Origin of the sequence: Methylomonas sp. Kb3, from assembly GCF_002834115.1 — a bacterium.
GTDB classification, from domain to species: domain Bacteria; phylum Pseudomonadota; class Gammaproteobacteria; order Methylococcales; family Methylomonadaceae; genus Methylomonas; species Methylomonas defluvii.
Map to the genome: position 1 here is coordinate 115,343 of NZ_PIZT01000010.1, position 57,671 is coordinate 173,013.

The 57,671-nt window shown below is 53.0% G+C and carries 51 protein-coding genes and 1 riboswitch (2 of these 52 running past the window's edge); of the genes, 34 read left to right on the forward strand and 17 right to left on the reverse strand.

Annotated features, from left to right (window positions below; translation table 11 throughout):
- On the reverse strand, positions 1-614 hold the 5' portion of the coding sequence (locus CWO84_RS07800; RefSeq protein WP_051669905.1) for a CDP-alcohol phosphatidyltransferase family protein. 493 nt of this gene lie to the left of the window's left edge; 614 of the gene's 1,107 nt are visible here — the first part of the coding sequence; its start codon is at positions 612-614; its stop codon lies beyond the left edge, outside the window.
- A 199-nt stretch (positions 615-813) separates the two neighbouring features.
- On the opposite strand from CWO84_RS07800, the gene CWO84_RS07805 reads away from it, so the two are divergent.
- Entirely contained in the window at positions 814-2,430 is a 1,617-nt protein-coding gene (locus CWO84_RS07805; protein WP_033156366.1) for a sulfatase-like hydrolase/transferase, read from the forward strand.
- A gap of 197 nt (positions 2,431-2,627) precedes the next feature.
- Here the strand turns inward: CWO84_RS07805 and CWO84_RS07810 are convergent, their stop codons facing one another.
- Together CWO84_RS07810 and CWO84_RS07815 are read right to left on the reverse strand one after the other, a co-directional pair.
- A complete protein-coding gene (locus CWO84_RS07810; RefSeq protein ID WP_101052249.1) occupies positions 2,628-3,149 on the reverse strand; it encodes a hypothetical protein in 522 nt (173 codons plus the stop codon).
- 300 nt (positions 3,150-3,449) lie between these two features.
- Positions 3,450-3,824, reverse strand: coding sequence for a hypothetical protein (locus tag CWO84_RS07815; protein WP_129871385.1), 375 nt, complete (start codon positions 3,822-3,824; stop codon positions 3,450-3,452).
- A gap of 296 nt (positions 3,825-4,120) precedes the next feature.
- Here CWO84_RS07815 and CWO84_RS07820 point away from each other — a divergent pair, with 296 nt between their 5' ends.
- From CWO84_RS07820 to CWO84_RS07850, 7 genes are all read left to right on the forward strand, one after another.
- The gene (locus tag CWO84_RS07820; RefSeq protein WP_051669903.1) at positions 4,121-4,552 is read left to right on the forward strand and encodes a DUF6152 family protein; all 432 of its coding nucleotides are present in this window, start codon (positions 4,121-4,123) and stop codon (positions 4,550-4,552) included.
- A 47-nt stretch (positions 4,553-4,599) separates the two neighbouring features.
- On the forward strand, positions 4,600-5,397 hold the full coding sequence (locus CWO84_RS07825; RefSeq protein WP_101052250.1) for a hypothetical protein: 798 nt from the start codon (positions 4,600-4,602) through the stop codon (positions 5,395-5,397).
- Between the two features lie 24 nt (positions 5,398-5,421).
- The gene (locus CWO84_RS07830) at positions 5,422-6,462 is read left to right on the forward strand and encodes a hypothetical protein (RefSeq protein WP_051669902.1); all 1,041 of its coding nucleotides are present in this window, start codon (positions 5,422-5,424) and stop codon (positions 6,460-6,462) included.
- A 7-nt stretch (positions 6,463-6,469) separates the two neighbouring features.
- Entirely contained in the window at positions 6,470-6,967 is a 498-nt protein-coding gene (locus CWO84_RS07835; protein WP_101052251.1) for a DUF6644 family protein, read from the forward strand.
- 4 nt (positions 6,968-6,971) lie between these two features.
- On the forward strand, positions 6,972-7,448 hold the full coding sequence (locus tag CWO84_RS07840; RefSeq protein ID WP_101052252.1) for a DUF6644 family protein: 477 nt from the start codon (positions 6,972-6,974) through the stop codon (positions 7,446-7,448).
- Between the two features lie 77 nt (positions 7,449-7,525).
- Positions 7,526-8,101, forward strand: coding sequence for a cytochrome c (locus CWO84_RS07845; RefSeq protein WP_051669900.1), 576 nt, complete (start codon positions 7,526-7,528; stop codon positions 8,099-8,101).
- A gap of 69 nt (positions 8,102-8,170) precedes the next feature.
- Positions 8,171-8,971, forward strand: coding sequence for a phytanoyl-CoA dioxygenase family protein (locus CWO84_RS07850; RefSeq protein WP_101052253.1), 801 nt, complete (start codon positions 8,171-8,173; stop codon positions 8,969-8,971).
- A 69-nt stretch (positions 8,972-9,040) separates the two neighbouring features.
- Here the strand turns inward: CWO84_RS07850 and CWO84_RS07855 are convergent, their stop codons facing one another.
- From CWO84_RS07855 to smbP, 6 genes are all read right to left on the reverse strand, one after another.
- Positions 9,041-9,514, reverse strand: a complete 474-nt coding sequence (locus CWO84_RS07855; protein ID WP_033156359.1) for a 2TM domain-containing protein — start codon at positions 9,512-9,514, stop codon at positions 9,041-9,043.
- Positions 9,515-9,710: 196 nt separating this feature from the next.
- Positions 9,711-10,931, reverse strand: coding sequence for a hypothetical protein (locus CWO84_RS07860; protein WP_033156358.1), 1,221 nt, complete (start codon positions 10,929-10,931; stop codon positions 9,711-9,713).
- A gap of 79 nt (positions 10,932-11,010) precedes the next feature.
- Positions 11,011-11,628: a redoxin domain-containing protein gene (locus CWO84_RS07865; RefSeq protein ID WP_033156357.1), complete on the reverse strand. Its 618-nt coding sequence runs from the start codon at positions 11,626-11,628 to the stop codon at positions 11,011-11,013.
- A gap of 20 nt (positions 11,629-11,648) precedes the next feature.
- Positions 11,649-13,760, reverse strand: coding sequence for a thioredoxin family protein (locus CWO84_RS07870; RefSeq protein ID WP_240617997.1), 2,112 nt, complete (start codon positions 13,758-13,760; stop codon positions 11,649-11,651).
- A gap of 122 nt (positions 13,761-13,882) precedes the next feature.
- Entirely contained in the window at positions 13,883-14,398 is a 516-nt protein-coding gene (gene fae / locus CWO84_RS07875) for a formaldehyde-activating enzyme (RefSeq protein ID WP_033156355.1), read from the reverse strand.
- Between the two features lie 136 nt (positions 14,399-14,534).
- Complete coding sequence (smbP, locus tag CWO84_RS07880) at positions 14,535-14,870, reverse strand: small metal-binding protein SmbP (protein WP_033156354.1); 336 nt, start codon at positions 14,868-14,870, stop codon at positions 14,535-14,537.
- Between the two features lie 488 nt (positions 14,871-15,358).
- Between smbP and CWO84_RS07885 the strand changes: the two genes are divergently transcribed.
- From CWO84_RS07885 to CWO84_RS07895, 3 genes are read left to right on the forward strand one after another with little or no spacing between them, the layout of a single operon-like run.
- Positions 15,359-15,832, forward strand: a complete 474-nt coding sequence (locus CWO84_RS07885) for a (2Fe-2S)-binding protein (protein WP_033156353.1) — start codon at positions 15,359-15,361, stop codon at positions 15,830-15,832.
- Positions 15,829-18,081, forward strand: a complete 2,253-nt coding sequence (locus CWO84_RS07890) for a molybdopterin cofactor-binding domain-containing protein (protein WP_033156352.1) — start codon at positions 15,829-15,831, stop codon at positions 18,079-18,081. The genes CWO84_RS07885 and CWO84_RS07890 overlap by 4 nt, the downstream gene beginning before the upstream one ends.
- Before the next feature lie 43 nt (positions 18,082-18,124).
- Positions 18,125-19,246, forward strand: coding sequence for an XdhC/CoxI family protein (locus CWO84_RS07895; RefSeq protein ID WP_101052255.1), 1,122 nt, complete (start codon positions 18,125-18,127; stop codon positions 19,244-19,246).
- 254 nt (positions 19,247-19,500) lie between these two features.
- On the opposite strand, the gene CWO84_RS07900 is transcribed toward CWO84_RS07895, so the two are convergent.
- The 3 genes from CWO84_RS07900 to CWO84_RS07910 form a co-directional block, all read right to left on the reverse strand.
- The gene (locus CWO84_RS07900; RefSeq protein WP_101052256.1) at positions 19,501-21,702 is read right to left on the reverse strand and encodes a cytochrome c peroxidase; all 2,202 of its coding nucleotides are present in this window, start codon (positions 21,700-21,702) and stop codon (positions 19,501-19,503) included.
- A gap of 192 nt (positions 21,703-21,894) precedes the next feature.
- The gene (locus tag CWO84_RS07905; RefSeq protein ID WP_101052257.1) at positions 21,895-22,728 is read right to left on the reverse strand and encodes a hypothetical protein; all 834 of its coding nucleotides are present in this window, start codon (positions 22,726-22,728) and stop codon (positions 21,895-21,897) included.
- A gap of 196 nt (positions 22,729-22,924) precedes the next feature.
- On the reverse strand, positions 22,925-23,674 hold the full coding sequence (locus CWO84_RS07910) for a hypothetical protein (protein WP_101052258.1): 750 nt from the start codon (positions 23,672-23,674) through the stop codon (positions 22,925-22,927).
- Positions 23,675-24,100: 426 nt separating this feature from the next.
- A riboswitch (cyclic di-GMP riboswitch) is annotated at positions 24,101-24,175 on the reverse strand.
- 716 nt (positions 24,176-24,891) lie between these two features.
- Between CWO84_RS07910 and CWO84_RS07915 the strand changes: the two genes are divergently transcribed.
- The 4 genes from CWO84_RS07915 (at position 24,892) to CWO84_RS07930 (ending at position 26,862) form a co-directional block, all read left to right on the forward strand.
- Positions 24,892-25,275: a hypothetical protein gene (locus CWO84_RS07915; protein ID WP_101052259.1), complete on the forward strand. Its 384-nt coding sequence runs from the start codon at positions 24,892-24,894 to the stop codon at positions 25,273-25,275.
- Between the two features lie 191 nt (positions 25,276-25,466).
- Positions 25,467-25,730 (forward strand): XdhC family protein, encoded by a 264-nt coding sequence (locus CWO84_RS07920; RefSeq protein WP_240617998.1) that lies wholly within the window; start codon positions 25,467-25,469, stop codon positions 25,728-25,730.
- Positions 25,711-26,313: a nucleotidyltransferase family protein gene (locus CWO84_RS07925; protein ID WP_101052260.1), complete on the forward strand. Its 603-nt coding sequence runs from the start codon at positions 25,711-25,713 to the stop codon at positions 26,311-26,313. Before CWO84_RS07920 ends, CWO84_RS07925 begins: the two co-directional genes overlap by 20 nt.
- 3 nt (positions 26,314-26,316) lie before the next feature.
- The gene (locus CWO84_RS07930; protein WP_101052261.1) at positions 26,317-26,862 is read left to right on the forward strand and encodes a M15 family metallopeptidase; all 546 of its coding nucleotides are present in this window, start codon (positions 26,317-26,319) and stop codon (positions 26,860-26,862) included.
- Between the two features lie 494 nt (positions 26,863-27,356).
- Here CWO84_RS07930 and CWO84_RS07935 read toward each other — a convergent pair whose 3' ends face one another.
- Together CWO84_RS07935 and CWO84_RS07940 are read right to left on the reverse strand one after the other, a co-directional pair.
- Positions 27,357-28,994, reverse strand: a complete 1,638-nt coding sequence (locus CWO84_RS07935; protein ID WP_101052262.1) for a SulP family inorganic anion transporter — start codon at positions 28,992-28,994, stop codon at positions 27,357-27,359.
- 475 nt (positions 28,995-29,469) lie between these two features.
- Positions 29,470-29,901: a desulfoferrodoxin family protein gene (locus CWO84_RS07940; protein ID WP_101052263.1), complete on the reverse strand. Its 432-nt coding sequence runs from the start codon at positions 29,899-29,901 to the stop codon at positions 29,470-29,472.
- Positions 29,902-30,369: 468 nt separating this feature from the next.
- On the opposite strand from CWO84_RS07940, the gene CWO84_RS07945 reads away from it, so the two are divergent.
- From CWO84_RS07945 to CWO84_RS07995, 11 genes are all read left to right on the forward strand, one after another.
- A complete protein-coding gene (locus tag CWO84_RS07945; RefSeq protein ID WP_240617999.1) occupies positions 30,370-31,026 on the forward strand; it encodes a thiopurine S-methyltransferase in 657 nt (218 codons plus the stop codon).
- Between the two features lie 423 nt (positions 31,027-31,449).
- On the forward strand, positions 31,450-32,007 hold the full coding sequence (gene cydP, locus CWO84_RS24880) for a cytochrome oxidase putative small subunit CydP (RefSeq protein WP_240618000.1): 558 nt from the start codon (positions 31,450-31,452) through the stop codon (positions 32,005-32,007).
- Positions 31,997-33,547: a cytochrome ubiquinol oxidase subunit I gene (locus CWO84_RS07955; protein ID WP_101052264.1), complete on the forward strand. Its 1,551-nt coding sequence runs from the start codon at positions 31,997-31,999 to the stop codon at positions 33,545-33,547. The genes cydP and CWO84_RS07955 overlap by 11 nt, the downstream gene beginning before the upstream one ends.
- A 24-nt stretch (positions 33,548-33,571) precedes the next feature.
- Positions 33,572-34,711, forward strand: coding sequence for a cytochrome d ubiquinol oxidase subunit II (cydB, locus tag CWO84_RS07960; RefSeq protein ID WP_101052265.1), 1,140 nt, complete (start codon positions 33,572-33,574; stop codon positions 34,709-34,711).
- A gap of 11 nt (positions 34,712-34,722) precedes the next feature.
- On the forward strand, positions 34,723-34,878 hold the full coding sequence (gene cydX, locus CWO84_RS25250) for a cytochrome bd-I oxidase subunit CydX (protein WP_020481307.1): 156 nt from the start codon (positions 34,723-34,725) through the stop codon (positions 34,876-34,878).
- On the forward strand, positions 34,875-35,087 hold the full coding sequence (locus CWO84_RS07970) for a DUF2892 domain-containing protein (protein ID WP_101052266.1): 213 nt from the start codon (positions 34,875-34,877) through the stop codon (positions 35,085-35,087). The genes cydX and CWO84_RS07970 overlap by 4 nt, the downstream gene beginning before the upstream one ends.
- 42 nt (positions 35,088-35,129) lie before the next feature.
- Entirely contained in the window at positions 35,130-36,401 is a 1,272-nt protein-coding gene (locus tag CWO84_RS07975; RefSeq protein WP_101052267.1) for an FAD-dependent oxidoreductase, read from the forward strand.
- 122 nt (positions 36,402-36,523) lie between these two features.
- Positions 36,524-37,861 (forward strand): TolC family protein, encoded by a 1,338-nt coding sequence (locus tag CWO84_RS07980; protein ID WP_101052268.1) that lies wholly within the window; start codon positions 36,524-36,526, stop codon positions 37,859-37,861.
- 10 nt (positions 37,862-37,871) lie between these two features.
- Positions 37,872-38,969, forward strand: coding sequence for an efflux RND transporter periplasmic adaptor subunit (locus CWO84_RS07985; protein ID WP_101052269.1), 1,098 nt, complete (start codon positions 37,872-37,874; stop codon positions 38,967-38,969).
- Positions 38,966-42,241: an efflux RND transporter permease subunit gene (locus CWO84_RS07990; RefSeq protein ID WP_101052270.1), complete on the forward strand. Its 3,276-nt coding sequence runs from the start codon at positions 38,966-38,968 to the stop codon at positions 42,239-42,241. The genes CWO84_RS07985 and CWO84_RS07990 overlap by 4 nt, the downstream gene beginning before the upstream one ends.
- A gap of 99 nt (positions 42,242-42,340) precedes the next feature.
- Positions 42,341-42,739 carry a cupin domain-containing protein gene (locus tag CWO84_RS07995; protein WP_165786289.1) on the forward strand — a complete coding sequence of 133 codons (399 nt, stop codon included), beginning with the start codon at positions 42,341-42,343 and terminating at the stop codon, positions 42,737-42,739.
- A gap of 272 nt (positions 42,740-43,011) precedes the next feature.
- Here CWO84_RS07995 and CWO84_RS08000 read toward each other — a convergent pair whose 3' ends face one another.
- From CWO84_RS08000 to CWO84_RS08010, 3 genes are all read right to left on the reverse strand, one after another.
- Positions 43,012-43,284: an iron-regulated FrpC domain protein gene (locus tag CWO84_RS08000; RefSeq protein ID WP_101052271.1), complete on the reverse strand. Its 273-nt coding sequence runs from the start codon at positions 43,282-43,284 to the stop codon at positions 43,012-43,014.
- 14 nt (positions 43,285-43,298) lie between these two features.
- A complete protein-coding gene (locus CWO84_RS08005) occupies positions 43,299-44,030 on the reverse strand; it encodes a hypothetical protein (RefSeq protein ID WP_101052272.1) in 732 nt (243 codons plus the stop codon).
- Positions 44,031-44,451: 421 nt separating this feature from the next.
- Positions 44,452-44,970 (reverse strand): hypothetical protein, encoded by a 519-nt coding sequence (locus CWO84_RS08010; protein ID WP_346426964.1) that lies wholly within the window; start codon positions 44,968-44,970, stop codon positions 44,452-44,454.
- Positions 44,971-45,493: 523 nt separating this feature from the next.
- On the opposite strand from CWO84_RS08010, the gene CWO84_RS08015 reads away from it, so the two are divergent.
- From CWO84_RS08015 to recD, 8 genes are all read left to right on the forward strand, one after another.
- Positions 45,494-45,721, forward strand: a complete 228-nt coding sequence (locus CWO84_RS08015; RefSeq protein ID WP_101052273.1) for a DUF433 domain-containing protein — start codon at positions 45,494-45,496, stop codon at positions 45,719-45,721.
- Positions 45,721-46,056, forward strand: coding sequence for a DUF5615 family PIN-like protein (locus tag CWO84_RS08020; protein ID WP_033156328.1), 336 nt, complete (start codon positions 45,721-45,723; stop codon positions 46,054-46,056). Before CWO84_RS08015 ends, CWO84_RS08020 begins: the two co-directional genes overlap by 1 nt.
- A gap of 571 nt (positions 46,057-46,627) precedes the next feature.
- Complete coding sequence (locus CWO84_RS08030) at positions 46,628-47,347, forward strand: LuxR C-terminal-related transcriptional regulator (RefSeq protein WP_101052274.1); 720 nt, start codon at positions 46,628-46,630, stop codon at positions 47,345-47,347.
- Between the two features lie 73 nt (positions 47,348-47,420).
- On the forward strand, positions 47,421-47,843 hold the full coding sequence (locus CWO84_RS08035) for a CBS domain-containing protein (RefSeq protein WP_133120655.1): 423 nt from the start codon (positions 47,421-47,423) through the stop codon (positions 47,841-47,843).
- Positions 47,840-48,796, forward strand: a complete 957-nt coding sequence (locus CWO84_RS08040) for a GGDEF domain-containing protein (protein ID WP_133120656.1) — start codon at positions 47,840-47,842, stop codon at positions 48,794-48,796. Before CWO84_RS08035 ends, CWO84_RS08040 begins: the two co-directional genes overlap by 4 nt.
- A gap of 108 nt (positions 48,797-48,904) precedes the next feature.
- Positions 48,905-52,396 carry an exodeoxyribonuclease V subunit gamma gene (gene recC, locus CWO84_RS08045; RefSeq protein WP_101052277.1) on the forward strand — a complete coding sequence of 1,164 codons (3,492 nt, stop codon included), beginning with the start codon at positions 48,905-48,907 and terminating at the stop codon, positions 52,394-52,396.
- Positions 52,393-56,064 carry an exodeoxyribonuclease V subunit beta gene (gene recB / locus CWO84_RS08050; RefSeq protein ID WP_101052278.1) on the forward strand — a complete coding sequence of 1,224 codons (3,672 nt, stop codon included), beginning with the start codon at positions 52,393-52,395 and terminating at the stop codon, positions 56,062-56,064. Before recC ends, recB begins: the two co-directional genes overlap by 4 nt.
- A protein-coding gene (gene recD, locus CWO84_RS08055) for an exodeoxyribonuclease V subunit alpha (protein ID WP_033156325.1) crosses the window boundary here: on the forward strand, positions 56,061-57,671 show its 5' portion. The gene runs 363 nt beyond the window's last position; only the first 1,611 of its 1,974 coding nucleotides appear in the window; the start codon lies at positions 56,061-56,063; the stop codon falls past the right edge of the window. Before recB ends, recD begins: the two co-directional genes overlap by 4 nt.

Genomic DNA, 57,671 nt, shown 5'->3' on the forward strand with positions numbered 1-57,671 from the left:
CGACGCAAAGGATTTCCCGGCAAGTCGTATAAGGGCAAGCCCAGTAAACTACGTTGCTGCAAGCCCCAGCGATAAACATAGTAAGCCACGCTCAACAGCAGATAGGAGCCATGCAGTTTGCCCAAACCGATTGCCAATAGCGGTGCGATCACTAATCCCAGCGCATCGAAGCGAATGTCCAATTCATTACCCAACAGGCTCACCTGTTCGCTGCGGCGGGCCGCGAAGCCGTCCAACCTATCGAGGATAGCCGCCAGCGTGTAAAACAACGCCGGCAAGCATATAAATGTGACAAGAGTTTGCTGCATAAACAAAAAGCCGCCGGTCAGCGCGATGAATCCGCCGCGCAAGAGGGTTAAACGATTGCCCCAGCCGAGCCTGCCGTAAAGTGGCGCGTCCAAACTGGCGCGGTTCAACGGTAAACGCCGCCATGCGCATAGGCAGACATAAGCCCAGATTAGACTGGCGCGAAACAGCCAGAGGCCGGCAAGCTGGCAATCTTGGACAACGCTTAATACACCAAAACCGATTAGTAATACTCCCAAGCCCAATTGGGCGATTACGCGCAACTCCTGCTGCAGAAAATTTAAGGTGGCATTCTCGGTTGGTTGCATGTGTTTCCGTTACTGAGTCGGGTGACCGGTAAGCGCAAGCAGAAGCCGTGCCAATTTGGCGTTGTTTTTGCTTGCAAGCAGTATCAACCTTAAATATCTAACAGTACATTCGACTTAGCATGCCCGCCTCTGCAAACTTAAACTCACTTTATCGGCAACGATTTTGCCGGCCACATTTAACCGTCTTGCGGGAATATAGATGCTAGGCGATAACAGGATTTTTAATTCTCACCGGACTGATCACCTCGCAACCGGTTTGAATGGTTTTGCGGTGATTTATGTATTGACGGCGTTGCTTATTCCCAATCGCCTGAGCGCGATCTCGTTGGCGGCTTTTGCTTACCTGCCGTTGGAAGCGCTATTGCTTGGACTGGCGTTGCTGGTGCCGGGCCGGATCGGCTCACTGATTCGTCTGTGCGCTGCCGGTCTGCTGGCGACGGGGATCATTTTTAAAATGGCCGACCTCGCGGCATACCAGGTTTTTGATCGGCCGTTCAATCCGGTCCTGGATTCCCGCTTTCCGGCAGACGGCATGAATCTATTGCAAGGCGCCATTGGCCGGATTGGCGCCATCGTCGTCGCCGGTTTGCTCATCGCCTTGTTGCTGAGTATTTTTTGGCTGACCAACACCTTACTGCGCCGGCTACAAACGCTGTTGCAAAGTTCGGCGCAAATTAGCGGCACAGGTTTAATAGCCGGCCTTTTGGTGTGGAGCGCTTCCGCCTTCGCGGATTGGTCATACGCCGGCAAACCGTTTTACGACCTAATGGCCCAACACGTTGCCAGCATCCGTAGCGGCATGGCCGATCTGGAAAGTTTCAACAACATCGTCGATAGCGACCATTATGCCACCGTGCCGGACAACGCATTGTTCGAGAAATTGAAAGGCAAGGATGTGCTGGTGGTGTTCATCGAATCGTATGGCCGGACCGTGCTGGACAGGGCAGACTACGCCGCGCATATCCGGCCATTACTACAGCAAAGCAGCGCCGATCTGGCCACAAACGGTTTGTTGGCGCGTAGCGCTTACCTGACCTCGCCGACGTACGGCGGCATCAGCTGGTTGGCGCATGGCACCTTGATGTCCGGATTATGGATCAATAGCCAGACCCGCTACGACCGCTTGGTGATGAGCCAACGCCCGTCGTTGAATCGCCTGTTCCACCGGGCCGGCTGGCGCACTGTGGCGGTACAACCGGCACATACGATGGCCTGGCCACAAGGCGAATACTTCGGTTACGACCGCATCTATGCCGCACAGGATTTGGGCTACAAAGGCCAAACCTTCAACTGGATCACCATGCCGGACCAATACACGCTGTCGGCCCTGCAAGCCTTGGAGCGCAAACCCGGCGCTCGGCAACCGTTGATGGCCGAGCTGGCATTGATTTCGTCGCACGCCCCCTGGACGCCGTTGCCCGATCTGGTGGACTGGGACCAGGTCGGCGACGGCAGCATTTTCAATCAAGCCCGCGTCGGCGATACCCCGGAAGTGGTTTGGCAAAACACCGAGCGCATCCGTGAACAATATCGAAAATCCATCGAATATGCGCTGGCTAATATCGTCTCCTACGCGATTAAATATGGAGACGACAAGCTGGTACTGCTGGTGCTGGGAGATCACCAGCCGGCACCGTTTGTGACCGGCGAATCGGATAGCCATGACGTGCTGGTGCATCTGATTAGTCGCGACAGCAAGGTGATGGATGCAATAAAAGATTCGCAATGGACGGAGGGCATGCTGCCGTCAAGCGATGCGCCCGTGCTGGGCATGGATAAATTACGGGAGCGATTTATTGCGGCGTTTTCCCGGTAAATCTTGGTTCCTGGTTTTGCGCAAGGTTTCGAATAAGCGGTCGCGGGCATGTAAATATCCCAAGGTCCGAAAAGGATCAATTCGGCCAATTTCCAACCTTCGAGGTGTGGGCCGGTTTATGTCATAAATTGCTCGTCTACCGTGAAGGTAACCGGCCTTGCGCGGCTTTTCGCGCAAGGTCCGTGTTGACCGCAGGGTTAGGTTTCTTGGGCTGAGAAGAACGTGTCAATGTAGGCACCATATCGGTTCTCGAATTCCTCCAGATACGCTTGAAGGTCGGGGGTAGTGGGCGCATCGATGTTGGCTTGGACTTGCCATTTAGTTACGAGAGTAGCAAATATCTCATTCACCATGTGGGCTTGACGAAGAAGCAACACGACGAACTTGCGAGCAACCAAGGCGCCATCTTCGGTGCTGAGATTCCAGCCCGGAATCTTGTTTTGGTTGTGAACGAAATCATTCCGCTTCTGCAAGAACTCGCTAAGCAGTTCTTCAAAAGCAGGAAATAGCTGTGCTCGCTCTTTGACCTTCCCCAAGAAATAGCCGAGCGCCTTCTTCCTCTCTTGCCCCTCAATATGCTGAAGCCTTTCCCACGTTAGCTCGGTATCGCCTTGCAGCACGAACGTTGTGCAGAACTTGATGTTGCGTTCAACCGACTGGATATACGTCAGCGTGAACCCGATGAGCGAATAGATGTCGTGCTCGTTCGGTTGGTGCATGGCGTGAGAAACCTAACAAGATATTAAGCTGTTAACCGTATATCTACCCGATAATGCGCTTCGATAAGGTAATTTATTGATCTGCATATGATCTTCCTTTCTATATATCATTCGACGATGAAATAATGACCGGTAACAGCCTGACTGTTGCCATTGAATCATCTCAAGCGATAGTCCGCAACGGGTCGATTGTCACAGTTCGCCACTCTCTAAAGCCGACATTTTTTACCGGTTGAATCGTATCAGAACCAGCTAGTCGATGTCGCCAGCTCAGTTGCGGATATGCCGCTCATTCAGATCCTAAGAACCCAGCGCGCCAACTCGGAAATATCCTTGCCAGCCAAACCATCCGGATCGCCGCGATAATCCATTCGCGCGCCAATCCGGTAAATTCATTCGGGCCGGCGTTGGCGGCACCGTCCCGCCAAACAGGCGGGTGCTTAAACCTGGGGCGGACCAGTGGCCGAGTATCCGGGCGACACGCAAAACCCTCTCGTGGTTACCGCCGAGTGGTGCGTCGGCACATCCCAATCCCGTGTAGGTGTCGACGAAGCGTGCAGCGGTGCGCACCAGCGATTTGGGTGTACCACCGAGCACTTTGTGGATGCCCCTGTAGCCCGGCGGGATGCAGCCAAAGCTTTCGGCGGTGCCGCTGGGTATATTTTCGGTGCGCATGCGCGGCTTGGGCATATCGCCGGACAATTGCTCGAAGGATGTTGTTCCGCTGCTGAGTTAACAGCACGGCAGTTGTCCTCACCGATAAATCGTCCTCCTGTTTTTGATCGTCACTTGGTCGTTGTTCGCAAAGTAATTAACGCTAAAACAGTGGCTTAGCTAAATAAATACTCCTGATTATCGCGTTGTTATGGATTATGGGCCTGGTTTTTGCTGAATGCGGGCAACGACGTGGAAAGTTAAGCAAACCATTTTCCGCGATTGATTTTTTAGCGAATTAGCGGAGGACATATCGAATGAACACGAAAGGCAAACTGGTAAGCGGGATAGTTGTTGGCGGCTTACTTTCCCTGACCGCGCCGCCAGCCCATGCCCACCACGCCTTTTCCGCCGAGTTCGACGCCGAACAACCCATCGAGTTAAAAGGCGTGGTCACCAAACTGGAATTGGTCAACCCGCATAGCTGGCTGTATCTGGACGTGAAGCAAACCGACGGCAGCGCCAAGAATTGGGGATTCGAATTCGGCGCGCCGTTCAGCCTTAAACAAAAGGGCATAACCAAAGCCAGCCTGCCGGTCGGCAGCGAAGTCACCATCCAGGGTTATCGCGCGAAGAATGGCAAGGATTTTGGCTACGCGGTGACCACCGTGTTGTCTGATGGCCGTAGCGTTAAAACTGGCGGCGCTCAGGATGCTCCGGGGGCGCAAGCCAACGGCCAGGCGCAATAAACCGAATCGGATTTGTTTGAATATAAATATTACGGAATATACCCTCAATGCGTTCACCCAATAACGGTCCGTCATCGCTACAGATTGCGCTGATGCTGGCCAGCGGCTTGATTTTGCTGTTCCTGGCTACCGGCGACGCCGGTGCGGCCGGCCCTAAAATCCCCCGGCTTGCCAACGGCAAACCCGATTTTTCCGGCATCTGGCAAACTACCAGCGCCGCCGATTACGACCTGGAACCGCACAGCAACCGCAAGGACGCCCCGCCCGGCGCCGGCATCGTCGAAGGCCATTACCTGCCTTATTTACCCGCCGCACTGGAGCAAAAGAAGAAAAACTTCGCCGCTCGCGACACCCTGGACCCGGCGCTTAAAGGCTACACCTTGGGTGTACCGCGCGGCATTTATTACCCGGAGCCGTTTCAAATCTTCCAACGCAAACAAGACCTGACCTTGGTACACCAGTTCGGTCATTCGGTACGGACCATACATACCGACGAAACCGATCATCCGAAAGACCCTTACGATTGGTGGCTGGGCGACTCCCGCGCGCATTGGGAGGGCGATACGCTGGTGGTCGACGTCAAGCATTTCAACGACAAAACCTGGTTCGACCGGGCCGGCAATTATCACAGCGACGCGCTACATGTCGTCGAAAAATGGGCGTTTATCGACCCCAACACCGTCGAATATAAAGCCACCGTGGAAGACCCCAAGGTATTTAGCAAGCCCTGGAATCTATCGGTGATTTTGCACCGGTACCGGGAGAAGGATTTTCAGTTGATCGAGGACTACCGCTTTACGCTGGACTACGACGACGCTTATCCGCCCAAGCCGAATAAACCTTAAAGCCGGATACCAGACGAGGACGTTATGACACAAATTAACCCAGGTCGCTCGGCGCTATTTTCCGGGCTGGCCATCAGTATGATGCTTACCGCCGCGCCCAGCCTATACGCTGCGGACGACACAAAGAAACCGGACGCACCGGCTGCGAAATCGGCTCAGCCGGCCACCAAACCGCTGAAACTGGGCGGCCCCGGCATAGAACAGGAAAGAAGCTTTCCCAAGATCGTTTCCGGAAAATGGACCGGTCCGAAAACCGCCGACGGCCAACCGGACGTGCAAGGCCACTGGTCCAATACCATCGCCAACCATAACAACTTTACCGATCCGCAAGGCGGCATCCTAAACGACCCCAATCCCAACCGAGTAGCCAAAGGTCCACGCGAGGAACGCGCACCCAGCCGGGTCAGCGACCCCGCCGACGGCCAGGTGCCGTTTCAGCCTTGGGCGCTGGAGAAGGTCAAGGATTTTCAGGCGCATTTCCACGACCCGGTCAAACCGGAATACATCGAACCCTTGGCGCGTTGCGCACCAGGCGGCATTCCCAAATCCTTGTTTTGGCACGGTTACGAAATCAGCCAGTATCCGGGTTATGTGTTGTTTCAATTCAACTCGGGCACCCGCATCATTCACCTGGACGGCAAACCGCATTTGCCGGACAACATTAAACTGTGGAACGGCGACTCGCGCGGCCATTGGGAAGGCAACACGCTGGTGGTGGACGTCACCAATCAAAACGGCAAAGCCTTATTCGGCCGCTCCGGCGAGTTTATTAGCGAAAACGGCCATATCCAGGAGCGCTACATCTTTAGCAACGACGGCGACCGTTACACCTACGAAGCTGTGCTAACAGACCCGACCGTCTATACCCGGCCGTTTACCGTGACGGTGCCAGCCCGGAAATGGACCGCCAAAGATCAGCCTAACGGCTGGCACTTCGAGGTTGAGCCAGCCAATTACACCGGCAAGGTGGCCCTAAAAGAGCCTATCCTGGATCAATACGAACGTGTCTGCGCCGAGAACAATGGCGGCTTCGGACTGGTCGCCGCTGAAGAACCGAAAAAATAGGCTCATCATGTCATTAGTCGAATTTGCCCAACTGCTTAACGACTCCGAGTTCGGTACCGCGCTGCGCGAGTCGGTGTATATGTTTCCCTTGATCGAAGGCTTGCATTTGATCGGCCTGGCTTTGGCATTGGGATTACTGTTTTTTGTCGACCTGCGCCTGCTCGGCCTGTTTCTACCGCAGTTGCCGGTTGGGCAAGTTTTGCATCCGCTTCGGCCCTGGTTGTTGGGCGGATTTTTAATTATCTTCGCGACCGGGATTTTGCTGTTCGTGGCGACGGCGGCAAAAATCATCACGCTGCCGGTATTTTTTTACAAACTGGGTTTCATCGCCTTGGCCGGCATCAATGCCTTGTGGTTTGAGTTGAAATGGGGCCGCGAGGTCGGGCACTGGGGCAACGAGTCTACCTTACCAGCAGCGGTGCGTTTTGCCGGCTTCACGTCGCTGACTTTGTGGAGCCTGGTGGTCATCGCCGGGCGTTTGATCCCTTACTTGAGTTACCAATAACCTTATGTCTGTCCTCGAACTCTTCAAAGCTTTGCAATCCAGCGGGTTTGGCCGCTTCGTCGGCAGCCTGGATCATCTGTTCTGCGCCTTGTTGGAACTGGGCCATATCGCCGGCATGATTTTGTTGCTGGCGTCGGTGATATTAACCAGCCTGAATTTGCTGGGTTTGGGCCTAAGCAGCGTACCGTTGGCGCAAATCCAGCGCAGCACCGGCAAGTTGTTCTGGACCGGTTTGACGCTATTGGTGGTATCCGGCTTGCTGATCTTCATTCCGGCCGCCACCAGCTACTATCCCAACGATTTCTTTTGGGCCAAATTCATTCTGCTGGGCCTTGCCTTGCTGGTGTATTTCACGCTCTACCGGTGGGTTGCTAGGTCAGACTCACACCATACTTGGCTGGCAAAAGCCACCGGCGGCCTGGCATTGAGCCTGTGGCTGGGCGTGGCGTTCGCCGGGCGTTTTATCGGCTTTTTTGCTTAACGCCGACTCATCCATTTTCAGTTTAAGGACGCCCCGGCATAGAGCCGACGTCTTCTTTATTCGCAACGGGATTGCCCATGTTCAAACGATTTAATTCACGTTTAAAAATACTTGCCGGCAGCGTGGCATCTGCCAGTCTATTGATGGCCTGCAACCCTGCTACTACCGAACCTGCTGCGCCGCCCATTCCCTTCAAACCGGTCGCGACGTTGCAAGAGATCATGACCTCGATTATCGATCCGAATATCGATTTTATCTGGAACTCGGTATCCTCGGTCAGCACGGCCACCGGTACCGAAGAACGCCAGCCGCAAACCGACGAAGATTGGCGACTGCTAAGGCAACACGCCCTGGCCGTGACTGAAGCGGCGAATCTGTTGTTCATTGAAGACCGGCCCATCGCGGCTGCTAATGCCGTCACTTCTAGCGGCGGTGCGGAACTGACGCCGGCTGCGATCAAAACCTTGATCACCGAGCATCGTCTGGAATTTGTAAAACGCGCGCAAAACCTGCAAAACGCCGCACAAGGTTTACTGGTGGCGATAGACGCCAAAAACGTCGAGGAACTGGAAAAAGCCGGCGGCGAAGTCGAACAAGCCTGCGAGCAGTGTCATAGCCAATTTTGGTATCCGGGCGATGCCAGACCAAAATAGTAGGGGCGTTGGCACATAGCCGGCCTAAGCTGCATACTGTAGGCCTTTTGACCTGGGCTATTGCCGCGCATGACCCACAATTTACCCGATCTCGATACCTACCAAACTCAAGGCTATCTAATCGCCAGGCAGTTATTTTGCCTGGAAGCCATGGTGGAATTACAGTCCATGGTCGAACGGATACACTGGCAATGGGCGGCGGAAATTGGCGATTTAATCCGCGCCAATCGCCTGTTGAACATGCACAGCCTGACCGATAGCCGGTATTTCAAGGAACAGGCCGCGGAACGTCTGGCTTTATTTGCTTGGATCACCCAGCCAGCGGTTACTGGTTGGCTGACGGATTTATTCGGCGACGAGCTGTATTTTCATAATAGCCAATTGTTTTTCAATCCGTTGGACCGCGAGCAATTGCCTTATTGGCACCGGGACCTGCAATACAGCACTATCACTGACGACGCACAGCAAAGCGCGCAAGGCAAATTGTTGGCACTGCATCTGCGGGTGCCGCTGTTACCCGAGTGCGGCATGGCCTTAATACCCGGCAGCCATCGCCGCTGGGACAACCCTCTGGAACGGGAGGTGCGCTTTGAATTGAATGGTCATCAAAAACACGAAGATTTGCCAGGCAGCGTGCTGATCGATTTGCAGCCGGGCGATGCGTTATTGTTCGATGCGCAAATGCTGCATCGGGGCCATTACCAAAGCAATTCGGCGCGGCTGGCCTTTGATATTTGTGTCGGCATCTACCACCCGTTTACGGCAGCGTTTCTAAACAAAGCCGTATTGCCTGTTCAGGCCGAGATGGCGCAATTGGCTAATAACGACTGGTATCGACGGGCTTGGCAAATCGCGGAAAGGCTTGGTTGAAATAGATTTGGAGATACTTCTACAGGAGTTACGGAGGCGCCGGATTCGACGCCTCCGAGTCTTGGCATATTACAGCGACCGCCACAAACGCTTCTCGACCTGCTTTTTCTCCCACTCCGCACCAAAGAACGGCAGGATGTCGAATACCGACGAGGCATGAATCAACAGCCCCACACCCCAGCCCAACGCCGGCCAGATCACCCAGAGATGGCGCGGGGTTTGCACCAGATTCAAGATCGCCAAAGCGCCGATGACGACCAGATATTGCAGCAAATGCGTATAAAACCGCCGCAGTTTGCGCACGTGTTCCAGCGCGAGGATTTCTTCTTTACTAATGCCCTGACTTAAAGTGCCGTTCATGTCCGACTCCGAATTTAACTGTGAAAAATCGATCTCAAAGACCGCCGCCAGTGACTTCAGGGATTCCACGCTTGCCGTTTGTCCGCGCTCGATGCGTTGAATGGTGCGGACGCTGATGCCGCTCAAATCGGCCAGTTGTTGTTGCGACCAGCCGTGTTGCAATCTCAGTTTTTGTATAAGCATTTGGAACTCCTTTTTAATCACTGGCCTTCAGTCTAGCGCTTGATTGGCTTGCTCCGTGACGACATTCCCCCGTCATCGGCACGACAGTTGCCCGTCACTTTCGTCGAAAGCGCCCCGACAAGAGAAAACATGGGCCTAGAATCGTTTAATCCGGTTCAAAATCAGGGTGTCGGCGAGATTTCTAAATACATGCGCTTCATCCATGACTGGCGGCAAGACTCAAAGCAGCTTCGATAAAACACCAGAACGGCTTTTGTGCCATGAAACCGTGATTCGGCAGCACAAATCTGTCGGTCTGCACCACCCATAATGGGTCGGCCATCCACGCCTCCTTTACCGGACGCAATTGCAAGCCGTCCGCCACTCGCAACACCGCAGCGCTAGCGATATTGCGGTCTGATCCAGTCGGCTTCGATGCTATGGCAGAATCGAGATGACAGGTTTGAGTTTTCAGTGCGGGATCTATCGCTTCCAAACGATGGGTGATAAAACCGCGATAATGCCCAACGGCGGTGGCGGCCAAATCCCATTGCGAAGCGCCCGGTATGTCCACCTGCTCAATCGGGTCCAATACCGACTCGAACCAGGCCGGCACGGCCCGGCTATAGGTAAACATGTTCTTGGTGATGGTATCGGCTTCCGAACTGGCAACCACTACCAGCGGGTTGGCATGCGCAAGGCGATTCGTTGCCGCGACTCGACGAACCGCGGTGCGCAGATCGGCAAAGCGTCTGGCTTCGATAGCCGGATTAACCAACAACACCAGATCGCCGAAGCGGGCTTGGTCGCCGCGTTCCTGTTGCAGGCGTTGCAACCAGACCGGTTGCAAGGCGTTTAACATCACGGACGCGCCCAGACTGTGGCCTATTGTGAGCAAGCGGTTATCCGGATTGGCGTCGTGTTTGACGACAGCTTCGACATTTAACAAGAAATCTAGAAATTGCTTTTGTCCTAGGCGTTCGCTTACCGACCGCCGCTCCCAAAAGGTCAAAGCCCGCAGCCAGGGCGTTTCCACCGTTTCGCCGCGCCACCCCAAGTAGATGCCGACTACCCGGTAATGTGGGTTACGCAGTTTGATGTCGCGCAAACTTTCCTTGAAACGGCGGACGTTGTTATCGCTGTCCTTGGCATTGTGGTGCCAGCCGTGGGTATAAAGCACCACATATTGCGGCTGTTGACTGGCTTGTAAGTTATTCAGCAATGCGTCGGCTTGGCGTTGATCGTAGAAACGGCCGTCGTCGTCGAATTCCACGAAACCCAAGGTGTAACCATCTTGCGGGTTGACGACTAAATTGGCGGCGCTGCAATCCGCACCGGCATTGGCTAGACAAGGTTTTACACTGATATTGGTACGGAAATATTCTTGGGGAGCGCAAGCTGATAACAGCATCAGCATGGCGAACAGCAATCTGCTCATAAGGCGGTGACTAGGACAGCGACACAAGGTTTTGCGTCACTGTCCCACTCATGAAAGCTAATTTCAGCTACTGCAGGCATTAACCGGCATATTTGACGGTACAGCCGTAAGGTTTGGTCACGGCTTTGCTGATGGGTTTACCGGCCGCCAGTTCTTTTAGTGCTGAAGAAATATAATTTTCAGCCGTCGCGATGTCGGCCTGGTCTGCCGAGGCAATGCTGTCTATGCCGCCTTTGTAAAGCAGAACGCCATTGGGATCGATGATGAACAAATGCGGGGTATTGGTGGCACCGTACAATTTACCCACGGCACCGTCCGCATCGAACAGGGTGTTGGCGGGTGTGGCGTTACGCTCTTGATTGAGTTTTTTTGCGGTTGCCGCGTCGACAAAGCCTTGTTTGCCGGGCGCGGAAGAAATGACTTGCAACCAAACAATGTTTTGGTTTTTGGCCTGTTTTTGTAAATTGGGAATATTGCCGGATTGGTAATGTTTTTGCACAAACGGACAGTCGGCATTGGTCCATTCCAGAATCACGGTTTTGCCGCGCAGCGCCGCCAAACTCAAAGCGCCGCCTTCTGCTGCCGCCGCCGAAAACGCCGGTGCCGGCTGGCCTACCACCGGCTCTGCTTTGGCAAGGGCCGGCATTAATAGCATTAAACTAACGGTCATCAATCCGAACAAACGCTGAGAAATCATAAATACTCCATTGCTGATGGTTAAAGACGGGCGCTTTGAATGGCGCCGATAACGAGATCAGGGGTCAGGATTTGCGGTAATACCATCGCCTCCTGCGCTCCCGGTCCGAAATACAAATACAAGGGCACGCCGCTGCGACCAAATTGGCTCAATACCTTGGCGATACCCGCATCACGGTTGGTCCAGTCGCCTTTCAGGTAAGTCACCTCGGCTTTGAGAAACGCGCCGCGAACCGATTCGCTACTCAAGGCAACACGTTCATTAACCAAACAGGTGATACACCAGTCGGCGGTGAAATTAACGAACACCGGTTTGCCTTCGCTGCGCAATTGGGCTAGTTTTTCAGCGCTGTAGGCTTGCCAGTGTTGATTGTTGCTGTCCGTTGCATAGCTTGCTTGCGACGAGGTTTGGATGCCTAGTTCGCCCGCCAGCAAGGCCAGCAGTAAAGTTACGCCGGCGCTGGTGTGGATGACGCGGCGCTTTATTTGGGTGGCGTTTCGGCTAATTTGCAATAACCAGACAGCGAGGGCAACCAACACACAGCCGCCCAAGGTACCGGCAACTGCTTCCGGGCCGGCCTGACGGGCAAGCACCCAAATCAGCCAAGCGGCGGTGGCGTACATTGGAAAAGCTAGCCCTTGTTTCAGGGTTTCCATCCATGCCCCGGGTTTGGGTAGCCAGCGCTGAAGTATCGGCCACTGACAAAGCAGCCAGTAAGGCAGGGCTAATCCGATGCCTAAACTCAGGAATACGGCGATCATTGTTGCCGGTGCTTGGGTGATGGCAAAGCCAATGGCTGCGCCCATGAAGGGGGCGGTGCAGGGGGTGGCCACGACTGCGGCCAACACGCCGGTGAAAAAACTGCCGGCATAACCATCCAGAGTGGCCAGCTTATGGCCCAAGCCGGTGATGCCGGTGCCGATATTGAAGACTCCGGATAAGCTTAAGCCCACCGCAAATATCAAGTAGGCCAGTATCGTGACGAACCACGGCGACTGAAACTGGAAACCCCAGCCAATGCCGGCGCCACCGGCCTTCAGCGCGACCAACACAGCGGCCAATGCGGTGAAACTAATCAATATCCCGGCCAGATAAGCCCAACCGTGTCTGCGAGTTTTACCGGGATCGTGAGCGGCTTGTTCTATTAATGCCAAGGCTTTTAACGACAATACCGGAAATACACAAGGCATTAGATTCAATATCAAACCACCGGCCAAGGCCAGTAACAGGGCGGTTGGCAAGGTTTGCTCGGCCAAGGCGCTGGCCGGCTCAGCCTGGACGGGATTTGCCGTGCCAGGCCACGCCGCGCTGATCTGATAAGCGCGCAAACTGTCGCCGCTAGCGACCGTCAGCACGCCGGTCAGTGTTTGTCCGGGGGATAATAGCTGGTCGCCGGATGGCAAGCGGATGTCCAGGCCATCGTCGGCTAAGCTTGTTATTTGCTCGCCAGCATGGGAAATCGGTCCCCATTGGTCGGGGTAGAAGGCCAGCGCGTGCTGGTCTGGCGCAGGTAGTTGCTCGCCAGTCAGGTGTAACCGGAGCGTGCCGGCCGGACCTTCAAGCAAGCTGGCTTGCCAGGGTAATACACCAGGTAATGAATTTTGGGCAGCTGCGATCAAAGGATGGGTTGGGCCGACCGCTACGCCCTTGGCGACCACCGGCAACTGTATTGCTAATTCCACCTCTTGGGGAATGCAGGCTTCCTCGCAAACCAACCATTTCGCCTTTGCTGAGATGGGCCATTCTGTACCAGGTTCCGCGTTCTCGGCTACCCGCAGCGGCGAGAGTAGGGTGACCGCGTCGTGATAGCCGTAATTGACGACCGGCCCCAGTACGATTTTGCTGGGCGTAGGCCATTGGATCTCGCCCACCGACCAGCCGGCTGGTAGTTGGTATTGAATTTTGGTTGGTAGGCCTGAGTCGCCAGGATTTTTCCAGTAAGTGTGCCAATGCGGAATAATCTGATGGTGCACGCCAATCAAGATCTCATCACCAGGATGCACGGCAGTATGCGAAGCAATCAGGCTGGCGCTTACCTGATCCGTGGCAGCTTCCGGACTGGGGTTGGCTTGGGTGCATGGCATCCCTAAAACCAGAATGATGCCGAGGATGACGCGATAGACAATTAGCACACTTGCACCCTAGCTTGGTTGAATTACAGGCATGTTAACGTTCGCTGGCGACTTGACTATGCATAACCGAAGCCTGGGTATTGCTAACCCCAGAAAGCCGCTGATCGCCGTCATTACCCGCCTTATACCTTATTGGCTGCGAAAGGATGTTTGGCATCCTGCTTCGCGGCAATCACTTCCTGAGCACTTGGAAAACCGGCGACAGCACGGGCAATCGCTTCCTTGGTGGCTTTGTAGTTGTATTCTTCGATTTTGGCGTCGTCTTCAGCCAGCCAGTGAATGAATACGCCCACGGAAATAAACAAATCGTCGGCTTCGTCGGCGGGAATAATGCCTTCTTCCACCGATTCCGCCACCGCAATGGCTACCGCGCGTTGTGCCGGTCCAAAAATTTGCACGGCTTGTTTCGAGCCTTTGATCGTGACTTTGTTGAACAAGATCGTGGCGGGTTTCACCAGCAAGTTGGGCGCTACCACCGCCAATAAAGTGGAAAAGCCGTCTTTGTTATTGGTTAATGCATTCGCGAAAGCGGTTTCCGCCGCTGAGCCGCGTGGGCCGATAATTAAATCGATATGAGCGATTTCATTGCCTTCGCCGACCAAGGATTCTCCAACCCGCAAATTGGTAATTTTTGCCATTTTAAGTAGTCCCTTTTTTGAAAAAAATGTAAGTAATATTTTTGAAATAATGAATATTTATAATCGGCTACTTCGGTATTTATCCGCAATAGCCGATTAGTTGCGTTTTGTCTGTTATATATTGCGTTACGGTAGTTTAAACATTACCTGCCTTGAAGTGGCCTACGGCTTCTTCGGCATGTTTGGTGGCTACTTCGGCATGGTTTTGTTTGCCGTGCGCAATGGTTTCTTCCAGTGATTTTTTACCTGCGCTGATGTGTGCTTTGGCTTCTCCGGTGGCGGCGCTTTCCGCTTTATCGACGTGAGCCAGGGCTTTTTCCGCATGCTCCACCAATTGATCCGCATGGCCGGCTTTGCCGTGGGTTACGGCATGCTCGGCATGTTTTAAGGATTCGGCAGCATGTTCCTCGGCAAATACGCCGCTGCTGGCAATTAATAAGGCGCTGGTAATCAATGCTACGGTCGTTTTCATAATATCCCCCTGGGAAATGGTTAGTTAATTTACTATTTAAAACCGAGTAATACCTCAATAGTTTATTTATGATTTGTAGGTCTGAATAAACTTAAGAATATAGCGGTTTTAACAATACGAGATAATCCAATATCTGCTGTATCGCCAAATTACTTACTCAATTTATATGCCAGTTTTCAACTTGTTGTTTGCAAAGAAAAAATGCTGATTTATAGGTAGTTTAGGTGTTTGCCTGTCAGCAAAAGTTGCTGACTTGGTGTTGATATATCAGCTATTTCCTGGCTCCTGAGAGGGTAAGTCTGATTGTGATAAGTGACTTGTGTTCTTTTAAAGACTCGAATTTGCTAATAAATGGCTTGGGATTCAACTGTTTACATGGTCTTTGTGTGTAAGGTGTATGCCAATCCTATATAGGTGCGAATTTTGCTTATCTGTGGGTTGCTACGAATGCGCGCCAGATAATTACAACCATCCAATCATCAATTTTTATGAGCAAATACACAGTCAACGTCAACGGGACACAACACACCGTGGATGTTAATCCCGACACGCCCTTGTTGTGGGTGCTGCGCGACCATCTCAATCTAGTCGGTACCAAATTTGGTTGCGGGATAGGCCAGTGTGGTGCCTGTACCGTGCATATCGACGGCCAGCCGACTCGGGCTTGTCTGACGCCGATTTCAAAAATCGGCCAAAGCCGGGTCACCACGATAGAAGGCCTACATCCGACTGGTGAACACCCCTTGCAAAAAGTCTGGCAAGAGCTGGATGTGCCGCAATGCGGGTATTGTCAGGCCGGGCAGATCATGACCGCCGCCGCGCTGCTGAAAAAAAATCCCCGTCCGACCGACGCCGAGATCGATGTCGAACTTGCCGGCAATCTCTGTCGTTGCGGGACTTATTTAAGGATACGTGCCGGCATTCACCGTGCCGCTGAACTCGGTGTCAAGGAGTCGATATGAACGAATACGAATTGGAAAATGCCAGCCGCCGCGATTTTTTGCGCAAGTCCACGCTGGCCGGCGGCGGCTTGGTGTTGGGTTTTTATCTGAATGTGGCCGATAGCGCCGCCAAGCGGGTTGCCAAGCCGGCCACCATTGCGGAAAGCAGCGTGTTTAAACCCAATGCCTTTATTCACATTGCCCCGACCGGCAAGGTGACCTTGATCAGCAAGCAGCCGGAAATAGGCCAGGGCATCAAGACCTCCTTGCCGATGATCATTGCCGAAGAACTTGAGGTTAATTGGCTGGATGTGCAAATCGTGCAGGGCGATTTAGATCCAATTTACGGTAGCCAAAGCGCCGGCGGTTCCCGCTCCACGCCGACCAATTATCAGGAGTTTCATAAACTCGGCGCAACGGCGCGGACGATGCTGATCTTGGCGGCTGCCGAAATCCTGCGGGTGCCCGACACAGAATTGTTCGCCAAAGATAGCGCCGTACATCATCCGGCGAGCGGTAGGCAGCTTATTTATGGGCAGTTGGTGGAAAAGGCGGTGTCGATTCCGGTGCCTGCGCCGGAATCGGTGAAGTTGAAAGACCCTAAAGACTATAAATTACTGGGTACCCGAATCGGCGGCGTGGATAATCCGGCCGTTGTCTCCGGTAAGCCTTTATTCGGCATAGATGTGCAATTGCCCGGTATGTTGTATGCGACCTATCAAAAATGTCCGGCTTTTGGCGGCAAGGTGGTCAGCGCCAACCTGGATAAAATCAAAACACTCCCCGGCGTAAAACATGCCTTTGTCGTTGAGGGCGGAAACAGCTTAAAAGGCTTGTTACCGGGTGTGGCGATTGTCGCCGACTCCACCTGGGCGGCGTTCACCGCCCGTAAGCAACTAGAAGTAGTGTGGGACGAAGGCCCGGCGGCCGCGCAAAGTTGGGCCGGCTTTAGCGCCAAGGCCAAGGAATTATCCGAGCAGGCCGGCAGCGAGGTGTTGCGTAACGACGGCAATGCCAAGCAAGCATTGGAAGACGCGGACAAAACCGTGGAAGCGGCCTACAGCTATCCGTTTATCTCCCACGCCAGCATCGAGCCGCAAAATTGTACGGCCTGGTTCAAGGACGGTGGCATCGAGATTTGGGCGCCGACGCAAAACCCGGAAGCCGGGCAGAAGATCGTCACCGAAACCTTGGGGATTCCGAAAGAGAAAATTACGCTACATATCACCCGTAGCGGCGGCGGTTTTGGCCGGCGTTTGATTCCAGATTACATCATCGAATCGGCGGCGATTGCCAAGCAAGTCGGCGTACCGGTCAAACTGACCTGGACTCGCGAAGACGATCTGCAACACGACCAATTCCGCGCCGGTGGCTTTCACTTTTTAAAAGGCGGCCTGGACGATAAAGGCAAGCTGATTGCCTGGCATAACCATTTCGTCACCTTTGCGCATAAAGTGGTGAAGGACGGCAAGGAAACCCTGGAACTGGGCAGCGGCGCCAACCTGTCCGGCGACGAATTTCCGGGACGCTGGGTGGAAAACTGTCTGCTGGAACAAACGCCGTTGGAATGCAATATCCCGATGGGGCCATGGCGGGCGCCCCGCAGTAATGTGTTCGCTTGGGTGTTTCATAGTTTTATCGACGAACTGGCGCATGCCGCCGGCCGCGATCCCTTGCAGTTTCGCTTGGAAATCCTGGGCGATAAGGGCTTTATTCCCGGCACCGGCCAGCAAGGCATCCCGTACGATGTGAATCGGATGAAGCATGTATTGCAGCACGTCGCGGAAAAATCCGAGTGGGGCAAGAAAACTTTCCCGCGCGGCCAAGGGCAGGGCATAGCCTTTCATTTCAGCCATCTGGGTTACATCGCCCAGGTTGCGGAAGTTACGGTCTCCAAAGACGGCAAGCTTAAAGTGGATAGAGTCGTGGTGGCTACCGACATCGGCGCGCAGATCGTCAATCTCAGTGGTGCGGAAAACCAGGTGCAGGGCTCGGTCATTGATGGTCTGGGAGCCTTGATGTTTCAGGAGTTGAATATCGAAAAAGGCCGGATCGTACAAAGCAATTTCGGCGAATATCCGATGATCCGTATTGCCGATACGCCGATGCGGGTGGATGTGCATTTTCTGAAAACCGACTATCCGGTCACCGGTCTGGGTGAACCAGCACTGCCGCCATTGGCGCCGGCAGTGTGCAATGCGATCTTCGCCGCTACCGGTGTGCGGGTCCGGCAATTGCCGTTATTGCGTACCGATTTGAGCTGGAGTTGATATGGCTAGTACAATCGCCGGCACACCTGCAAGCGAGTAAATCATGGCCAATAACATCAATCATCTGCTCGAAGCCTACCGGCAATTGCAACACGACGGCGCCGACAGCGTGCTGGCGACCATCATCGAAACCTTTGGCTCGACTTACCAAAAGGCCGGGGCGCGGATGTTGATTACCCAAACCGGGGAGTTGGTCGGTTTGCTGGGCGGCGGTTGTTTCGAACGGGATTTGGTGGAGCAGGCCGGATCGGTGTTCGAAACCGGCCATGCCAAAACCTTGTTTTACGATATGCGTTCCGGGGAAGACGCGATTTGGGGTTTGGGCCTGGGTTGTAACGGCGCGGTTAGGGTGTTGCTGCAATTATTAAAAGCCGAGCAGGGTTTCAGTCCATTGAGTCAGTTGCTGGAAGCCGCCGAAGCTCAAGCGCATGGGGTATTGGTTACGGTGTTCGAGTCCGAGCATGCGGATTTCCCGGCAGGGCGCAGCCAGTTTTTGCCTGCGGCCATCGTCGGCGAGCAGCCAATTTTACCTAGCGCGCCGTTTCCCTTTGCCACGGCGGCGCTGCAAACGGCTTTGCAGCAAAAACCGCGCATCGAAACTCATCCGCTTGACGGCCTGGACATCAAAGTCTTTTACGATCCGGTGCAACCGCCTTGGCAGTTGCTGATATTCGGTGCCGGTGCCGACGCGATACCGCTGGTGAATTGCGCCAAATCCCTGGGGTGGCGCGTGACCTTAGTCGATCACCGGCCCGCGCATATCAAACCAGAGCGTTTTCCTTTAGCCGATCAATTATTGCATCTGATACCGGATCAGGTCGCGTCCCAACTGGATTTAAATCGCTTCAATGCCATTATGCTGATGACCCATAACGTCGAATACGACCAACGCTACCTGCAAGCCATCGTGCATTGCCGGGCGCCATTTATCGGTCTGCTGGGTCCGGCGCATCGCAAACAGCGGCTGTTGCACAGCTTGGGCGACGATGCCGCGCTGATAGCCGAACGGGTATTCGGCCCGGTCGGTTTGGACATCGGCGCGCAAACCCCGGAAGAGATTGCCTTGTCCATCGTGGCCGGCATTCAGGCCCTGCTTAACGGCCGTAGCGGCTTGCAACTGGGGAAAGAGCCGGTTGCGATCAAACATGCTTGCAGCCCTGGATAATGTGCATGCCGGCGACTGAGAATGCCTCAGCGCTGAGCGTGTACAAATTACGGGAATGATTTATTGCGGCTTTTTGCCGATAAATAGGGGCTATTTTCTAAGAATCCCCCTTTTCAGAAGCCGGTGTTGGCTAGTTTTCTTGCCATGCATAACGGTGTGGCTTAGGTAAGGCGCTGTTATTACCTTTTTTAGCCTTGCATGGATTGGAAGTCACCGGCTTTAGCCGGTGACTGTGGGCTGAAATTTAAACCGCGTTAGGGTGCCAAATACGCTTCGAAAGGCTGTATCGGTGATGAATTGCCTTGGGCGCCCACCGCGTCAATGGTCAGAAATTCATCTTTACCCAGAACGGCTCCCAGCGGATTACCGCCGCTTACTGTCTGCTCCACGCCAACATGGCCGTGGGGTATTTTGATTTCGGGGTGATCAAAGGGGGCTTTCTCGTAGCGGACTCTTTCATCGGTCAAGGTTTTCAGGAAGGCGATCAGGTCGGCTCGGTTTTGCGCATCCAGTTGTAGATTGGGCTGCGGAAATACCCGAGTAACTTGTTTGCTGTCGTAGGCAAAATTTCCGCCTCGCGAATAAAATTCGATCGCTTGTTCCAGCGTGGCCATGCTGCCATTGTGCATGTACGGTCCGGTTAACTCGATATTGCGTAGCGAGGGGATTTTAAAGGTCGAGTCGACAGACGCCACCATTTTCCGGGTATTGGGCTTGTTCAACTCCGCTAAGGCGGCAGCGGTCGTGGGCAAAAAGGCATTGTTTGCGGGCAGGAAACAGTTCTCCGTGCTTTGTGGCTGGGGTCTTATGCCGTCGGTGATGGTAAACAAGCTCGGCAGCGAATAAGGCAGTTTGATATTTAGAGCAAGGGCTTCCTGAAAATCGCAGGCTCTCACTTTGGTGACATCTTCATCCAGTGCAGCGGCATTATTGCCCGCCAAATGCTGTAAATATTGCCTACTGAACGATAGCGGGTTGCCAAAGTCGTCGACGCCGCCTGCGCCAATATCGGCCGTTTCTTCGGTGACGCCTGTGGAAGAAAAGCCGGTATCGAAAAATGCGGTAACCGGAGCGTTTTTGATAAGCAAAGGTATGCGATTGACCACATTGGTGGATGCGCTGATGAAGAAAGTCGGTTCACCGAAGGCTTCCGGATGGGTTTTGGCAATGGCCGCATTGGCGTTAATCGATGCCGCGCTGAAGTTGGGTCCTAAATGGCAGAGCGCGCACTGATTTTTTCTGAATTGTTTTAAGCCGTTCAATTCCGAAGCGCTGAGTTCTATGGGTTGATTGCCGGCGTCTCGGGCGCTGTTGTCGAAGGGCGATTCGTCCGAAATCAATGTGCTTTCATAGAGTTGGATGGCCAGGCCAAAGAACATGCCAAAGTTGGCTTCGGTTTGATTATAGGGCGCAAACCCTTTGGGGGCCGGAATTGGCGGGTTACCGCTGTACGACCAGTATTTGGGATTGAATGCCTGCATGATCAGCAGCTTATACAGAGTGTTCGTGCCGGGTTTGCTATTGAGGCTGTAAGGTCCCAATACACTGTCTTCAGGATGTACTTTTTGGTTTTGCAACGGGCGGCGTAACAGCAGCTTTCTACCGAGTTCCATCAAGGTCCGGTTGCGGCAGGCCATTTCGGTAGTGTTTTGTGGCGGAGCTACCGCTAATGACGCCAGCGAGGAATTGATTAAATGCAGGCGCTGCTTAATTAGCGTCGTGGCGTTCTGTTTTACCCAGACGCCGGCGTCGGGATCTCGGTCGCCCCAAGGGCTGCTGCCGTTAAACACATTGTTGGCGCGGCCGTCCCAAAAATTGCGATGATTAAACACCGCATTGATCACGCTGGGCGCATTGCGTGGCGTTACTTTGCGGGTGCCGACCGCGCCGGCATGAAACAGGCTGTCGACGCTGCGGCTGCAGGTGTCGTTAGGCGCTGTGTAGCGGTCCACGGCTCTAAATTCACCACCGAAAGTACCGGACGAACCGACTACATTGTCGGTGTTGTAGAGGATCGCGGAATGCTCTTGCAGCGGATCTTCCCGTTGATGTAACGGAAAGTCGCCAATGCTGAGGGTATGATTGGGTCCCAAAGAACCACCCGTCATGGCATTGCTGAATGTTTGATCGCTTAAAGGGCTGGATTGGCCGCCCGGAGCAAGCTGATTTTTTACTCTGCCGTCGGCGCCGGCGTGAAAGTGGCAGGACGCACAGGCCATGCCGTCGCTACCCACGTTAGTATCCCAGAACAGCGCTTTGCCCAAGGCAATCGCGGCATTCTTGTTGACGACAATAGGGTCCGGGCCGTCCAGTAGTCCGGGAACAGGCGGAACGGGCAAATGCTTCAGGCTTATCGGCATGGGCCCTAGTGCCAATTCGACCGCGGCGGCGCTGAAACTGAGCAGTACACCTCCGGCTAAAACAATCGCTAATTGGCTATGACGAAACAATGTCATGGTGAAACTCCACTGAGAAATGGTTGGTTGGCAACAAATACGGCCAAAACGCCCGCATCAGCGGGCTCAAGCTATAAAAAAGGCCGATAAACCACACAGCGTAATTTATCGGCCATCCTTATTCCTTTGGCGAAGTCCCTCGCCAAGCTTCCTTTTTTTATAGGAACATCGGCTTATGTGCTGGGTGTTGGCTTACGCTTTAGCGTTGCGTTTGCCTCTGCCTATAAAGCCGGCCAGTGCCGTGCCGAACAGCCAGACAGCGGAGGGTACTGGCACCGCCGCCGGTGTGTAGGTAGAAGGGGCGGCCGACGCGGAAATGTTCAAAGAGATGCCGGCACTGCTTCCGAGGACGTCTGCACCGCCGACGAACACGGCATACCAGCCAGCTTGCAAGTCGTTCAGTGTCAAGGTCGCGAATCTTTTGGTGTTGGCAAAAGCAGGGTTGCCGGTGACGCCTATAGTGCCGGATACGCCGGTTTCATACAGATTGTCGATACTGACATCGTGGGCGCCGGAGTCGATGACGCCGCCGAAAGAGTTAACGTAGTTTTTGCTTGAGGAACTGACGTAGCCCAGGGTTTCGACAATGCCGTCCGCGCCGGTTGCCCACATAATGCCTGGATCGCCGGCTTGGCCGACCGAGTTAAATTTGTGAATTTGGCCGGTTAGCTCAGCCGGTGTATCGACGCCGACCGTTTCACCCGAATAAGCCACATTGGTTCTGAAAATTGAAAAGGCCGGAAAGTTTGCGGCGGACGAACGCGCGTCGACAGTCACGGATTGGGCTGATGAGCTCAAATAGAAGTTGGTAAATGCACCTTGCATGCCCCAACCATCATTGGACAGAGACGGATTGCCCGCGAAGCCCAAATTGCTGGAATTAAAACTAGGGTTTGAGATGCTGGTGCCCAGCTCGAGAGTGTTATCGGCGCCTGACCAAGCCGCCGTCGCAGGTTGAGCAACGGCAAGGGTTAGCGCGGCGGACGATAGGGTGATTTTAAAAATAGTTTGTAAATCGATGTTCATTTTTGAGTGTCTCCAATATCTACCACATCGTTGTTTACGATTGTGGTAGATTTAAGTTGCTGTTTAATTTGGATTTGTCTGAGTATTTCGGGCCTGGCAGCCAAAAGATAGACATCTCCAAAGGGTTTAGACATGCATTGCGAGGGGTGAGTCGACAGCTGATGTCGGCTGACCTTTTCGCTCTTGTTTGCCGGGGTTACGCGGTGCGGCGTTTGCCTAATACACTGAATCCCATTAATGCAGAACCGAACAACCAAACGGCCCCTGGCACCGGCACTGCGCTAACACCCTCGCCGGTGATGGTCAAAGGCAGGCTGGCTCCGGTGACGTAGTCGGTGGCGGTCAGGGTAATTTGATAATCGAAATGATCCTGACCGGTGGCGCCCGTTATCGGGTTGACGCCGGTCGCACCGGTGATGGTGTCGCCCTTGTTGAAGCCCAGCACAGCTTCTTCGATGGTTAGAGAGTAATCGCCAAAAGCAATAATGTAATTGCCCACGTCCAATGCAGTAGCCAGGTAGGAGTCTCGGCTCAACAAGCTGCCATCGGCCCATCCGCCGGTATTGCCGGGTATGGTGTAAGCTGGGCTGTCGTCGCCGCTGACGATTTCGGTAGTCAGTGAGACTGTGTCCTGAAAAATGCGGAATTGGCTATCTGCCAGTGTCAGTTCGCCGTCGCCGTTTATATCGACATACGCGCCGGGATGCGCGCCCCAGCCCGCTGCGTAGCCTTCATTCGCCAGGACATCGATTATCACATTGGCAGCTGATGACAAGGAGAACGAGTAGAAATCGATTGTGGTGCCGGCGCCGTGAACCGGGTCGACGGTTTTATAGATGGTGCCGTTTACGGTCTCGGCTTGTACATTGCCGAGGCCTAAAAGTGAAATAGCAAGTGTTGCAGCGACCTTTTTCAAGGCAGGCGCATGTTTCGTGTTAACAGACATATTTCAATTCCTTTCATAGTAAGACGAAGATTTTTACCGGTAGGTTTTACCGGCGACATTCAATGTTTCGCAATTCCCTTTGCGAGTCGTTGCCTAACGCACCTGCGCCGGATGCCGCGATGTCAGCCTCTTACTTTCCGGTCCTTTGCGTACGGTAAGTGCTGGGCCGATGGCTTCCCGCGCAATTTGAACAGCCTTAAAACCGCTATGTATTTCAATATTCCTGAATTGATCACGCTACGCTATGGTTGCGAGAGAGACAGTCCAAAGAGTTTTAAATACCGGGCTTGCTTGCGTAGTGAGTTAAACAACGGGTTTAGCTAATCAGGTGATACAACAAACTATTCCTGACCAGTGAGCGAGCGCTATGGGTAGTTGTCGGTGTATGAATCTCGACCGGCTAGACCCTTCTCTTACCCGCTCATAAGAGGCAGCTCGACTATCTGAATCAGATCCGCAGCTTTCCGGCCCCGCCTTGCGACGAGTGTGGCGACTTGGTGGCTGCGCCCAGGTGGGTGCAGCACTATTTATAAAGCAAAACATGCGCCAAAATATATTTGAGCAAGGGTTGCTAGTGTTTTTCTATGGTTATGTTCATATAAAACAATGCGATAGGCTGTTTTGTTTGATAGGGTGGAGTAGTAATAAGTGTGGCGGTTTTTTGGGGTTTTAGATGGCTATTACGCTATGCAGGGTGTGTTATTTCGCGTATTTTGGGTTATATCCCTTATTTTATTTAAGAGATTTTGGGCGGCAGCTTTGAGTTTGCGCCGTAGGGGTAAAAGTCATCAGTTCGGGTAGTGATATACCAAGCTGGGTGCTTAAAAATCAGGGTGCTGGAACGAAGGTTGGGAACGAATTCCGAAATAAAAATCCAACGTTCTCATGCGTATCATGACTTCGTCGGCAATCGACGACCAGCCTCGCCGGAGCTTTAGTCATCTGCCAATTGCCGACGAAAATCACTCAGCCCCAGAAAAAGGTTGATTCCTCTAATCGCCTTTGCCACCAGGTGGAGAAGGCATTTTTTGCATTTAAGCCGATGGCATGGCATAGCTACTGGTTAAGCTAAAAAAACACCGCTTGGTTCTTGGCTGTCTTGCACTTACAGGGTATTGCGCTTCGGGCGGCTGTGTTATGACGACACTATCCAATATTTCCAACACAAAATTTTCAAACTTAAATTAAGATGCCCGACACTTTCACCGAGGATAGATATGAATAAAACCGATGCCATTTTGAACAAGGGTCAGAAGCTCTATGAAGACGATGCTTATATTTTGTTGTGGACGAAATTTTTTGGCCTGAGCCTGCTGGCGCTGACCTCTTACTATGTCTACGATAAACAAAAGCAGCGGCTGATCAAGCTCATGAGTAGAGAAAAAACCTATCTGATGAGCATCAGTTACTACCTCACCCACGATTATGGTTTTACCCCGACAATGGTGCTGGAAGGTATCAGTTTATTTAAGGATATTTCGACGGCAATTGCCGACCGAGGCGGCGAGACCTGGAAGACCTTCTTTGCGGAAACCGCCAAAGATAAAGCCAGGACGTATGCGGTGCGGGGCATCCGCAAGGATAAAAAAGCCAAGGCTTGAGTTTCCACAACTTATGCATTTTGTGCTAGGAGGCCGTCAATAAGTCGCGGACAAAACCCTGGTCAGTTTTTAACTGCTCGAGCGGCAATCTCTTTATAGGAATAGTCAGTGCAGGAATCATCCACTAAAAAACGCACGCCAATTTTTGGCAACAAACCTTTGGCTCGACCTACCAAAAGGCCGGCGCGCGGATGCTGATTACCCAAACCGGCGAGTTGGTCGGTTTGCTGGGTCCGGCGCATCGCAAGCAGCGGCTGCTGCACAGCTTGGGCGACAACGCGGCACTGATAGTCGAACGGGTATTCCGCCCGTTCGGTTTGGACATCGGCGCGCAACCTCCGGAAGAGATTGTCTTGTCCATCGTGGCCGGCATTCAGTCCCAGTTCAACGGCCGTAGCGGCTGGCAACTGGGGAAAGAGCCGGTTGCGATTAAACATGCCTGCAGCCATGGATAATGTGCATGCCGTCATCCTGGCGGCCGGTGCCTCCAGCCGGATGGGCAGTCCCAAGCAATTACTGATTTGGCAGGAGCGTCCATTACTGGCGCATGCGCTTGCCAATGCGCAAGCCGTGTTGGCGGAGCGGACGGTGGTGGTATTGGGCGCAAATGCTGAGGCGATAAAAGCCGCGGTCGATTTTAACAGCAGCAAAGTGGTGTTGAATCCGAGTTGGGCGGACGGGATGGCCGGTTCGATTCTGGCTGGTATCCAGGCTGTGCCGGGCACGGCTAGCGCGGTATTGTTGATGCTCTGTGATCAACCCTTGATTAGCGCCGCGCATCTGCAAAGTTTGCTAAGTGCTTGGCAAAACGCGCCGGAGCGCATCGTCGTCAGTCAGTACGCGGAATCGTTTGGCGTGCCAGCCGTGTTTCCGGCTGCTTATTTTCCCCAGCTAGCCAGCTTGACCGGCGACCGGGGAGCCAAGCCCTTGTTACTGCGCTTCGAAGACACACTGGTAAAAGTGCCGTTGCTGGAAGCGGAAATGGATGTCGACACCACTAGCGATTACCAGCGCTTGCATGCACTCAATGAGATGTAGCTCATGATTGACCAACCGCTTGACGCCTACTTACAGCGTATTCGCGAGCTGTTCATCGAACTAGGCATTCAGGAAGAACTGCCGGCAGGTAGAGGTTTGGCATTATGCCGCGAGCCGGCCGAACTGATCGTCGCGGAAACCACGCGGCAAGGTAGAGCGTATTATCTCACGGCGGAAGCGGCCGTTGCCTGGCACGCATTGAAACAGGCCGCCGCCGAGGAGGGCATTACCCTGCTGATGGTGTCGGCCTTTCGCAGTGCGGATTATCAAGCCGACATTATTCGGCGCAAGCTCGGGATGGGGCAAACTATCGAGGAGATTCTGCGTGTCTTGGCCCCGCCCGGTTACAGCGAACACCACACCGGGCGTGCCATCGATATAGGCAGCGACGACTGCCCGGAACTGGGCGAGCGGTTCGAACAAACGGCTGCTTATCAGTGGCTATCAAGCAACGCGCAACGCTTTCAATTTTTTCTGTCATTCCCGCGCGATAACCGCTTCGGTTATGTTTACGAGCCTTGGCATTGGTGTTATCGGGGCGATTCGTAGCAACGTTTGGTAACTACTGAAGCCAAAATAGTGGGTCTCTTTGTTATCACCGAGTCTCCAAATTAGCCTTGCAAGCCTAGACGCTATTCGGTTATCGCTGATAGGGTTGCGCATAAGGTAATTAAGCTCTCGTCTTGGGTTTTTTGCTGTCGCCAGCATCGCGAGGTTTTTACGTTGCGGACAAACTCCAAAGCCTTGCGGGCAAAGCAAACTTGTATAACCGGCTGGCAAAAAGCCTTACCCGCGATGCCTTCAAAGGACTAAAGCGCCTAGCCGCTTAAACCGGACATTCAAGATTAGCACTCGCGCCTCAGCTTCGCGTCGGTTGGACTCAGTGACGAATGCCCGCTTTCGGGTTTCGGAATTCACAGCTTTCCGGCGATGAATCTGAAGCGGTGACGGTATATGTCGCCATCCCAAACTTTTCCAGTCAGAGAAGGAGCGGATTTACCTTTTACGAAAGCTTCCGCTGGGTTGAGGGATAAGCAGGGAAGTTATTTATTTTTAGTTATATCCATGGCGATCTGTTGTATTCGGTCCACCACATTTGGCTTGCCGACTTGACCGACCAGCCCTGCTCGGCGGAGTTTCTCGAAGACATTCGGTCTTGCGCCGCACAGGATTAGTCGGGTTTTGTGCCGTTTGCAGTTATCCAGCAAATCCCACAGCGATTGCAGGCCGGTTGCGTCGATGAAAGGCACTTTTTCCAGGCGCAAGACCAGAATTTCGGTATGGCCGTGAATCACTTCCAGCGCGGATTCCAATCTTGCCGCCGCGCCAAAAAAGAAAGGCCCTTCCATGGCAAAAACGACGGTATTGGCTGGCAGCGTAAAATCCGTATCATCGAGTTCTTCCATGACGGCGTCGTGCGCTTGCCGCTCTATGCCCACGGCTTCCGACATGCGTTTCATGAATAACAGGGCCGCCAGCATCACGCCGATATTGACGGCGATGACCAAATCGCTGAACACGGTGAGCAAAAAGGTAATCAGCAGCACCGCCACATCCGACTTCGGCGCCGTTCTGAGCATGTGGCCGAAACGGTGCAACTCACTCATGTTGTAGGCCACGACAAACAAAATGGCGGCCAACGCGCTCAGCGGAATCAACGAAGCATATGGGGCCAGCAACATGACGATGCCGATCAAGGTCAAAGTATGCACAATCCCCGCCAGCGGACTATTGGCGCCATTGCGCAGATTGGTCGCCGTGCGGGCAATCGCCCCGGTAGAGGCAAAGCCGCCGAACAACGGGGAGCATATGTTCGCAATCCCTTGACCGATCAATTCCTGATTGGCGTCATGTTTGGTGCCGGCCATGCTGTCGGCGACCACGGCGGACAGCAGTGACTCAATCGCGCCCAGCAAGGCAATCGTAAAAGCAGGGCCGATTAATTGCAGCACCTCCGATACCGACATTGCCGGCAGTTGGAATTGCGGCAACTGCTGCGGAATGCCGCCAAAGGCGCTGCCTATCGTCGCCACGCCGTCCCATTGCAATTGCCACTGCGCGCAGGTGGCAATCAACATGGCGACCAGCGGGGCGGGAATGCGTTTCAGAATCCGGCCGGAAATCAGCAACACCGCCAAGGTCAAGCCGCCTAGCAAGGTGGTTTCAACGTGCAGCCCAGGAAACGCTTGTGCCAACGACCAAAATTTTTCATGAAAATGCTCGGCACCGGCCGCGGGGCTCAAACCAAAAAAATCTTTCCATTGCCCTACAAAAATGATGACCCCGATACCGCTGGTAAAACCGACGATGACGGGATCGGGTATATATTTGATGACACCGCCCAACTTGGTAAGCCCCATCAGCAATAATATGATGCCGGCCATCAAGGAGGCAATTTGCAAGCCGCCGATGCCGTATTTGCCGGTAATGCCGGCTAGAATCACGATAAAGGCGCCAGTTGGCCCTGCTATCTGCACGCGGCTGCCGCCAAACAAGGATGTCAGCCCACCGGCCACGATGGCTGTGTATAGTCCCTGCTCGGGTTTGGCGCCGGAGGCTATCGCAAAAGCCATGGCCAGAGGCAGCGCAACAACGCCGACTATCACACCGGCCAACAGGTTATTCAGCCAATGCGCCCTGGACAATAAACCCGCGCGACCGGCTTCAAGAATTGCAATCATAGGAAAAGTTTTAAATGTTTATCGATGGGACCCATGATAGCACCTGGGTTGTAGCGATTGCCGCAAGAAACAAGTCGTGACAACCGAATCGATCATAGCCGCTTGAAACCATTGTGCAGGTTGGGTACTCACCGCGTAACTTGTGTCAGTCGCCACCATGATGACCCTCTATGGGTGCGCGAGCGCACCCTGCATCTACATTTGGACTTTGAGACAAGCCAAATCATGGTCGGAATACAGCCGGCTTGATGCCATTGGCCGGCGCATAATCAATGGCTCAAATAGGCCGACTGCCGGAAACTACAAAAGTCCGCCTCGTAGAAGCGCAACCCGAAAAACGATGTTTGGACTTGTGGCCGCTTTGGAGCAAGATGGATGACGGGTGAGGGGCGGTGACCGCCGATACCCAGGAGCGTTTGACGGAAATAAGTGGCGAAACGGCGATAACCTCCTTGTTATCGCCGATCCGATGGTTTTATACCTCGGTGCTATTCAACCAAAGATCGTGCTTGTTGCACAGGCTCAAGGCGTAAACGGTACCGCTGTATCCCGCCAGGCTGAATTCGGAAATGGCGACCGGGTCTTTGCTGGGATCGAACATCCGCTCGTTCAGGAATTTATAGTCTTTATCCAGCAATATGTGTTTGACGATGTAATGTTCGTAGCCTTTCATTTCGTGCGGGGTGGTGATTTTGACGGTGGTTTTATCGTCGGCTTTAACGACTTCAATCACCGGCAAATGCGTCGCGGCTTTGCCGGCCCAGCGGCCTTGCGCATCCTTGGTGTAAAACACATCGCCCGGCGGTGTAGGTTGTTTGCCGGCTTCCGCGGCTTGGGCCAGACTGGGGGCAATGGCGCTGATCGCCGCACCGGCGGCACTCAATCGAATAAAATCGCGACGTTCCATGAAAATTCCTTGTGATGGTTTAAAAATTGTCGACTACCGAGTTAAGCCCGCATGGCTTGCTCTGCAGCGTGTGTTGAACCGGTTCTTTATTCTGCCCATGCAGAAGAAGCGTTCGCAACGGCTCCGGCTCGCTTGACCGCGCGACGCATCGAAATGTATCACGATTTGTTGGATCTACGTCCATGGGTTCTTACGTTGGCTTATATTTATTACTCCGGTCCTTTTTTACCCGTTCGGGCTGAGCTCTTAGAGGCCTAGGCTGGCGACAGGTCAATGAGGCACTTAACGGCGGAAACTCAAGAGGATCTTCAGTATCGACAAGCCGCGCCAGCGGACATGAAGAGCTGATTGCTGTCAGCTATCGCCGCTGTCGAAAAATCGGCTTTTTTATTGCCAACAATGCCGAGCAGTAAACCGGCAAGTCAAATAGAATGGCTATTCGTGCAATATCAAATCAGAGGGCAGGCTATGGATCACGATTTTTGGCATCAGCGTTGGCAACAGAACCAAATTGGTTTTCACAAGCATGAGTTCAACCCCATTCTGCAAACGCATTGGCCGCGCTTGTCTATCCCAAAAAAAGCGCGAGTGTTTGTCCCGCTGTGCGGCAAGAGCAAGGACTTGCTTTGGCTATTAGCGATGGGTTATCAGGTAGTGGGTGTGGAATTAAGTCCGCTGGCTGTCGAGTCGTTTTTTGCCGATAACAATTTGCAACCAACGGTGCGGCGCCAGGGCGATTTTTGGGTCAGCGAGGTGGACGGTTTGCAGATTTTCTGCGGGGATTTTTTTGCATTGCAAGCTGCCGATGTCGGCGAGTTTGATGCGGTTTACGATAGGGCGGCGCTGGTGGCTTTGCCGCCGGATATGCGCATCGATTACGTGATGAAACTGTCCTCGCTGTTACTCGCCAACGTGCAAATGTTGCTGATAGCATTCGATTATCCGCAACACGAAATGCCGGGGCCGCCGTTTAGCGTCCAAGCTGACGAGGTTGAGCGTTTGTACAGTCACTGGTGTGAAATCGAATTGCTGACCAGTGACGACGCTTTAGCGACCGAGCTGCATTTTAAAGAGCGCGGCTTAACTAAAATGGTGGAGCAAACCTATAAACTGTTGGTTCGGTGATAACAGAAGTACCGAATTGCCAGTCGCATAGCATTAACCCGGCGCTTAAATCGGTGTGTCTATAGGCGCATCCGCTTGGGTTTCGACGCGCGCAATCCGCACGAAACACCAGTGATAAACAGGGCCGGGTTGATCCTCTTTTGAATTTTCTGGAGTCGTCGTTCCGGCGAGGAGCGGAGTCCCTTTAAGCCCTTGGGCTCCAATACTCAATGGAGCGGCAGCATTTAGGGCGTCGGTTTATCAAAGCGGGAGACTGTTGCAGAATCGGTGTGCCACGTTTCATTTTTGTTTCAGACTCCTGGATATTGTTTCAATGTTTCATATTGAAACGTATTTTGCACCTCTAAATAGCTGATCGGCCCTTACCTACCTTGATTAATCGGAGAAATCACGCTTGGCACGCAAATTGATATAGAAATATTATTGATTAATGATATTTGTGAAGTGCGTATGTTTTTCGGTCAACTCTCAGAAACTGATACCTCAAGATACAACCATCCGCCGCTAGGCGGTCGTCGCCAAGATACGATGGCGATCAAAAACAGCGTTTCTGCGCTTTTGGTTTCTAACTGCCTAAGACAGGTGCTGAATTCAAAACCGAACTACACTACAAATAAAGAGGGGTTGCCGGCCACTGCTAGCCAATATTGCCGAGCTATTCGGCAAACGTTGTTTTCCCTGAGTAAGCCGCACAAGGCCGATTTACCCGCAAGCATTTCCATGGCTCTAAACAAAGAGGTGGCTATGACAGATACTGCCCATACTGAGTTACCAAAGTCCGGCTTGCTACGCTGGGAAATAGCCGCAGCGCTATTGATAAAAGTGATTCTACTTACCGGCCTCTGGTTTCTGATTTTCCGCTGGCAAGAGCGCCCAGTCGCCAAACCGGACATCGCTACGCACTTTGCTTTGCCGGCCACACCCGGCGCCACAAATCCCCTTTCTTCCCCATCCACCCAGGAGTCTCGCCATGTTCGGTGACGATATAGTCATGCTGTCGCGCATGCAGTTCGGGCTAACCGCGCTGTATCATTTCCTCTTTGTGCCCTTGACCCTGGGCATGACCTTTATCCTCGGAATCATGGAGTCGGTCTACGTGATGACCGGCAAAGAGGTGTACAAGGACATGGTCAAATTTTGGGGCAAGCTGTTTGGGATCAACTTTGCCATGGGTGTCACCACCGGGTTGACGCTAGAGTTTCAGTTCGGCACCAACTGGGCTTACTACTCGCATTATGTCGGCGATATCTTCGGGCCATTGCTGGCCGCAGAAGGCTGGATGGCGTTCTTTCTGGAATCGACTTTTGTGGGTCTGTTTTTCTTCGGTTGGGACCGGTTGAGCCGGGTCCAGCATTTGGTGGTGACGTGGCTGCTGGCGGTGGGCACCAGTCTGTCGGCGTTATGGATATTAATCGCCAACGGCTGGATGCAGTATCCGGTCGGTGCGGCGTTTAACTACGAAACGCTGCGCATGGAGATGACTAGCTTTGCTGATGTGTTCTTTAACCCGGTGGCGCAAGTCAAATTCGTGCATACCGTCGCGGCTGGTTACGTGACGGGTTCCATGTTCGTGCTCGGTATCAGTTCTTGGTACTTGCTCAACAAGCGCGATATTGGTTTTGCCAGACGCTCGTTTTCCATCGCCTCGGCGTTTGGTTTGGCCTCCGTCTTATCGGTGATCGTTTTGGGCGACGAAAGCGGCTACACCTCCGGCGAAACCCAAAAAATGAAGCTGGCTGCGATTGAAGCGGAATGGGATACTCACCCAGCCCCTGCTGGTTTCACCGTGTTTGGTTTGCCGGATCAGGACAATCAGAAAACCGATATGGCGCTGAAAGTGCCTTATGTGCTGGGCTTGATCGCTACCCGCTCCATCGATGAAGACGTTAAAGGTCTTAAAGATTTGCGTGAAGAAAGTGTAGTGCGCATCGAAAGCGGCATGCTGGCTTACGACAATTTGCAAAAACTGCGTGACGGTGACCTAAGTGCCAAAGCAGCGTTCGACGCCCATAAAGCCGACCTGGGTTATGGCTTATTGCTGAAAAAATACACCGACAAGGTCACCGATGCCGATGCCGTGACCATCCAAAAAGCCGCCAACGACACCATTCCCAAAGTGGCCCCGCTATTCTGGACCTTCCGCATCATGGTGGCTTGCGGCTTTATCATGCTGTTCATCTTTGCGATGACGTTTTACTACTGCGCTACCCGTGTCGCTGATCAAAAACGCTGGCTGTTGCGCATGGCGGTTTGGTGCATCCCGTTACCCTGGATTGCCGCCGAGACCGGCTGGTTTGTCGCCGAAGTCGGCCGCCAACCCTGGACCATCTCCGGTGTATTGCCCACCCATATGAGCGTCTCCAGCCTGAGCGCCGGGCAATTGTGGTTCAGTATCGGCGGCTTTGCCTTGTTCTACACGATATTGCTGATCATCGAGATGTATCTGATGCTGAAGTACGTTCGCCTCGGACCTAGCAGCTTGCATACAGGACGTTATTGTCTCGAACAGCAACCCGCCTAATCCATTCGTCAACAGGAGTTCATTATGTTTGATTATGAAACCATCCGCCTGATTTGGTGGGTCTTTATCGGTGTCGTCGGCATTGCCTTCGCATTGACCGAAGGCTTTGATTTCGGAGTTGGCACCTTGCTGCCGTTTATCGGTAAATCCGACGTGGAACGCCGGGTGATCATCAACACCGTCGGCGCCACCTGGGAAGGTAATCAGGTGTGGCTGGTGTTGTTAGGAGGGGCGATATTCGCGATTTGGCCGGCAGTGTATGCCACGTTGTTTTCCGGGTTGTATGCGGCAATGTTGCTGGTATTGTTCTCCTTGTTCTTTCGCCCGGCTGCGTTTGATTACCGCAGCAAGATCGAAGATCCGCGCTGGCGCAACAGTTGGGATTGGAGCCTGTTCATCGGCAGCAGCTTACCGCCGGTACTGCTCGGCGTATTGGTAGGCAATTTGCTTCTGGGCCTGCCGTTTCATTTCGACCAAGATCTGCGCGCGTTTTACGACGGGTCGTTCTGGGCATTGTTGAGTCCGTTTGCTTTGTTGTGTGGATTTACCGGCCTGTTACTAACTACTTTCCATGGTGCGTTGTTTTTGAAATGGCGGAGTGAGGGCCTTATTCATGCTCGCGCTACAAATACCGTTAGTGCCTTGGGGCCGATGCTGCTGTTTGCATTAACTGCGCTCACCGTTTGGGTGTTCGTGGGGATTGATCGCCCGGAAATTACCCAAATGGCGGCTACCGACGCACCGTCCAACCCACTGCATAAAACCGTGATCGCTCAAGGCGCAAGCTGGTTGCAACATTTTATGAGCTATCCCTGGATGTGGCTGGCACCGCTGACTGCGTTTGTCGGTATCGGGCTGGCTTGGTTGCTAGGCAAGGGCGAGTCCAGAATGGGGGCATTCGTGCTCAGTAGCCTAGGCATTACCGGTGTGGCGTTGACGGTTGGTTTTGGTTTGTTTCCCTTCCTGTTGATTTCCTCAACCGCTCCCGGCTCTAGTCTGACTTTATGGGACGGAACCTCCAGCCACAACACCTTATTGCTGGGGTTTTGGATCACCATCATTTTTCTGCCCATCGTGCTGCTCTACACCCGTTTTGTGTACCGGGTGATGTGGGGCAGCGTGACCGAAGCGGCTGTGCTTAAAGACAGTCACACACTTTACTAAGGAGACACATCATGTGGTATTTCGCTTGGATACTCGGCGTCGGTTTCGCGGCGTCCTTCGCCATCATCAACGCCATGTGGCTGGAGTCGGTGTGCGACATCGACCATCACGGCATCGATCAATCGTGCGAGAGCTTGGCGCAACGCAGCAAAGAGAGGTTGTCATGACCACAGAACGTATCGTCCGTATTGTCGCCGGCTTGTTTGTGTTGCTGTCCCTGAGTCTCGGCATTGAAGGCAGCCCCTTATTTCAGTCTAGCAATTGGCTGTGGTTTACCGCATTTGTCGGGGCCAACTTATTTCAAAGCGGTTTTACCCGATTCTGCCCGCTGGAAATGATTCTTAAAAAATTGGGCATTAAAGAAAGCTGCCAATAACAGCGGCAAAAAAATAATTATCTATCAATTTGGAGTAGTCTCATGGCAAAAATCGTAATCGTAGGCGCGGGCATCGGCGGTATCCCGATGGCATTGGAAATGAAAGAAAACGCTCGGAAAGAAGACGAGGTAGTGGTGATCGCCGATACCCCGACTTTTCATTTCGTCCCGTCCAATCCTTGGGTAGCGGTCAACTGGCGTAAGCCGGAGGATATCAAGGTGGAATTGGCACCGATGTTCAAGAAAAAGAAGATCGGTTTCATTCAACAAAAAGTCACCCGTTTTCACCCGGAAAACAATCAGGTAGAACTGGCCGATGGCTCGCAAGTCGATTACGATTTTTTAGTGATCGCCACAGGTCCAAAACTGGCCTTTGACGAAGTGCCGGGCTTGGGGCCCAACGGCCACACCCAATCGGTCTGCCACGTCGATCATGCCGGCGAGTCCGGTGAATTTTGGGACAAGTTTGTCGAAGATCCGGGTCCGATTATCGTCGGTGCCGCTCAAGGGGCGTCTTGCTTTGGCCCTGCCTATGAGTACATGTTCATCGCCGAAACCGATCTGCGTCAACGTAAAATCCGCGATAAGGTGAAAATGACCTATGTCACCTCAGAACCCTACATCGGCCATTTAGGCTTAGGCGGCGTGGGCGATACCAAAGGGATGCTGGAAGCCGAGATGCGGAACAAACATATCAATTGGATTTGCAATGCCAAAATCGACAAGATCGAAGCCGGCATGATGTATGTCACCGAAGTGGATGAAAACGGTCAGGAGAAAAAGAAACACGAGTTACCGTTCAAACACAGTATGATTCTGCCGGCTTTTAAAGGCGTCGATGCCTTGACAGGTATTGACAAGCTTGTGAATCCCCGCGGTTTTGTCATTGTTGACGAGAATCAACGTAATCCCACGTATAAAAATATCTACTCCATTGGGGTTTGCATAGCTATTCCACCGCTCGAGCAAACCCCAGTGCCGACCGGCACGCCTAAAACCGGTTACATGATCGAGTCGATGGTTACTGCTACGGCTCATAACATACGGGCAGAACTGGATGGCAAACAACCCAAGGAAAAAGGCACCTGGAATGCATTGTGTCTGGCGGACTTTGGCGATTCGGGCGTCGCTTTCCTGGCCATGCCGCAAATTCCGCCGCGTAACGTGCAGTGGGCGTCCAGTGGTAAATGGGTGCATTTGGCTAAAATTGGTTATGAAAAATACTTTATGCGTAAAGTTCGCAAGGGTATTAGCGAGCCTTACTACGAAAAACTGACCTTAAAAATGTTTGGCATTATGCGTTTGAAAGGCTGACACTGGTTTGTGCCGTGCTGATAGGGAATGACAAAGGCAACAGTGCCGTTGGCCAACCAATGGCGCTATGCGTCTAGACTTCCCTATCAATCCATTTGCCCTAATTGCATTCAGATTACTCAATGATACATCGAACTTTATGGTGGTTAGTTTTCGTGCTGATGCTGGTTTTGGAGACGGCCTTGGCCGATACCGAACCCAGTCAATATAGCCTGGAACAAGCCATTGACACCGCCCTGGCGAACAATCCCGAGCTGGGCATCATGCAAGCGCGTATTGAACAGGCCAATGCCCAGTTGGGCGAATCCTTGGCCAGTTTTTACCCGCAAATCAAAGCCAGTTTGTCGTATCAGCACAGCGATAATCCGGCGCAAGCCTTTGCGATGATCATTGCCCAGCGTCGGCTGAGCTTTGCCGGCAACGACTTCAATCATCCCGGCGGTGTTGATAACTATCGGCCGCAAGTGACAGCGACGTATTCGTTGTTTCGCGGTGGACAGGACTACTACCGCAAACAGGCGGCGGAACTGGGTATCGAAACCTCGGAGCTGGAAAAAGCCGCAACCCGCAATCAGTTGGTGAATAACGTCACCGCGGCCTATTACGGGCAGTTGGCGGCAATGGAAGCCCACGAGATTAGTCGGCGCTCGATTACGGCAGTGCAAAGCGAGCTGGATCAGTCACGGATTCGCTTCGATGCCGGCACCGTATTAAAGTCCGATGTGTTGTCCTTGGAAGTGCAATTAGCCGAAGCCAAGGATGCGGAAATCCAAGCCGCCAATGCCATCGAGCTGGCTCAGAGTATGTTGAAAACCTTGCTGGGCTTACCTGTTAACGCACCTTTTGCCATCAATTCAGTTCAGCAAGCCGCGTTACCGGCCAGTCCGGCGGTTTTCGACGAATTACTGAATCAGGCGCTGAGCAACCATCCTGAACTGCAAGCCGCCCAGAAGCGCGTGGCGATGGCCGAACGTCAGCTTGATGTCGCGCAAGCCGCGCACCTACCGCGCGCCGAGGCCTTTGTCAGCTATGGTTCCGATAGCAAAGATCTAGCCTTCAGCAGTAATCGCGATAACGTCACTGCCGGCGTGATGGTGGAAGTGGATGTGTTTTCCGGCTTTGCGACTCAAGAAAAAATCAAGAAAGCCGAGCACGAACTGACGGCCGCCCAAGAGGCAGCCAGACAGACCCGTTTGCACATCGAGCAACAGCTGAAATCCGCCCAAATCAAACTACAAGATGCGCTGAGTCGCGTCGAAGTTAGCACCGTCGCGGTTAAAGCTGCAGAAGAAGCCTTGCGATTAGTCAATGAACAGCGCCAAGCCGGCGTCGTGACCGTGACCCGTTACATCGAAGCAGAAGTGGCACGCGATAAGGCGCATACCCGACAAATCACCGCACGTTTTGATGCCTTGCGGGCCGAAGCGGAACTGAAACAAGCCACCGGTTACTGGCAATAAAGGAGTCACGATGACCGAATATTTTTCTGAATCACATGCGCCGAGATGGCTGGTCCCTGCGGCAGCAATCACGGCGTTATTGCTGGTGATTTTATTTGCCCTGGGCATTTTGGGCGGCGAGGATAAGACCGAGCCCGGCAACACGGATCTGCCTCAGAGCAGCATACCCGCCAGCGCACAGACCTTAAAAGTAGGCACACAGACGGCGGAGAACAATTTGTCTTGGCAAGGCGTGGTCAAATCCCGCCTGGCGGCGAAAATTGCCCCGAAATTGAATGCGCGCATTCTGGAAATAGCCGTCAATCCGGGTGACAAAGTCAAACAAGGCCAAGTCATCGCCCGTCTCGATGATCGCGATCTGCGGGCGGCTTACGCTGCTGCTAGCGCGGGGAAGGCGGCGGCTCAGGCCCAGGCGGCCCAGGCCAATGCCGAAGAAAAACGCATTACCGATCTATACAATAAGCAAGCGGCCACCCGCCAAAACTACGAAGCAGTGCTGGCGCAAGCGCAAAGTGCCAGAGCCATGGCCAATCAAGCGGCCAGTTCCGCGCAACAAAGCAAAGTGATGCTGGGTGAAAATGTCCTCTACGCACCGTTTGACGCGGTAGTCGGTGAGCGTTTGCAAGAGCCGGGCGACATGGGTTTGCCTAATCAAGCCATTGTCACCTTGCACAAACCCGATGACTTGCGATTGGAAGCAGCCATTGCCAGCCATTGCGCCGCAGCCGTCAAGTTAGGTATGGAAGTGACAGTGCGTTTCGACACGCCGCAGCAAACGCTAGCGGCGACGGTAGACGAAATAGCGCCGGAAATCGATCCGCAAACCCGCACCCTGGCAGTAAAAGTTAAATTACCTAACATGCCTGGTTTGCAACACGGCCAATTCGGTTGGCTGGAGCTGGCTTGTGCCAGTGCACAACAAGCCGTGATGATCCCGTCTGCAGCCATTTTGCATTATGGCCAACTGCAAGCGGTTAAAGTACTGGATGGGCAAAGGCTATTGACGCGACATATTCGCACCGGCAAACAGTATGGCGACCAAGTCGAAATACTTTCCGGATTGCGCGCTGGCGAAACCATCTTGAGTAACGCTGGGTTGGAGCAATGAGCGAACTGAACAAAACCACAGAAGCGAAAAAAGACAGCCTGACGGTTGCCATCGTCCGCTTATTCACCACCTCGCATTTATCGTTGCTGTTTTTATTGATTTCGTTGTTGGCCGGTGCGGCGGCGCTGACTTTGACGCCACGCGAGGAAGATCCGCAAATCATCGTGCCGGTGATGGATGTGTTCGTGCATTACCCCGGCGCCAGCAGCGAAGAAGTGGAAAAGCGCGTGACCACGCCGCTGGAAGTATTACTCAAGCAAATCCAGGGTGTGGAATATGTCTATTCTGCCTCCCGGCCCGGTGAGTCGCTGGTGACGGTGCGCTATCGGGTAGGAGAGAGTATCGAAGACAGTCTGATCAAAACCCGCGATAAGCTGCAAGCCAATCTGGACATCATCCCGCCCGGTGTCAGCGATTGGGTCGTCAAGCCGGTGGAAATCGATGACGTGCCGATCTTGTTGCTGAGTCTGTCCATGCCCAAGGCCAACGAAGACATTATGGCGGTACGCCGCATTGCCGAGGAACTGATCGAGCGCTTACGCGCCATCGACGACGTCGGCAAAAGTTGGGTCATCGGCGCCGCGCCTCGGCAGATTTCGGTCTACCCCGATCCCGCCAAATTGCAAGCCAGCGGCCTAAGCTTGCCGGAAATTCAACAGGCTCTGGCGCAAAGCAATGTCAATCTGCCGGCTGGGCATTTGAATCAGCACAATAACGAAATCCTGCTGGAAGCCGGCCCGCACTATGAAACCCCGGAGCAGGTCGGGGCGACGGTCTTGAAAAACGTCGCCGGCCGTCTGGTGTATTTGCGCGATGTCGCGCAGATCGTCGATGGCCCGCAAGACACCGACTACTACACCCGCATTGGCTTCGGTCCCGGTGTGGAGCAAATGCAGACGGTAGGGCACAAAGGCGGTTCTCTACCGATGGTCGGCGAAGAACGGCAAATGGCTACCATCGCCATCGCCAAAAGGCGCGGCAGTAACGCCGTCGGCGTGGCCGAACAGGTGTTGGAACTGACCGAACAATTGCACGGCACGCTGATTCCGGATGAAGTGCTGGTCACAGTCACACGCAACTACGGCGAAACTGCCGATCACAAGGTCAATGAGTTAGTGATGCATCTGAGCATCGCGATTCTGACCATCATAGTCCTGCTGGCGCTGGCGCTGGGTTTCAAGGAGTCGCTGATCGTGTCGTTGGCGGTGCCGATGACCTTTGCGATTACCTTACTGTGCGATTTGATCTTTGGTTATACCATCAACCGGGTGACGCTGTTCGCGTTGATTCTGTCTTTGGGCTTATTGGTGGATGACCCGATTGTCGACGTCGAGAATATTCATCGCCACTACAAAATGCGCAAAGAGCCACCGTTACAAGCCTTGCTGACTGCGGTGAACGAAATTCGCCCGCCGACCATTCTGGCCACCTTCGCGGTGATCATGTCCTTCGTGCCGATGTTTTTTATAACTGGCATGATGGGACCCTATATGGCGCCGATGGCCTTTAACGTGCCGATAGCCATGTTGATGTCCTTGCTGATCGCCTTCACGGTGACGCCTTGGGCCAGTTATAAATTGCTCAAAGGCGATTACGGTAAAGATCATGGACCGGAATTTCGGTTACAGGAATCCCGCGGTTTCAAGCTGTATCAAGCCATTATGGCGCCGCTGCTAAATCATAAAGCCAAAGCCTTGTGGTTTTTGCTGGCGGTGTTCGTGGCATTTGTCCTGTCCACTATGATGGCCGTGACCCGAGTCGTACCGTTGAAACTGCTGCCGTTTGATAATAAAAACGAGCTGCAATTGGTGATTGATATGCCGCGCGGCTCGTCCTTAGAAGCCACCAATGAAGTCGCTACGGCCCTGGGTCAATATCTGGCCACGGTGAATGAAGTCAGTAGTTATCAAACCTACGTTGGATTGGCATCGCCCATGGATTTTAATGGCTTGGTGCGACATTACTATTTACGCCAGGGTGCCTATGTCGGCGACCTGCGTATCATTCTGGTGGATAAATCTCGCCGCGGGCAACAATCTCATGCCATCGCGCTGAGGATGCGTCCGGATATAGAGCGGATCGGTCATAAATACGGCGCCAATCTTAAAATCGTGGAAATGCCGCCGGGGCCGCCGGTGCTATCCAGTGTGGTTGCGGAAATTTACGGGCCGCCGGAAGCCGGTTATCAGGATTTGGTGAGCGTATCCAAGCAAGTCCGCGCACATTTGCAAACCACTGACGGCGTGGTGGATGTCGATGACTATGTGCAAGCCCCGCAAGACCAATGGCAATTTGTGTTGAACCAGGACAAAGCAGCGCTCTTGGGCATCACCAGTCAACAGGTGGCCAGTAGTTTGAAACTGGCGGTAGAAGGCGGCGTGGCCGGCACTTTGCACATCGCCAGCGAACGGCAACCGCTACTGATTTCCCTGCAATACCCTAGAGCAGAACGCTCATCAGAATCCGATTTATTAAACTTGTCGGTGAAGTCTGCAAAAGGCGATTTGATCCGCTTGAGCGAAATCGGTCGGTTCAGCCACGAACTGGCCGATCAAACCATTTACCATAAAAATTTACGCCAAGTGTCCTACGTGCTGGGCGAAATGGCTGGCCGTAGTCCGGTGGAAGCAGTGTGGGATGTGCAAGACGCCCTGGAACAGCAACCCTTGCCCCCCGGTTACAGCGCGGAAATGGCCGGGGAGGGCGAATGGAAAATCACCGTCGATGTGTTCCGCGACCTGGGCTTGGCCTTCGCGGCAGCGATGGTGATGATTTATATCCTGCTGGTGGGGCAAACCGGCTCCCTGGGTGTGCCGTTGATTATGATGATTGCCATTCCCCTGACGGTGATCGGCATCATGCCGGGCTTTTGGTTTATCAACTTGTTTGCGTCTGATGTCGGGCAATATGCCGATCCCGTGTATTTCACCGCCACGGCCATGATCGGCATGATCGCCTTGGCCGGCATCGTGGTGCGCAACTCCATCATCCTGATTGATTTTATCGAGAACATTTATCGGGGAAATCCGGATATCAGTCTGGCCGACGCCATCATCGAAGCCGGCGCCACCCGCTTGAACCCGATCTTTTTGACGGCGGCTTCGGCAGTGTTGGGCTCGGTGATGATCGTCCTCGATCCCATCTTTTCGGGCCTGGCCTGGAGCTTTATCTTTGGCATTATTGCCTCCACCTTGTTTTCGTTGGTGGTGATTCCCCTGGTGTATTTCTTGATCAACCGCGAGATGCCCAAGCAAGTGCCAGCCGAAGACTAGCTTCTTAGCGCCCGCGATGGCAATTCAGCGGGCGCGGTAACTAGCGTTTTTTGTATACTCGTTACTTATCACCCATCCCTTAGCGCTGAGGCCACCTTTATGAAACAATCAAACCGCGTTTGCTACTTACTTTCTGTGTTGGGATTATTGACGTGTGTGTCGCCACTGCTGCAAGCCGACGAGACCGCCAGCAAATTCTCGCGGGAATTGTTAATGACCAAGCCGGTGACTTTGCCCAGTAAAGACGTCGAGAGCCATGTAATCCGGGTGCGCTTCCCCAAGGGCTATAAAACCCCCTCGCATACCCACGAAGGACCGGGCCCCAGATATGTGGTGATGGGAAAGTTGAAAGTAGTGGATGACGGCCAAACCAAAGTCTATAGCCAAGGCGAAGTGTTCTGGGAAACCGGCGCGGAAATGACCGTGGAAAACGTCGGTAAAGGCGAGGCGGAAATTATTATATTTGAGTTTGCGGCCGCGAAGTCGGCTAAGTATTGAAGCCTCAACGAATTAGGAGCACTTTGTTTGCTGTTTTTTCTTTTTTTCATCAGCCAGCAACGTTTTTTCTAAGCCGCTAGAAAGGAAAAACGAACACCACCATGTGGCATTTTCGGCCATTTGCGGGCGGATGGTTTTTATGACGAAGGTCCGGTGAATGACCTATAGCCGTTAGCTGTAATCTCAAATTGGTGCGACCATCTTATAGGTTGTGCCGAGCTATGCGAGGCACAACGACCGCGAACGGTGCGCCTAACGGCAGCACCCTATAGCTAGCGCACCTTTTGGCCTTGCTGAAAGCGCTGGGTCGCCACTTGGTCAAACTTATCGGCATAAGCACCTGGAGCAGTATTTTCCCAATGAACCTGTACGAGAACTTCAAAGGCTACATCAGTGCCGGTGGCATTGCCAGAGGTAACAGCAGCGGCATTGTCGGCATAGTTGTCGCCTAACGAAGCCAAATATGTCCAGCCGCCCTTGTAATCCCTAGCATTAGCATAAGCCTGGGCAGTGTTATATTGTTCCTGAGTGATATTCAGCGCCATGCTCTTGCTCTCCTTTATTTATTTGAAATTGTATCAGCCGAGTGTGAAAATTGATCGAACAATGCTTTCAGGTTATTGTCGATTTCCCGCCATTGCGGCAGGTAGTTCAAGCCATAGTTGTACTCAAAAACGATGTTCTCTCGATATCGTGATTTAACTCTACAACTTGGATAAGGAACATCTTTCAATCTGCCACAGTGCATTAACAGAGAATGACTATCTGTTGCAATGTAAAGGTCGCTCCATGGCTCTGAGAAGTGGGCTAGCCCGTATTGCTCACCCTCTCTATTCGACCGTCCCCAATTGACATCATCATTGGTAATTTTAATTGCGGTTTCTAACCACTTAGCGCTTCCTACCGGTTTCATAATAGTTACATTGATTCGTTCACCATGCCCCAGTACCTTCCAGCGCGCATCATCCTCCGGGTAATAAGGTCGCAGCTCTGGCAGTAACATGGATAGACTGAGATTATCCACCTTGACTCTATCTTTTTTGGCCGTTGGCCAGTTTCCCCACTTTTCAAGAGTTTCACCGTACATATAGCGAAGTGGTACGTCAAATTCGTGACCATTAATATCAATCTGCACAACACCATTTTCTAAATTTTTGGTTTTTTCTCTATCGTCTGAGTTACTGCAACCGGCCATAACTAACATCAGGAATACTCCGATAGTAAAAGTGGCAGCCTCGTAAACAGTGTTAATGCGGGGGTTTTCAATATCGCATCTTATTGAATTTTTCATGCCGCTATTCTCCAGGTTTTATCATTCGCCGCAGTCCTCGTCGGCACGGTGTTGAAGCCCGTAGGCTGGGTAGAGCAACGCGAAACCCAGCAAATGCTTTGAAACAATAGAAAATCTTCACGTTGCAACGGTTCATTGGGTGAGAGACTCATCAGCTTCTAAGCTGGGTTTCATTATCATTCAACCCAGCCTACCTCTGCTGTTGATGAAATATCTGCCCAATCGCACTAGCCAAGAAACAGGCCGCTGGTTTTCCGATTGAGCCATCCCAGCCAGACTTTGCTATATTGCAAGCCCTGCTCCCTTTCCCGCTACATTTTCCAGGGCCGTAGGGCGGATAAGCGAAGCGTCATCCGCCGATAAAACAGTCAATTATCCGGCTCACCAACTTCCGACAACGCCAAGCCCAACCCCGCCCAATTTAGCGAATAAATGTCCATCTTGACCAACCGATGAAAACTTGAATATGGCCTTTATGCCCCCTCGGGTAAATCCTTAACTGCGACTGCCCAACCATGCTTGACCGGGTTGTAATGGATGTAATCCATATGTGCCGCATAGTCGGCATCATTGATAATGGTGTGTTCCCAATATCGACGTTGCCACTTGTGCCCTTTGGGTATATGCCTCGCTCGTGGCGTTTCATTCTGATTGCAGAGCGATATTCGGTTTTTGGTATCGCTTTCGAAAAGGCTTTTTTTATCGCCCGCCATCGGTTGGAATATTGATCATCACCGGCCGGTAATGTCCAGATTGCATGCATGTGATCAGGAAAAACCACCCAAGCATCGATATGAAATGGCTGCTTTTCCCGGACCACTCGCACCGCTTCACGTAACTCCGCAATATGCTCGATCAACAGCGTCGATTTCCGTTCGAGCAGGTTGACGGTGAAAAAATAGGTGCCACCAGGAATGCGATTGCGTCGATAGTTTGGCATGAAAAGAGTTTAACCGATTTGGCGGATGACGCTACGCTTATCCGCCCTACAGCCACTTTGAAATTGTGATCAAACTGCTAGGATTCATGGGCTGCGATAAGGGTTAGAGTCGATAACACCAGTTCGCAAATTCAATAGTTAAAGATTTACCTGGAATTCGAAATTTGTAGCTAAAGCTGTCATTAGCTAACATTACGAAACCAAATAAGTCGACTCAGAGTCATCCGCTCGCTCTAGTATCTGCTGCATGTTGACTTTATCGTAACGGACGGAGAGCAGGATAACAAAACGTTCCCTTTAAATAGGACTCTGCCGGACTCTCCAAATGAGAGTGTTGGCATCTTTTGTTCCTGTATCCCGTACCTGTCGCAGATTATTTGGACTATCCTCCCGATCAGGTCGCGGTTAAGCGTGCGGCACTAAAGTCGCCGCACCTTGGCGAGCATCCAACACCGACGTGATCACGGATGACGTGTGAATCGCCTGGTGGTACTCTAAGTTAACCGTTATTTGGAAGTAAGCCATGAACATAGACTATCGAACTATTATCACGCTCGAGCCCGGTAAACGCGGCGGTAAACCCTGTATCCGGGGGTTGCGGATTACCGTTTACGATGTCTTGTCTTGGTTAGCCGATGGCATGTCCGAGGATGAAATATTGGAGGATTATCCGGAACTGGAAACCAGCGACATTCGTGCCTGCTTGGCTTTTGCCGCAGATCGTGAGCGTAATGTATCCGCCATTGTTTGATGAAACTGTTATTAGACGAAAATCTATCCCGTCGGGCGGTGGAGTTTTTGCTGGATGCCTTTCCAGAAACGACACAAATAGCGTTGTTGGGTATGGAAAACGCCGATGATTTAACCGTTTGGCGTTACGCAAAGTCCAACGGCTTTGTCATTGTCACCAAAGACGCGGACTTTTTTGAGCTTTCGAATTTACTTGGTCAACCACCAAAAATTATCTGGCTAAAAACCGACAATCAATCCAAAGCGGCAACCATTAACTGCTTATTAGCCAATCAGAACGCTATACAAGCGGCATTGGTTGACGAAGACAAAGCCTGTATCGAAATTTATCGATAACAGCGAAATTCATATATCGCAAAGGGCGGTAGGCTGGGCAGAGCAACACGAAGCCCTGCAAATGTTTTGAAACGCTAGAGCTGATTCGTTGCAACGGTTCATTGGGTGAGAAAACTCATCAGCGAAATATTCAAAATCAATTTCCCTGCACCCCAAAATTCAACAAACCCTCGGCAAAATAGCGTCCAGATTCAACACGTCCGTATCCGTTAATTCAATCAAATTGAAATTGTACTTCTGATAAATGGCGAGTTTTTCCTGTTTTCGGGCTTGGTATTTGGCGTCGTTTTCGTAGCCTGGAAACACATGGGGATTGACTTTGCAGGCCAAAGATCGCCGGGTTGCCCACTAAATGACCGTTTGAGTTTATGCGTACCGGCCTGGGCTTCGACTAGCCCAAATCACATATCAATGATAAGTGGGGAGCCCGGTTCAGTAAAAGCATTAATTAGCCTGAACAGCAGGGCAGCGGATGACGTATCTAAGACCTTAGCCCAATAGACAAAACTTAGGACTTACGTACACTTGACAAGCTTTGGAACGCGAAACTTTGTATCAACTTTTATAGACTATGGCGCTGCAGATTTTGGAAACCGATAGATTAATCTTGGTTGCTGACCGGGAGGTCTCGTCCTTTAAAGGGATCAATCGGGTCAGAGAGAGTCTGCAAACTCATGTGGATTATGTTGCCAGCCGGGACGAATTGTCGCGATGGATCGTCGCCAACAAAGCGAATTTAACCAGCAAAAATATTGCCTTTGTGATGGTATTTGACCCGGACGTGGTCGAAATATCACCGTCCGGTTCCGAGCTGGGCTTATTACTGGAATACCCGCGGATTTGCATCACCCGCTCAAGCGATCTCTCAACCACCTTACGTTCGATAAAAACCGGTTTGTTTGATTTTATTGAAAAGCCTTTCAGTCTGGAGCAGATACGCAAATGCCTTGAACTGGCTTTTTTCGAATATGAATTCGCTGTCACTATCAACAATCAATTCCGTAATCTGACGAAACGCGAAATTGAAACCTGCGAGTTGGTGGTGCTGGGCCACACCAATAAGGAAATATCCGAAAAACTGGATATTTCGGTAAAAACCGTCAAAGTGCATCGCGCTAATTTAATGCGCAAAACCAACGCCAAAACGGTTACGGATCTTCTGAGGTTGCACGATACCTTCAAGTCAAATACTCGCCAAGGACTGACTGATTTGCCCACTATCCCCCCGCTAAAAATATTGAACACTCAACAAACTAACAAGCGTGAAAAACGCCAAAAATCTCTGGCTTAACCCTCCTTGCTACCCAACAAAACTACTTTTCGGCAAGCAATAGCCGCAAGGCATAGCCAAATTTGAGACGCTCGTGACTGAATTTACAATTTTTCCAACGGTTGGGTCGAATGCGCAAAAACAACTTTTGCGAGCGACTTTAGATATGACTATTCGTTCGGTGTCGCAGCTAATAGACCACCATAACGTCAGCAGCGTAGTGCTTGAAATTGGCGAAGACTATTTTGTATTTTCCGTTGAAGATTTGCTGAAGCATCTGCACGCGGGCGGCAGCAGTGATGCCACCTTGGCTGAATTGACATTACGCAAGATAACCTGCGTTTTCGAAAATGAACGGGTGCTGACCGCATTTGAAATCCTTGAAAGCAATGGCGACCGGTATTTAGGTGTCGTCGATACCACTGAGAATCTGGTGGGCATATTGACCGATACCGACATTCTATCGGCGGTGGATCCTACCGTATTGGTGCAAAAAAAACCATCGGCGATTTGGTGACCAGAATAGAGCCCATCACCTTTACTGCGGACTGGATTTTGGACGATGTGCTTAACCATCTGCAGAAAATGGAGGACTCCATCATTGTGGTCGAATCCAAAATACCGATAGGCATTATCACCACCAAGGATATTTTTAAACTTATCTCTGCCGCGGATACCACCGATAGGCCACTCCGGGAGTACATGAGTAGTCCGGTCATTACCACCCAGGTCAGTTCAACCATTGAAGACGCGCTCGCTCAGTTAAAAACCTGTCACATCAAACGGTCCATCGTGGTGAATCAGGAAAACCAATTGGTAGGCGTTGTCACGCAGAGCGAACTGGTGGGTTTTGCCTATGGTACCTGGATAGATTTAATCAAACATCATGCCGGTGAGCTCAAAGAGCTTGTGGCTATTCTGGACGCCAAAGCCAAGGGTTTTGAAAAATCCTCGTTGACCGACCCTCTCACCGGACTCGGCAATAGACGGATGCTGGATAAAAGACTGGCCGATGAAATTGGCCGCATGCGGCGTTATGACGCCCCGGCGTTTTCGCTGTTGTTGCTGGACATCGATCTTTTCAAGCAAATTAATGACGCGCACGGCCACTTGATCGGCGACGAAATCTTGAAAGCCATCAGCTTGAAACTGATGAGCTTGGTCAGGTGCAGTGATGATGCGATTCGTTGGGGCGGCGAAGAATTTGCGATTTTGCTGCCGCATACACTTCTTGAGGATGCCGTCGAGTTTGCAAACCGCTTGCGCACCACGATAGAAGACCATTCCTTCGTCGAGCAGATACAAGTCACTATCAGCATAGGCGTCGGACAGTTTTCCATTACCGAGCACGAAAGCCAATTCCTTGATCGCGTCGACAAGGCGCTATACCTTGCCAAGCATCAAGGCCGCAATCGGGTGGTTGCCGATACCTCGTCTGGTCCGATCCAACATCTTGTCATGCCGATATGAAACGTATAGATAGCTAAGACTGTATTGCGGCTAATTCGCAAGGTCTCGATGGTCCGGTCAAAAGCGGCGATAATAGACGCACCGCACCCCTAAACTATTTAAGCCTACATGCCCGCAGCAGGTCACGCCCACACCCTAGATAACGGCATTGCCGTGATCCACTCCAATCAACTGGAAGAACTCCGCGATGTAGTCGAGTACTGGCTCAGACAACATCCGTTACAGCCCCTGGAAAACGAGATTTTTCTGGTGCAGAGCAACGGCATGGGGCATTGGTTGAAGCAAAGTCTGGCGCAAAATTCCGCGCTGGGCATTGCCGCCGCGAAGAAGATGCAATTGCCGTCCTTGTTTATCTGGAGTGTTTACCGGGCCGTATTGGGCGAGCAGATTCCCACCGAGCAACCCTTAGCCAAAGACCCACTGACCTGGCGCTTATATCGACTGTTGCCGGGCTTGTTGCAACAACCCGGCTTCGAAACGCTGGCCAGTTTTTTGACCGACGACAGCCATTGCCGCAAACGACACCAACTTGCCGAACAACTGGCGGATCTGTTCGACCAATATCAAGTGTATCGCTCCGATTGGGTGTCGGATTGGGCGGCGGGGCAGGATGTGTTGCGCAACGGCCATGGTGAAAGCAAACCGCTACCCAGCGCGCAACTTTGGCAAGCCGCTTTGTGGCGGGCCGTGCTTGAAGATTTGGGTGAAGAGTCCTCGCCGTTCGCCAGTAGGGCAGCGGTGCATGCCCAGTTCATGGCTAAAATCGACACATTGACTGTCCGGCCTGCCGGCCTGCCGCGCCGCGTCGTGTTATTCGGTCTGTCTTCCCTACCGCAGCAATCGCTGGAAGTGCTGGCTAAATTGGGCCGGTTTTGTCAGATCGTGTTGTTTGTGCATAACCCGTGTCAGCACTATTGGGCCGACATCATCGAAGACAAGGAACTGCTGAAAGCCGAGCGCCGCCGCCAGGCTTATAAATCCGGTATGAATGCGGCATTAAGCGATGCGGAACTGCATGTACAGGCGCCGCCCTTATTGGCGGCCTGGGGCAAACAGGGCCGGGATTATATTCGTTTGCTGGATCATTTCGATGAAACCCAAGCCTACGCCAACTGGCATTGGCCCGATAGTAAAATCGACATGTTCAAGGACTACGGCGAAGCAGGGCAGCGAAGTTTGCTGCAACATCTGCAACAGTCGATACTGGATATGGAGCCCTTGCCCGAGCAACCTGTTTTGCTGGCCAACGCCGACGAGTCGATCCAGTTTCACATCGCCCACAGTCCGCAGCGTGAAGTCGAAATACTGCACGATCAACTGTTGGCGTGCTTCGAGAGTGCGCAACAAAATGGCAAGCCTCTGTATCCGCGCAATATCATTGTGATGGTGCCGGACATCAATACCTATGCGCCGCATATCCATGCGGTATTCGGCCAAATTCAAAGCGACGATCCGCGTTATATTCCCTATAGTCTGGCCGACCAGCAACAGCGCGGACAAAATCCGCTATTGCTTGCCGTGGAAGCTTTGTTGAATTTACCCGAGTCGCGGTTTGCGGTTAGCGAATTTCTGGGCTTGCTGGAAGCGCCGGCCTTGCGGGCCAGGTTTCAGATTGACGAAGCCGCCATCCCCAAACTGCATCAGTGGATAGAAGAATCCGGCATCCGCTGGGGCTTGAATGCTCGGCAGCGCGCGGAACGGGTGAATATGCCCGCAAACTTGCAAGCGAATACCTGGCAGTTCGGGCTGCGGCGCATGTTGTTGGGGTATGCGGTCGGTGCCGGTGCGCCGTTCGATGAGATTCAGCCTTACGAAGAAATAGGCGGCCTGGATGCGCAATGGCTGGGCGGTCTGGCGTTTCTGTTGGAAACGTTGGAAAAATACGCTGAGCTGTTAAGGAAGGAACATGCGCCAAGTAGATGGCAGCAAATATTATCCGAGCTGCTGAGCGACTTTTTTCAGGCAAGCGACGAACGCGAGCGAAAAACCCTGGATACCCTGACAAGTTCATTGGCCAATTGGTCGAGGTATTGCGAACAAGCCGGTTTAAACAGTGCGGATTTACTGCCCATTCATGTGGTACGCGAGGCCTGGCTGGCTGGCGTCGACGAACCGTCCTTACATCAACGCTTTCTCAGCGGTCGGGTGAATTTCTGTACCTTGATGCCGATGCGGGCCATTCCGTTCCGGCTGATTTGCCTGTTGGGTATGAACGACGGCGATTATCCGCGCAATCAACAGGCCCGCAGTTTCGATTTGATGAGCCAGCGCGGTCAATATCGCCCCGGCGACCGCTCGCGCCGGCAAGACGATCAATACCTGTTCCTGGAAGCGTTGCTGTCGGCGCGCGAACAGCTGTATATCAGCTGGGTAGGGCGCAGTATCCGCGATAACAGCGAGCGGCCGCCTTCGGTGCTGATCAGTCAATTACGTGATGTACTGGCGCAGGGTTGGGCGCTTGCCAATAAACCCGCGTTGTTGGCGAGAATTACCGTCGCGCATCCCTTGCAACCGTTTAGCGCAGCCTATGTGCAAAAAGACCTCGATCCCAGTCTATTTACCTATGCGAGGGAATGGTTTGTACCAGCCGCCGCTCAGCCGCTTAACGGGCAAATCGTCTCCAGCTCGGATGATAAAACCTACGCTTTGAGCCTGGAATCACTTGCGCGGTTTTTGCGCGCGCCGGTGAAAAGTTTTTGTAACCAAACCCTGAAATTTGGGTTTGATAGCCTGGCAGTTACCAGCGAAGACTGCGAGCCGTTTGGAGTCGATAATCTGCAAGCCTATTTATTCAGCGATGAATTACTGCAAGGTTTAACCACAGAGCATCCGGACGACTTGGAAGAATACCTAAGCAGGCAGCAGGCCGTGATGACGCAGAAAGGCCAATTGCCCTTGGGCGGATTTGCCCAGGCGAGTTTCGCGGCCTTAGCCGAGCCGGTTACAGCGGCTTGGGAGCGTTATCGCGAGTTGGCTTCTGTATGGTCAGAGGTTTTAGAACCGCACGTGTTGCAGTTAGCGCCGTTTGCATTGGTAGACGGCGTGACGGTGCAACTGACTGGCGATCTCAGTCAACTGCGCCGGCACAACCAGCAAGTCGGTCTGTTGCATTTGACGGCGCAAAATCTGCTGAATAAGGACAAATCCATCAAGTATCCGAATTTATTTTTGCAGTGGTTACAGCATCTGGCGGCTTGCGCCGCTAGTTTGCCGGTAAACACCTTAGTTGTCGGTGCCGACACGGTGCTGGAAATGCCGGTTGTTGAGCAAGACCAAGCTTACCAACAGTTGCAAGAATTGGTTGCTGCTTATCACGACGGCATGCAAGCACCGTTGCCGGTGGCGTGCCGCACCGCATTTTCCTGGCTTGCCGGCCCGCCGGAAACTGCGCGGGAAAAAGCCCAAGCCAGATATGACGGCGATGACTGGAATGCCGGCGAAGTGCAATACGACGCTTATCTGGCCCGCTTCTTTCCCAACTTTGCCAGTTTGACTGAGTTAGACGCGGATAAGGGCTTTGCTTATTGCGCGGATAATTTGTATCGGCCGATGCTGGCGCATATCCGCGAATTACCAGCGGCAGGAGAGGCGTCGGTATGACCACTGCTATCCCACTCAACCCCCTCGCATTTCCGTTGTCGCGTACGCGGCTAATCGAAGCCAGTGCCGGCACCGGCAAGACCTATACCATCGCGGCCTTATATGTGCGCTTGATTTTGGGACACCATCCTGATAGCGTCGAACCCAGCCGGTATCTATTGCCGCCGGATATTTTGGTGGTGACCTTCACCGAGGCCGCCACCAAGGAACTTCGGGAACGGATACGCGAACGCTTGAGCCAGTCAGCGCGGTTTTTTCGCCAGCAATTGGCAACTACGGATACGTTCTTGCAAGACATCCGCGCCAGTTACATAGAACAAGACTGGCCGGCCTGCGCCCGCCGCTTGGAATTGGCGGCCAACTGGATGGACGAGGCGGCGGTTTATACCATCCACAGTTGGTGTAACCGCATGTTGCAACAACATGCTTTTGATAGCGGCAGTTTGTTCCGGCAGGAAGTCAACACCAACGATACCGAATTGCTGAATGAGGTGGTGCGGGACTATTGGCGCAGTTTTTATTACGACATGTCCAACGACGCCGATTTTGCTAGCCTGTATGCGCTGTTCAAGCATCCGGACGAATTACTGCTGGCGGTACGTTCGCTGCTGGGTAACGCCGAGCCGATACCGTCTAGCTTGGCCGACGGTCAGCCCATCAAGGCCTTGGTTGCTGCGGTGGCGTCTATTCGACACACCGAGCTGCAGGCTTTAAAAGCGCCTTGGCTCAGCTGGCTGCCGGAAGTGCGCGACCTATTGGAGGCGGCTATCGAAAGCAAAGTGCTGCCAGCAAAAAATTACAACGCCACTAACCGCCGCAACTGGCTGGACAAAATCGAGGCATGGAGCCTGGACCCGGCGCAGGATATGCTGGACATCGGCAAGGGCTTTGAGAATCTGTCGCCGGCCGGTATGGCTAAGTTAGCCAACCCCGGACAAACGCCGCCGGACCATCCCGGTTTTGCGGCGATTGGCCGCTTGCCCGAGCAACTGGCGGCATTGCCGAGTTTAAAAGTCGAGCTGATCAAGCACGCCGTGCATTGGATTAGGCAGCGTTACGATTTTGAAAAGCAACGCATCGCTAGGATGACCTTCGACGACATGCTGATACGTCTGGATAACGCCCTGCAAGGCCGCAACGGCGACAGGCTGGCTGAGGTGATTCGCGAGCAGTATCCGATTGCGTTGATCGACGAGTTTCAGGATACCGACCCGCTGCAATACCGGATTTTTTCCACGCTTTACGCTACGCCGGCCGCAATTGATTTTGCGTGTTTGATGATAGGTGATCCGAAACAAGCTATCTACTCGTTCCGCGGCGCGGATATTTACACTTATCTTAAAGCTCACCGCGACACCCAAGGCCGGCATTACACTTTAGGTACCAATTACCGTTCCACCCAGGCTTTGGTCGACGCGGTCAATCAGGTGTTTTTGCAAGCCGATAAGCAAGAGCGCGGCGCATTCCGCTTTAAAACCGAACAGGACAATCCCTTACCTTTTTTGCCGGTCAAGGCCCAAGGTCGCGACGAGGTATGGCTTATCGATAAGCAAGCCGCTCCGGCGTTGACCCTGTGGCATTGGGAAACCGAGGATGCGGTTGGTATGCCGGCTTATCGGGAAACACTGGCCGAGGTGACGGCCAGCCAGATTGTCAAATTACTCAATGCTGCCGATGCAGGGCAAGCCGGGTTTAAATCGGCATCCGGCATGCAGGCCTTGCAGCCTGGAGACATTGCTATTCTGGTTCGCAGCGGCACCGAAGCAACGGCGATACGCAACGCTTTGGCGCGCCGCCGCTTGCGTAGCGTTTATCTGTCGGAGCGCGATTCCATCTTTGCCAGCGGCGAAGCGGTCGACATGTTGCTTTGGTTAAATGCCCTGGCCGAGCCGCGTAATGAGCGCAAGGTGCGCGCGGCCTTAAGTTCGGCGACCTTCGCTTGGTCTTACCAGGCGCTGCACGCACTCGCCTTGGACGAACCCGGCTGGGAATTGCATTTGGAACGCTTTCTGACGTATCAGCAACGCTGGCAACAGGACGGCATTTTGCCCGCGCTGCGGCAATTGATTAACGATTATGGCTTACACGCGCGTCTGATTGACGACAATGAAGGCGAACGCTCCATCACCAATCTGCTGCATCTGGCCGAATTGTTACAACGCGCCAGCACGCAGTTGGAAGGCGAGCAAGCCCTGATCAGGTATTTGGCTGAGGCGATAGAGGCGGGCGGTAGCCAAGCCGGCGATGACGGTATCATCAGGCTGGAGAGCGATGCCAATCTGATTAAAGTCGTCACGATTCATAAATCCAAGGGCCTGGAATATCCGCTGGTGTTTTTGCCGTTTATTTGCAGCTTTCGGGAAGTCGGCGGCCGCTTCAATGCCTATTATCGTTATCACGACGAAAACCAAGATTTACAAATCGACTTGCATAAACAAGAACGCATTAAAGCCATCAGCGACGAAGAGCGGTTGCAGGAAGATTTGCGTTTGCTGTATGTAGCAATGACCCGAGCTCGGCATGCTTGTTGGTTGGGTATTGCGCCGGTCAAATCCGGCAGTACCAAGGATTGCCAGTTGGAAAAATCGGCCATGGGCGCCTTGCTTAACTGGCAGGCCAAAATGCCCATCAGCGCCTTAGCGGAGCAATTAATTGAACTGAAAGGCAGCTGTGGCGCGATTTCGATAACGCCCTTACCGGAAATTGACGACGCGCGCTATAGCCCGGTCTTGGTTGAAAGGGGTGGCTTTGATGCGCGCGTGCCGCTCGGCAAAATATCCAGTAATTGGTGGATAGCCAGTTATAGCGCTTTGCACATCGCGGATCGCCTGACGCCTGCGGAAGATTCGTTTCAGCCCTTGCCGGAGTTTGAAACCGCCCACGACGATAAGCAAAACGACGAAGCCGAAATTGCTGCTGCGCTCAGTAAGCCATTGTCCGGTGTCCACGCTTTGCCCAGAGGCGCCGGTCCCGGCGTGTTGATTCACGATCTGCTGGAGGAGTGCGCGCAACGCGGTTTTGCCAGCGTCTCGGCAAATCCAGCCTTAAGACAAGAATTGATTCAAAAACGATTTGTCGGAGGCGAATGGGAGAACAAACATGCCGTCATCGGTTCCGCCTTGTCGCACTGGTTGAACATGCCCTTGCTGGAGGACGCCAATGTTAGTTTGGCTGCGTTAGAAGCTAATGCCTATCAAGCCGAGCTGGAATTTCTGCTGGGCGCCGATACCGTGGACACTGAGGAACTGGATCGCTTAGTCAGCCGCCACACCTTCGGCGGACAAGCCCGCCCGGGCTTACTGCCCGGCCAAGTAAACGGGCTGTTAAAAGGTTTTATCGACTTGGTGTTCGTGCATGATCAGCAGTACTACGTGGTCGATTATAAATTCAACAGTTTGGGTGCCGACGATGCGGCGTATACGCAGGAAGCCCTGACTGCGGCGATGTTAGCTAAACGTTACGATCTGCAATGCAGCTTGTATTTATTGGCCTTGCATCGTTTGCTGAAAGTCAGGCTGGGCAATGTTTACGACTACGAGACGCACATCGGTGGGGGGCTGTATTTGTTTTTAAGAGGCGCGCAAGGGCCAAGGGTAGGGTGTGTTTTCGATAAACCACCCAGGGCCTTGATCGAGCGCTTGGATGCCTTGTTTGGAGCATCATCATGATCCGGCAAGCGGCGGTAATAGACAGCATGCAACACTGGGTAGCGAAAGGCTGGTTGAGTCATTTGAATCGGGCCTTCGTCGGTTTTTTGCTGGATCTCGATCCGGCGGCGTCTGACCCGATGCTATGGGCAGGGGCCTTGGTCAGCCATCAGCTGGATAGAGGCGAAGTGTATTTGGACTTGGCAAAACTCTGTGAGCAGCCGGGGATGACGCTGGCTATCCCGGCCGATGACGCTTGGGCCATTGAGCGGGACACGGCGGCGGCCGAGTTGGCGCGCTTAAAAGTGTATAGTCTTGAAGTCTGGCAAGCGGCGTTATCGCAATCAAGACTCGTGTCATCAGGGGAAGGCGATACACCGTTGGTTTTAGCGGGCAATCGGCTGTATTTGCGGCGTTACTGGCGCTATGAACAAATACTGCAATCCCGCGTCGCGCAGCTCTTGCAACCGGTGCGGGACCAGCTGCCGGCGTCCTTGGCGGAACGCTTGCAAACGCTGTTTCCCGCGAGCTTGGAAAGCCCGGATTGGCAAAAAATTGCTTGCATCTTGGCGTTGCGGGCGCGCTTTGCCATTATCACCGGCGGGCCGGGTACCGGGAAAACCACCACCCTGACCAAATTGTTGGCCTTGTTGATTGAACTGGCGCAACAGGAGAGCGAGAAACCCAAAAATCTGAATATTTTACTGGCGGCGCCGACCGGGAAAGCGGCGGCCAGGGTTAGCGAGTCGATTGCTAAAGCACTCGACAAATTGGCTATCGACGACAATATCAAACAAGCTATTCCCCGAAAGGCCAGCACCTTGCACCGTTTACTGGGCAGCCGGCATGATTCGCGGCGCTTTTTGCATAATCGCCACCATCCTATCGTCGCCGACATCGTGATTGTCGATGAGGCGTCGATGATAGATCTGGAAATGATGGCGTCGCTGTTGGAAGCCTTACCGACAAACACTCAATTGATCTTATTGGGCGACAAGGATCAATTGGCATCCGTCGAGGCCGGTTCGGTGATGGGAGATTTATGTCGCGGTGCCGAACACGCCGCTTATGATGCGGAAACGCTAGCTTGGATTGGCGCTTATGCCAGCGAATCGCTCAAACCTGCGGCAGCGCCCGGTTCTGCCATCAATCAACAAACCGTCATGTTGCGGCACAGTCATCGTTTCGATGCACATAGCGGCATCGGCCAACTGGCTAAAGCCGTGAATCAGGGCGATGCTTTGCAGGCTCAGGCCATCTTAGCTGACACGGCACAGTACCCGGATTTGTTACCCGAACCACATGCAGAATATATCGCCTTACGGCAACACCCGAGCCCGGACGCCGCCAGTAGTTTGTTAAGAAAGCTGGTGATTAATAGCGGGGACGCAGCCCGCCGAGGTTATGGCTATTATTTGGCGCAAATCAGTAATGGCCGGCCGGACAGTGCGGAGCGGTACGACGAATGGGCCATGCAAGTGTTGACCGCCTTCGATGCGTTTCAAGTGTTGTCGGCATTGCGGAAAGGACCGTGGGGCGTGGAAGGCCTAAATCAGCGCATTGAAGAATGGTTGTTTGCCAAAGCCAAGCAGGCGCTGTGGTACGAAGGCCGGCCGGTGATGATCACC

Excerpts from the sequence above, each read along its gene's own strand:
- CWO84_RS07805 (WP_033156366.1), top strand. The coding sequence starts at position 814 with ATGCTAGGCGATAACAGGATTTTTAATTCTCACCGGACTGATCACCTC.
- CWO84_RS07810 (WP_101052249.1), bottom strand. The coding sequence starts at position 3,149 with ATGCACCAACCGAACGAGCACGACATCTATTCGCTCATCGGGTTCACG.
- CWO84_RS07815 (WP_129871385.1), bottom strand. The coding sequence starts at position 3,824 with ATGCGCACCGAAAATATACCCAGCGGCACCGCCGAAAGCTTTGGCTGC.
- CWO84_RS07820 (WP_051669903.1), top strand. The coding sequence starts at position 4,121 with ATGAACACGAAAGGCAAACTGGTAAGCGGGATAGTTGTTGGCGGCTTA.
- CWO84_RS07825 (WP_101052250.1), top strand. The coding sequence starts at position 4,600 with ATGCGTTCACCCAATAACGGTCCGTCATCGCTACAGATTGCGCTGATG.
- CWO84_RS07830 (WP_051669902.1), top strand. The coding sequence starts at position 5,422 with ATGACACAAATTAACCCAGGTCGCTCGGCGCTATTTTCCGGGCTGGCC.
- CWO84_RS07835 (WP_101052251.1), top strand. The coding sequence starts at position 6,470 with ATGTCATTAGTCGAATTTGCCCAACTGCTTAACGACTCCGAGTTCGGT.
- CWO84_RS07840 (WP_101052252.1), top strand. The coding sequence starts at position 6,972 with ATGTCTGTCCTCGAACTCTTCAAAGCTTTGCAATCCAGCGGGTTTGGC.
- CWO84_RS07845 (WP_051669900.1), top strand. The coding sequence starts at position 7,526 with ATGTTCAAACGATTTAATTCACGTTTAAAAATACTTGCCGGCAGCGTG.
- CWO84_RS07850 (WP_101052253.1), top strand. The coding sequence starts at position 8,171 with ATGACCCACAATTTACCCGATCTCGATACCTACCAAACTCAAGGCTAT.
- CWO84_RS07855 (WP_033156359.1), bottom strand. The coding sequence starts at position 9,514 with ATGCTTATACAAAAACTGAGATTGCAACACGGCTGGTCGCAACAACAA.
- CWO84_RS07860 (WP_033156358.1), bottom strand. The coding sequence starts at position 10,931 with ATGAGCAGATTGCTGTTCGCCATGCTGATGCTGTTATCAGCTTGCGCT.
- CWO84_RS07865 (WP_033156357.1), bottom strand. The coding sequence starts at position 11,628 with ATGATTTCTCAGCGTTTGTTCGGATTGATGACCGTTAGTTTAATGCTA.
- fae (WP_033156355.1), bottom strand. The coding sequence starts at position 14,398 with ATGGCAAAAATTACCAATTTGCGGGTTGGAGAATCCTTGGTCGGCGAA.
- smbP (WP_033156354.1), bottom strand. The coding sequence starts at position 14,870 with ATGAAAACGACCGTAGCATTGATTACCAGCGCCTTATTAATTGCCAGC.
- CWO84_RS07885 (WP_033156353.1), top strand. The coding sequence starts at position 15,359 with ATGAGCAAATACACAGTCAACGTCAACGGGACACAACACACCGTGGAT.
- CWO84_RS07890 (WP_033156352.1), top strand. The coding sequence starts at position 15,829 with ATGAACGAATACGAATTGGAAAATGCCAGCCGCCGCGATTTTTTGCGC.
- CWO84_RS07895 (WP_101052255.1), top strand. The coding sequence starts at position 18,125 with ATGGCCAATAACATCAATCATCTGCTCGAAGCCTACCGGCAATTGCAA.
- CWO84_RS07900 (WP_101052256.1), bottom strand. The coding sequence starts at position 21,702 with ATGACATTGTTTCGTCATAGCCAATTAGCGATTGTTTTAGCCGGAGGT.
- CWO84_RS07905 (WP_101052257.1), bottom strand. The coding sequence starts at position 22,728 with ATGAACATCGATTTACAAACTATTTTTAAAATCACCCTATCGTCCGCC.
- CWO84_RS07910 (WP_101052258.1), bottom strand. The coding sequence starts at position 23,674 with ATGTCTGTTAACACGAAACATGCGCCTGCCTTGAAAAAGGTCGCTGCA.
- CWO84_RS07915 (WP_101052259.1), top strand. The coding sequence starts at position 24,892 with ATGAATAAAACCGATGCCATTTTGAACAAGGGTCAGAAGCTCTATGAA.
- CWO84_RS07920 (WP_240617998.1), top strand. The coding sequence starts at position 25,467 with ATGCTGATTACCCAAACCGGCGAGTTGGTCGGTTTGCTGGGTCCGGCG.
- CWO84_RS07925 (WP_101052260.1), top strand. The coding sequence starts at position 25,711 with ATGCCTGCAGCCATGGATAATGTGCATGCCGTCATCCTGGCGGCCGGT.
- CWO84_RS07930 (WP_101052261.1), top strand. The coding sequence starts at position 26,317 with ATGATTGACCAACCGCTTGACGCCTACTTACAGCGTATTCGCGAGCTG.
- CWO84_RS07935 (WP_101052262.1), bottom strand. The coding sequence starts at position 28,994 with ATGATTGCAATTCTTGAAGCCGGTCGCGCGGGTTTATTGTCCAGGGCG.
- CWO84_RS07940 (WP_101052263.1), bottom strand. The coding sequence starts at position 29,901 with ATGGAACGTCGCGATTTTATTCGATTGAGTGCCGCCGGTGCGGCGATC.
- CWO84_RS07945 (WP_240617999.1), top strand. The coding sequence starts at position 30,370 with ATGGATCACGATTTTTGGCATCAGCGTTGGCAACAGAACCAAATTGGT.
- CWO84_RS07955 (WP_101052264.1), top strand. The coding sequence starts at position 31,997 with ATGTTCGGTGACGATATAGTCATGCTGTCGCGCATGCAGTTCGGGCTA.
- cydB (WP_101052265.1), top strand. The coding sequence starts at position 33,572 with ATGTTTGATTATGAAACCATCCGCCTGATTTGGTGGGTCTTTATCGGT.
- cydX (WP_020481307.1), top strand. The coding sequence starts at position 34,723 with ATGTGGTATTTCGCTTGGATACTCGGCGTCGGTTTCGCGGCGTCCTTC.
- CWO84_RS07970 (WP_101052266.1), top strand. The coding sequence starts at position 34,875 with ATGACCACAGAACGTATCGTCCGTATTGTCGCCGGCTTGTTTGTGTTG.
- CWO84_RS07975 (WP_101052267.1), top strand. The coding sequence starts at position 35,130 with ATGGCAAAAATCGTAATCGTAGGCGCGGGCATCGGCGGTATCCCGATG.
- CWO84_RS07980 (WP_101052268.1), top strand. The coding sequence starts at position 36,524 with ATGATACATCGAACTTTATGGTGGTTAGTTTTCGTGCTGATGCTGGTT.
- CWO84_RS07985 (WP_101052269.1), top strand. The coding sequence starts at position 37,872 with ATGACCGAATATTTTTCTGAATCACATGCGCCGAGATGGCTGGTCCCT.
- CWO84_RS07990 (WP_101052270.1), top strand. The coding sequence starts at position 38,966 with ATGAGCGAACTGAACAAAACCACAGAAGCGAAAAAAGACAGCCTGACG.
- CWO84_RS07995 (WP_165786289.1), top strand. The coding sequence starts at position 42,341 with ATGAAACAATCAAACCGCGTTTGCTACTTACTTTCTGTGTTGGGATTA.
- CWO84_RS08000 (WP_101052271.1), bottom strand. The coding sequence starts at position 43,284 with ATGGCGCTGAATATCACTCAGGAACAATATAACACTGCCCAGGCTTAT.
- CWO84_RS08005 (WP_101052272.1), bottom strand. The coding sequence starts at position 44,030 with ATGAAAAATTCAATAAGATGCGATATTGAAAACCCCCGCATTAACACT.
- CWO84_RS08010 (WP_346426964.1), bottom strand. The coding sequence starts at position 44,970 with ATGCCAAACTATCGACGCAATCGCATTCCTGGTGGCACCTATTTTTTC.
- CWO84_RS08015 (WP_101052273.1), top strand. The coding sequence starts at position 45,494 with ATGAACATAGACTATCGAACTATTATCACGCTCGAGCCCGGTAAACGC.
- CWO84_RS08020 (WP_033156328.1), top strand. The coding sequence starts at position 45,721 with ATGAAACTGTTATTAGACGAAAATCTATCCCGTCGGGCGGTGGAGTTT.
- CWO84_RS08030 (WP_101052274.1), top strand. The coding sequence starts at position 46,628 with ATGGCGCTGCAGATTTTGGAAACCGATAGATTAATCTTGGTTGCTGAC.
- recC (WP_101052277.1), top strand. The coding sequence starts at position 48,905 with ATGCCCGCAGCAGGTCACGCCCACACCCTAGATAACGGCATTGCCGTG.
- recB (WP_101052278.1), top strand. The coding sequence starts at position 52,393 with ATGACCACTGCTATCCCACTCAACCCCCTCGCATTTCCGTTGTCGCGT.